Annotated in this window: 53 protein-coding genes, 1 tRNA gene and 1 other annotated feature (2 of these 55 running past the window's edge); of the genes, 10 read left to right on the forward strand and 44 right to left on the reverse strand. The window is 38.4% G+C overall.

Annotated features, from left to right (window positions below; translation table 11 throughout):
• From ACIFUW_RS10215 to rpoN, 4 genes are all read right to left on the reverse strand, one after another.
• A protein-coding gene (locus ACIFUW_RS10215; protein ID WP_002295135.1) for a phosphoglycerate kinase crosses the window boundary here: on the reverse strand, window positions 1-461 show its start. The gene continues 730 nt to the left of window position 1, outside the view; 461 of the gene's 1,191 nt are visible here — the first part of the coding sequence; it begins with the start codon at window positions 459-461; its stop codon lies beyond the left edge, outside the window.
• Between the two features lie 109 nt (window positions 462-570).
• Window positions 571-1,572, reverse strand: coding sequence for a type I glyceraldehyde-3-phosphate dehydrogenase (gene gap / locus ACIFUW_RS10220; protein ID WP_002292818.1), 1,002 nt, complete (start codon window positions 1,570-1,572; stop codon window positions 571-573).
• 40 nt (window positions 1,573-1,612) lie between these two features.
• A complete protein-coding gene (locus tag ACIFUW_RS10225; protein WP_002321448.1) occupies window positions 1,613-2,704 on the reverse strand; it encodes a sugar-binding transcriptional regulator in 1,092 nt (363 codons plus the stop codon).
• Window positions 2,705-2,852: 148 nt separating this feature from the next.
• Window positions 2,853-4,187, reverse strand: coding sequence for an RNA polymerase factor sigma-54 (gene rpoN / locus ACIFUW_RS10230; RefSeq protein WP_002295132.1), 1,335 nt, complete (start codon window positions 4,185-4,187; stop codon window positions 2,853-2,855).
• A gap of 59 nt (window positions 4,188-4,246) precedes the next feature.
• On the opposite strand from rpoN, the gene ACIFUW_RS10235 reads away from it, so the two are divergent.
• Window positions 4,247-4,318: transfer RNA gene (locus ACIFUW_RS10235), tRNA-Arg, on the forward strand.
• A 159-nt stretch (window positions 4,319-4,477) separates the two neighbouring features.
• Here ACIFUW_RS10235 and ACIFUW_RS10240 read toward each other — a convergent pair.
• From ACIFUW_RS10240 to ACIFUW_RS10265, 6 genes are all read right to left on the reverse strand, one after another.
• Complete coding sequence (locus tag ACIFUW_RS10240) at window positions 4,478-5,773, reverse strand: ISL3-like element ISEfa11 family transposase (RefSeq protein ID WP_002297218.1); 1,296 nt, start codon at window positions 5,771-5,773, stop codon at window positions 4,478-4,480.
• Window positions 5,774-6,031: 258 nt separating this feature from the next.
• Window positions 6,032-6,916 (reverse strand): polysaccharide deacetylase family protein, encoded by an 885-nt coding sequence (locus ACIFUW_RS10245; protein ID WP_002295129.1) that lies wholly within the window; start codon window positions 6,914-6,916, stop codon window positions 6,032-6,034.
• Between the two features lie 86 nt (window positions 6,917-7,002).
• Window positions 7,003-7,902, reverse strand: a complete 900-nt coding sequence (locus ACIFUW_RS10250) for an RsiV family protein (protein ID WP_002296447.1) — start codon at window positions 7,900-7,902, stop codon at window positions 7,003-7,005.
• A 16-nt stretch (window positions 7,903-7,918) separates the two neighbouring features.
• Window positions 7,919-8,425: an RNA polymerase sigma factor gene (locus tag ACIFUW_RS10255; protein WP_002295126.1), complete on the reverse strand. Its 507-nt coding sequence runs from the start codon at window positions 8,423-8,425 to the stop codon at window positions 7,919-7,921.
• Between the two features lie 188 nt (window positions 8,426-8,613).
• On the reverse strand, window positions 8,614-9,234 hold the full coding sequence (gene rpoE / locus ACIFUW_RS10260; protein WP_002292825.1) for a DNA-directed RNA polymerase subunit delta: 621 nt from the start codon (window positions 9,232-9,234) through the stop codon (window positions 8,614-8,616).
• 75 nt (window positions 9,235-9,309) lie between these two features.
• Window positions 9,310-9,747: a DUF1934 domain-containing protein gene (locus ACIFUW_RS10265; protein ID WP_002295125.1), complete on the reverse strand. Its 438-nt coding sequence runs from the start codon at window positions 9,745-9,747 to the stop codon at window positions 9,310-9,312.
• Window positions 9,748-9,909: 162 nt separating this feature from the next.
• On the opposite strand from ACIFUW_RS10265, the gene ACIFUW_RS10270 reads away from it, so the two are divergent.
• The 3 genes from ACIFUW_RS10270 to yidA are packed head-to-tail and all read left to right on the forward strand — an operon-like array spanning window position 9,910 to window position 12,919.
• A complete protein-coding gene (locus ACIFUW_RS10270; protein ID WP_002303367.1) occupies window positions 9,910-10,740 on the forward strand; it encodes a lipoate--protein ligase family protein in 831 nt (276 codons plus the stop codon).
• The gene (locus ACIFUW_RS10275; RefSeq protein WP_002295121.1) at window positions 10,724-12,091 is read left to right on the forward strand and encodes an HD domain-containing protein; all 1,368 of its coding nucleotides are present in this window, start codon (window positions 10,724-10,726) and stop codon (window positions 12,089-12,091) included. Before ACIFUW_RS10270 ends, ACIFUW_RS10275 begins: the two co-directional genes overlap by 17 nt.
• Window positions 12,092-12,109: 18 nt before the next feature.
• Window positions 12,110-12,919 (forward strand): sugar-phosphatase, encoded by an 810-nt coding sequence (gene yidA / locus ACIFUW_RS10280; protein ID WP_002295119.1) that lies wholly within the window; start codon window positions 12,110-12,112, stop codon window positions 12,917-12,919.
• 42 nt (window positions 12,920-12,961) lie between these two features.
• Here the strand turns inward: yidA and ACIFUW_RS10285 are convergent, their stop codons facing one another.
• Window positions 12,962-13,405: an NUDIX domain-containing protein gene (locus ACIFUW_RS10285; protein ID WP_002295117.1), complete on the reverse strand. Its 444-nt coding sequence runs from the start codon at window positions 13,403-13,405 to the stop codon at window positions 12,962-12,964.
• Between the two features lie 133 nt (window positions 13,406-13,538).
• Here ACIFUW_RS10285 and gloA point away from each other — a divergent pair, with 133 nt between their 5' ends.
• Complete coding sequence (gene gloA, locus ACIFUW_RS10290) at window positions 13,539-13,910, forward strand: lactoylglutathione lyase (RefSeq protein WP_002295115.1); 372 nt, start codon at window positions 13,539-13,541, stop codon at window positions 13,908-13,910.
• A gap of 168 nt (window positions 13,911-14,078) precedes the next feature.
• On the opposite strand, the gene ACIFUW_RS10295 is transcribed toward gloA, so the two are convergent.
• On the reverse strand, window positions 14,079-14,861 hold the full coding sequence (locus ACIFUW_RS10295) for a PhzF family phenazine biosynthesis protein (protein ID WP_002295114.1): 783 nt from the start codon (window positions 14,859-14,861) through the stop codon (window positions 14,079-14,081).
• Window positions 14,858-15,829, reverse strand: a complete 972-nt coding sequence (locus ACIFUW_RS10300; protein WP_002296449.1) for an ornithine cyclodeaminase family protein — start codon at window positions 15,827-15,829, stop codon at window positions 14,858-14,860. Before ACIFUW_RS10300 ends, ACIFUW_RS10295 begins: the two co-directional genes overlap by 4 nt.
• A 91-nt stretch (window positions 15,830-15,920) precedes the next feature.
• Between ACIFUW_RS10300 and ACIFUW_RS10305 the strand changes: the two genes are divergently transcribed.
• Window positions 15,921-17,315 (forward strand): aminotransferase-like domain-containing protein, encoded by a 1,395-nt coding sequence (locus ACIFUW_RS10305; protein WP_002296450.1) that lies wholly within the window; start codon window positions 15,921-15,923, stop codon window positions 17,313-17,315.
• 191 nt (window positions 17,316-17,506) lie between these two features.
• Here the strand turns inward: ACIFUW_RS10305 and ACIFUW_RS10310 are convergent, their stop codons facing one another.
• The 10 genes from ACIFUW_RS10310 to ACIFUW_RS10355 are packed head-to-tail and all read right to left on the reverse strand — an operon-like array spanning window position 17,507 to window position 27,424.
• A complete protein-coding gene (locus tag ACIFUW_RS10310) occupies window positions 17,507-18,862 on the reverse strand; it encodes a TrkH family potassium uptake protein (RefSeq protein ID WP_002295106.1) in 1,356 nt (451 codons plus the stop codon).
• 29 nt (window positions 18,863-18,891) lie between these two features.
• Window positions 18,892-19,527, reverse strand: a complete 636-nt coding sequence (locus ACIFUW_RS10315; protein WP_002295103.1) for a V-type ATP synthase subunit D — start codon at window positions 19,525-19,527, stop codon at window positions 18,892-18,894.
• A gap of 6 nt (window positions 19,528-19,533) precedes the next feature.
• Window positions 19,534-20,910 carry a V-type ATP synthase subunit B gene (locus ACIFUW_RS10320; RefSeq protein WP_002292842.1) on the reverse strand — a complete coding sequence of 459 codons (1,377 nt, stop codon included), beginning with the start codon at window positions 20,908-20,910 and terminating at the stop codon, window positions 19,534-19,536.
• Window positions 20,903-22,684, reverse strand: coding sequence for a V-type ATP synthase subunit A (locus tag ACIFUW_RS10325; protein ID WP_002295101.1), 1,782 nt, complete (start codon window positions 22,682-22,684; stop codon window positions 20,903-20,905). The genes ACIFUW_RS10320 and ACIFUW_RS10325 overlap by 8 nt, the downstream gene beginning before the upstream one ends.
• A 21-nt stretch (window positions 22,685-22,705) precedes the next feature.
• Window positions 22,706-23,017, reverse strand: a complete 312-nt coding sequence (locus tag ACIFUW_RS10330; protein ID WP_002292844.1) for a V-type ATP synthase subunit F — start codon at window positions 23,015-23,017, stop codon at window positions 22,706-22,708.
• Complete coding sequence (locus ACIFUW_RS10335; protein WP_002295099.1) at window positions 23,007-23,993, reverse strand: V-type ATPase subunit; 987 nt, start codon at window positions 23,991-23,993, stop codon at window positions 23,007-23,009. The genes ACIFUW_RS10330 and ACIFUW_RS10335 overlap by 11 nt, the downstream gene beginning before the upstream one ends.
• Before the next feature lie 14 nt (window positions 23,994-24,007).
• On the reverse strand, window positions 24,008-24,592 hold the full coding sequence (locus ACIFUW_RS10340; RefSeq protein ID WP_002295097.1) for a V-type sodium ATP synthase subunit E: 585 nt from the start codon (window positions 24,590-24,592) through the stop codon (window positions 24,008-24,010).
• A 20-nt stretch (window positions 24,593-24,612) separates the two neighbouring features.
• Window positions 24,613-25,083: a V-type ATP synthase subunit K gene (locus ACIFUW_RS10345; protein WP_002292848.1), complete on the reverse strand. Its 471-nt coding sequence runs from the start codon at window positions 25,081-25,083 to the stop codon at window positions 24,613-24,615.
• An 18-nt stretch (window positions 25,084-25,101) separates the two neighbouring features.
• Window positions 25,102-27,105: a V-type ATP synthase subunit I gene (locus tag ACIFUW_RS10350; protein ID WP_002295096.1), complete on the reverse strand. Its 2,004-nt coding sequence runs from the start codon at window positions 27,103-27,105 to the stop codon at window positions 25,102-25,104.
• Window positions 27,092-27,424, reverse strand: coding sequence for a hypothetical protein (locus tag ACIFUW_RS10355; protein WP_002349065.1), 333 nt, complete (start codon window positions 27,422-27,424; stop codon window positions 27,092-27,094). The genes ACIFUW_RS10350 and ACIFUW_RS10355 overlap by 14 nt, the downstream gene beginning before the upstream one ends.
• 99 nt (window positions 27,425-27,523) lie before the next feature.
• Window positions 27,524-27,571, reverse strand: a sequence feature (sodium ion sensor (DUF1646 type); this cis-regulatory element may regulate processes involved in with the transportation of sodium ions).
• A gap of 189 nt (window positions 27,572-27,760) precedes the next feature.
• On the opposite strand from ACIFUW_RS10355, the gene ACIFUW_RS10360 reads away from it, so the two are divergent.
• The gene (locus tag ACIFUW_RS10360) at window positions 27,761-28,480 is read left to right on the forward strand and encodes a gamma-glutamyl-gamma-aminobutyrate hydrolase family protein (protein ID WP_002300438.1); all 720 of its coding nucleotides are present in this window, start codon (window positions 27,761-27,763) and stop codon (window positions 28,478-28,480) included.
• Between the two features lie 329 nt (window positions 28,481-28,809).
• On the opposite strand, the gene ACIFUW_RS10365 is transcribed toward ACIFUW_RS10360, so the two are convergent.
• The 8 genes from ACIFUW_RS10365 to zapA form a co-directional block, all read right to left on the reverse strand.
• Complete coding sequence (locus ACIFUW_RS10365; protein WP_002295093.1) at window positions 28,810-30,708, reverse strand: fructose-bisphosphatase class III; 1,899 nt, start codon at window positions 30,706-30,708, stop codon at window positions 28,810-28,812.
• Between the two features lie 160 nt (window positions 30,709-30,868).
• Window positions 30,869-32,131, reverse strand: a complete 1,263-nt coding sequence (locus ACIFUW_RS10370) for an ABC transporter permease (RefSeq protein WP_002295092.1) — start codon at window positions 32,129-32,131, stop codon at window positions 30,869-30,871.
• Window positions 32,124-33,023 (reverse strand): ABC transporter ATP-binding protein, encoded by a 900-nt coding sequence (locus ACIFUW_RS10375; protein ID WP_002295091.1) that lies wholly within the window; start codon window positions 33,021-33,023, stop codon window positions 32,124-32,126. The genes ACIFUW_RS10370 and ACIFUW_RS10375 overlap by 8 nt, the downstream gene beginning before the upstream one ends.
• A gap of 144 nt (window positions 33,024-33,167) precedes the next feature.
• The gene (uvrC, locus tag ACIFUW_RS10380) at window positions 33,168-34,946 is read right to left on the reverse strand and encodes an excinuclease ABC subunit UvrC (protein ID WP_002303369.1); all 1,779 of its coding nucleotides are present in this window, start codon (window positions 34,944-34,946) and stop codon (window positions 33,168-33,170) included.
• Between the two features lie 181 nt (window positions 34,947-35,127).
• A complete protein-coding gene (gene trxA, locus ACIFUW_RS10385) occupies window positions 35,128-35,442 on the reverse strand; it encodes a thioredoxin (RefSeq protein ID WP_002290803.1) in 315 nt (104 codons plus the stop codon).
• Between the two features lie 86 nt (window positions 35,443-35,528).
• The gene (locus ACIFUW_RS10390) at window positions 35,529-37,889 is read right to left on the reverse strand and encodes an endonuclease MutS2 (RefSeq protein ID WP_002303370.1); all 2,361 of its coding nucleotides are present in this window, start codon (window positions 37,887-37,889) and stop codon (window positions 35,529-35,531) included.
• Window positions 37,890-38,003: 114 nt separating this feature from the next.
• Entirely contained in the window at window positions 38,004-38,552 is a 549-nt protein-coding gene (locus tag ACIFUW_RS10395; protein WP_002295088.1) for a CvpA family protein, read from the reverse strand.
• 57 nt (window positions 38,553-38,609) lie between these two features.
• Window positions 38,610-39,047, reverse strand: a complete 438-nt coding sequence (zapA, locus tag ACIFUW_RS10400) for a cell division protein ZapA (protein ID WP_002295087.1) — start codon at window positions 39,045-39,047, stop codon at window positions 38,610-38,612.
• 201 nt (window positions 39,048-39,248) lie between these two features.
• Between zapA and rnhC the strand changes: the two genes are divergently transcribed.
• Complete coding sequence (rnhC, locus tag ACIFUW_RS10405; RefSeq protein WP_002295085.1) at window positions 39,249-40,166, forward strand: ribonuclease HIII; 918 nt, start codon at window positions 39,249-39,251, stop codon at window positions 40,164-40,166.
• Window positions 40,167-40,543: 377 nt separating this feature from the next.
• Here the strand turns inward: rnhC and ACIFUW_RS10410 are convergent, their stop codons facing one another.
• From ACIFUW_RS10410 to ACIFUW_RS10470, 13 genes are all read right to left on the reverse strand, one after another.
• Window positions 40,544-41,455 carry an N-acetylmuramoyl-L-alanine amidase family protein gene (locus ACIFUW_RS10410; protein ID WP_002295084.1) on the reverse strand — a complete coding sequence of 304 codons (912 nt, stop codon included), beginning with the start codon at window positions 41,453-41,455 and terminating at the stop codon, window positions 40,544-40,546.
• Window positions 41,456-41,855: 400 nt separating this feature from the next.
• Window positions 41,856-42,434: a TetR/AcrR family transcriptional regulator gene (locus ACIFUW_RS10415; RefSeq protein ID WP_002295080.1), complete on the reverse strand. Its 579-nt coding sequence runs from the start codon at window positions 42,432-42,434 to the stop codon at window positions 41,856-41,858.
• Window positions 42,435-42,453: 19 nt separating this feature from the next.
• Window positions 42,454-43,122 (reverse strand): ABC transporter ATP-binding protein, encoded by a 669-nt coding sequence (locus tag ACIFUW_RS10420; protein WP_002295078.1) that lies wholly within the window; start codon window positions 43,120-43,122, stop codon window positions 42,454-42,456.
• A 14-nt stretch (window positions 43,123-43,136) separates the two neighbouring features.
• The gene (locus ACIFUW_RS10425; protein ID WP_002295076.1) at window positions 43,137-44,207 is read right to left on the reverse strand and encodes an ABC transporter permease; all 1,071 of its coding nucleotides are present in this window, start codon (window positions 44,205-44,207) and stop codon (window positions 43,137-43,139) included.
• A gap of 170 nt (window positions 44,208-44,377) precedes the next feature.
• Window positions 44,378-45,742 carry an NAD(P)/FAD-dependent oxidoreductase gene (locus tag ACIFUW_RS10430; RefSeq protein WP_002303371.1) on the reverse strand — a complete coding sequence of 455 codons (1,365 nt, stop codon included), beginning with the start codon at window positions 45,740-45,742 and terminating at the stop codon, window positions 44,378-44,380.
• A complete protein-coding gene (locus ACIFUW_RS10435; RefSeq protein WP_002305555.1) occupies window positions 45,739-47,298 on the reverse strand; it encodes a helix-turn-helix domain-containing protein in 1,560 nt (519 codons plus the stop codon). The genes ACIFUW_RS10430 and ACIFUW_RS10435 overlap by 4 nt, the downstream gene beginning before the upstream one ends.
• Window positions 47,299-47,353: 55 nt before the next feature.
• Window positions 47,354-49,834, reverse strand: coding sequence for a hypothetical protein (locus tag ACIFUW_RS10440; protein ID WP_002303372.1), 2,481 nt, complete (start codon window positions 49,832-49,834; stop codon window positions 47,354-47,356).
• Complete coding sequence (locus tag ACIFUW_RS10445; protein WP_002295066.1) at window positions 49,818-50,153, reverse strand: hypothetical protein; 336 nt, start codon at window positions 50,151-50,153, stop codon at window positions 49,818-49,820. The genes ACIFUW_RS10440 and ACIFUW_RS10445 overlap by 17 nt, the downstream gene beginning before the upstream one ends.
• A 13-nt stretch (window positions 50,154-50,166) precedes the next feature.
• Window positions 50,167-51,201: a DUF916 and DUF3324 domain-containing protein gene (locus tag ACIFUW_RS10450; RefSeq protein WP_002295065.1), complete on the reverse strand. Its 1,035-nt coding sequence runs from the start codon at window positions 51,199-51,201 to the stop codon at window positions 50,167-50,169.
• 89 nt (window positions 51,202-51,290) lie between these two features.
• Entirely contained in the window at window positions 51,291-51,971 is a 681-nt protein-coding gene (locus ACIFUW_RS10455; protein ID WP_002295063.1) for a WxL domain-containing protein, read from the reverse strand.
• Between the two features lie 169 nt (window positions 51,972-52,140).
• Window positions 52,141-53,100, reverse strand: a complete 960-nt coding sequence (locus ACIFUW_RS10460; RefSeq protein ID WP_002303350.1) for an IS30 family transposase — start codon at window positions 53,098-53,100, stop codon at window positions 52,141-52,143.
• 220 nt (window positions 53,101-53,320) lie between these two features.
• Complete coding sequence (locus ACIFUW_RS10465; protein ID WP_002295061.1) at window positions 53,321-54,424, reverse strand: alpha-hydroxy-acid oxidizing protein; 1,104 nt, start codon at window positions 54,422-54,424, stop codon at window positions 53,321-53,323.
• A gap of 221 nt (window positions 54,425-54,645) precedes the next feature.
• Entirely contained in the window at window positions 54,646-55,116 is a 471-nt protein-coding gene (locus ACIFUW_RS10470; RefSeq protein ID WP_002295059.1) for a DUF4809 family protein, read from the reverse strand.
• Window positions 55,117-55,372: 256 nt separating this feature from the next.
• Here ACIFUW_RS10470 and ACIFUW_RS10475 point away from each other — a divergent pair, with 256 nt between their 5' ends.
• Both ACIFUW_RS10475 and ACIFUW_RS10480 read left to right on the forward strand, forming a co-directional pair.
• Complete coding sequence (locus tag ACIFUW_RS10475; RefSeq protein ID WP_000202380.1) at window positions 55,373-56,692, forward strand: IS1380-like element IS1678 family transposase; 1,320 nt, start codon at window positions 55,373-55,375, stop codon at window positions 56,690-56,692.
• Window positions 56,693-57,132: 440 nt separating this feature from the next.
• A protein-coding gene (locus tag ACIFUW_RS10480) for a malolactic enzyme (protein WP_002302982.1) crosses the window boundary here: on the forward strand, window positions 57,133-57,671 show its 5' portion. 1,102 nt of this gene lie beyond the right edge of the window; 539 of the gene's 1,641 nt are visible here — the first part of the coding sequence; its start codon is at window positions 57,133-57,135; its stop codon lies off the right edge, out of view.

The raw sequence follows: 57,671 nt of genomic DNA on the forward strand, positions 1-57,671 counted from the left end.
GCTGTACCGAAAGCATCGTTAACAAATACATCGCCTAATGAAGCCCAGTATTTACCTAGTTCTGTATCATTTTTGCTTTCTTTTTTACCGTCAATATCTTCAAATCGTGTATTTTCGAATACGACAACGTCGCCGTCATTCATGTTGCGGATTGCTTCTTCTAATTGTTCTCCGCGAGTTTCAGGTACGAATGTTACTTCTTTACCTAATAATTCGCCTAGACGTTTTGCAACTGGAGCTAAAGATTTTCCTTCTTTATCTTCTTCTGTTTTTACACGTCCAAGGTGAGAGAAAAGGATTGCTTTTCCGCCTTGTTCTAGAACGTAGTTGATTGTTGGCAATGCTGCTTTGATACGAGTGTCGTCAGTGATCACGCCGTCTTTCAAAGGAACGTTGAAGTCAACACGGACAAGAACTTTTTTGTCTTTTAAATCGATATCTTTCACTGTTTTCTTAGCCATTTTATTTCCTCCTGAATAAACTTATTATCAAAAAAAGCGGAAGAAGCGCGATTGCTTCCCCGCTTTTAAATGTACATGTCTATAATTTACACTTGTACGTTTGTCTATCTTATAAGTTAGCGAAGTATTCTAAAGTACGTACTAATTGTGCAGTGTATGACATTTCGTTGTCGTACCAAGCAACAGTTTTAACTAATTGTTTGTCGCCAACTGTCATTACTTTAGTTTGTGTAGCATCAAATAATGAACCGTAAGTCATACCAACGATATCTGAAGAAACGATTTCGTCTGTGTTGTATCCGTAAGATTCGTTTGAAGCTTCTTTCATTGCTGCATTGATTTCGTCAACAGTTACTTCTTTTTCAAGAACTGTTACTAATTCTGTTAATGAACCTGTTGGTACAGGAACACGTTGAGCAGCTCCGTCTAATTTACCGTTCAATTCGGGAATTACTAAACCGATAGCTTTAGCAGCACCTGTTGAGTTAGGAACGATGTTTGCAGCAGCAGCGCGTGCACGGCGGAAGTCACCTTTAGGATGAGGTCCGTCTAGAGTCATTTGGTCACCTGTGTAAGCGTGGATAGTTGTCATTAATCCTTCAACAACACCAAATTTGTCGTTCAATGTTTTAGCCATAGGAGCTAAACAGTTAGTAGTACATGAAGCACCTGAGATAACTGTTTCTTTACCAGTTAATGTTTCGTGGTTTGTGTTATAAACGATTGTTGGAACATCGTTTCCGCCAGGAGCAGAGATAACAACGCGTTTAGCACCAGCTGTTAAATGTTTTTCAGCTGCTGATTTAGAAGTGAAGAAACCAGTACATTCTAGAACGATATCTACGCCTAGTTCGCCCCATGGTAATTCTTCTGGGTTGCGGTTAGCTAATACTTTAACTTCTTTTCCGTTTACGTTGAATGAACCTTCATGAACTTCAACTGTTCCGTTGAAACGTCCTTGAGTTGTGTCGTATTTTAACAAGTGTGCCAACATTTTAGCATCTGTCAAGTCGTTGATTGCTACTACTTCGATTCCATCTACATCTTGGATACGACGGAATGCTAGACGTCCAATACGTCCAAAACCATTAATACCTACTTTAACTGTCATTTAAGATTTCCTCCTTATGAAAATCAAAAAAATATTTATTTTAAAGGGTTACCCCTTTTAAAATCTCATTTGCAGCAGCTTCATCAGTGATGAGCCACGTTTGTTTTGGTGCATTTTTCATATAAGCTCGAATTGCTTTAGCTTTTGATTTTCCGCCCGCGATTGCCATGATGATCGGGACTTTTTCCAAATCTTGCAATTCTATGCCGATTCTAGGGACCTTATAAACGACTTCACCTTTTTCATTGAAAAAGTAGCCAAAAGATTCCGCAACAGCATTTGCTTGTTTCAGCATGACTAATTCTTTTTCAGTCATCTTACGACGTGCTGCCATGTGTAATGCACGCCCAATACTATGAATAACACAATTCGCTTCACTAATCAAGTTTAAGACTTCTTGGATAGATGGCTCATTGAGTAAAGAATTGTAAGTTGCCAGACTTAATTGTTCCGGAACATAAAGTGCGCGGTGGTTACCGTTTGCTTTAGCAGCCATTCTTGCACTGACAGAATTTGCCTGTACAGTTATCGCTTCACCAATCCCGCCTCTTGCAGGGACAAACAGGTTATGCCGTTTCTTATTTTCCAGATTAGACAATTGTTCGGCTACCACAGCCATAGTAGTTCCTCCCATCACAGCGATGATATTCTCGCCTTCTGGAAGTAGTCGGTCTAAGGCTTCGCTCAGCGCTTCGCCGAATGCATCAGCCACTTTGGTCTGCTCTTCGCTGTTTCCTGAAACAACGATACAGCGTTGGTTACCAAAATATTCTGCCAACTGTTGTTCGGTTTGATGCGTACCTAAAAGCTGATCCATGAAGTTTTCAAGGCTTTGATAAACTTCTTCGCCCTTAGTTGTCAGCGTCATACCGCTTTTTGAGGTGTCGATCAAATTCAGATTTTTCAAAAGGTCTGTTTCTGTTCGTAAGACTCGTTCTGTGATCCCCATACTTTCCGATAAACTTCGACGCCCAATCGGCTGCATCCAATAGATATTTCGTAAAATTTTATAGCGTTCTTGCAACACTTCGATAATATCTGGTGCAACAGATTCAATCATTTTTATTTCATCCAGCATAGCGATCTCCTTAGTTGGACACTTTACGTCCAATGTAGACTTAAAACGACCCATATACGATAAAAAAAGAAATTAACTATTCGAATTTCACATCAATAAAGGGAAATCTCAACCTCACGACTGTAAGTCTAACAGTTTTGCTCTCGTTTTTCAACTAAAAAGACTAGAAAAAGTGAAATACTTTTTCTAGTCTTTTGACTGATTAGTTATCATAACGTTTTCTTTTTGATGAACTCGGGATTCCTAATAAATCACGATATTTTGCTACTGTTCGTCTTGAGATCGCTATCTCATCTTTTTTCAGCAATTCAACCAATTTCTGGTCAGACAACGGCTTGTTTTTGTCTTCTTGATCGACTAATTCCTGCAGCTTTTTCTTCGCTGTATCTGCTGAAAGGTCTTCTGTCTGTTCTGTACTATTCGTAGGAATTCGTGTAGTGAAAAATTTTTTTAATTCAAATACACCGAAGTCTGTTTCCAAATATTTCCCGTTGACTGCACGACTGACCGTGGATTCATGCACATCTATCTCAGTTGCAACTTCCTTTAACGTAAGAGGCTTGATTGGACGTTCCTTGTCGATAAAGAAAGCTTTTTGCCGGGAAACAATGACTTGAGCAACCCGCAAAATTGTATCCCCACGTTGTAGGATCGTTTTCTTCAACCATTCGAATTCCTGTTTCCGTTCTTTTAAATAATTTTCAGTTTCTTTATCTGCTTGTTGTGACATTTGTTTGAAGTAACTCTCTTGAAAGCGTATATTTGGCTGATTTTTTCGGTTTGAGATAACTTGTACATTTTTATCGTCGTCCACTAATACCCGGACATCAGGAATAATGTACAATTCGCTGCTACGGTCGAAAATCCGGCCAGGGCTTGGACTCAACGTTTGTAAATAGTCGAATATCTGCTGAACAGCATGTAGATCAACAGAAAAACGTTGTGCGATTTCTTTCCATTTTCGCTCCACCAGTTCCTCAAAACATTCTTCCAACACGATATAAGCTAATTCCGGCGCATAATCATCTCGTTCTGTTTGAAGCATGAGACATTCTTGCAAACTACGTGCACCTACTCCAGCTGGTTCTAATTGCTGAATCAGAGTCAACGCATCGAGCATTTGGATAGGCGTAGCTCCAATCTCTTTTCCGGCTTCTTCTAAACTAATCGTCAAAAATCCGTTCAAATCGATGTATTCTACAAGATAAAGAACGATTTTCCTCAAAAAAGTATCTCGGTAATTCAAATGGACTTGTTCGATCAATGAATCAAATAAAGACCCTTTTGTATCAGGAATCTGATTTAGGTAATTTGTCTCTTCTCCTTCATAAGAAGATGAAGAAGCTTTTATGTAATCTGGCTGCCATTCCGGCTCAACAACTTCCACCAATGGATTTTCCATTGCTTGATTCTCAACGAATGCCAACAGCTCCTCACTGTTATATTGTAAAACTTGGATGGACTGTTGCAACTGTTGCGTCATGGCTAGTTTCTGTGTCTGCTGCTGTTTTTGTGAAAAATTTTGCTCAAATTTCATTTTTTTGTCCAATCCCCTTGTAATTTTTTATCTGTTTAGTTACAATTATCCCAGTGCTTGCGTCCTTAGTGTAGTGGATATCACGTAAGATTCCGGTTCTTGAGACGGGGGTTCGATTCCCTCAGGACGCGTTCTACTGCTATTTTAGCATAATTTACGAATAGTTGCTTCTTTATTTTTAAGTGAAAACTGTCCGCCAAAGAAAATTGGCTCTTTGTCAATAAGGACTGATGAGTTGTGCAAAATCAAATCTGAGTCAGAATGAACCACATTCTGGCTCAGATTTTTTGTTATCTTACATTGATTAATTGATTGATCAAAAAGATTCTAATTCTCATGTTCTCAAATGATTTAAATCCGTAGGATACTCGTTTCATTGTCTTTATGTGGGTATTCTTCGCTTCTATTTTTCCATTGGAATAAGGATAGATCATTGCGTTGGTGATGCCTTCTTCATAGGTCAGAAGGTTTTGAAGCTTTTCCCGAAAGCTGTCATCTAACGTTTCGGGAAGTTCTGCCAATAAGGAGAAAAATAAGTCAGGGTCTTTGTCTCGAAAGGCTTCAACTAATTCATGAAAAAAGGGATACGCCTCCTTTAGGGGCGGAGAAAACTCAAGCAATCGATCAATCATCATTGCTTCAGTAAGAAATGGGTATTTTGGTGCTCGGAAACTTTTCCATGTTTTGTATTCATAATGGTTGATGTTTGCACGATTTTTTAGCAAAAAGCGCCAGTTCTTTTTCAGTTTTTCTGCCTGGCTTTTCTGTCCGGCTTTACGAAGTTCATTCATTTCACGGATACGCAACTCATTGAACGCTTGATTCATGTGTTTGACAATATGAAACCGATCAATCACGACTTTCGCATTTGGCAGAACACGTTTGGTGAGCTGGAAGTAGGCGGCGTTCATGTCTGTCACCAAGAATTCTACTTCTTCTGGATTGGTACAACCTAAGAAATAGCTTGTTAATCGAGGTAATTTACGCGTAGGCAAAACATCTATTAATTTTCCTGTTTCGCCATCCGCGCAAATAAAGCTCATCTTATCTTCTATGGAAGCATGCGAACGAAATTCGTCAACCATCAATACTCTGGGGAGGATCTTCTTAGATTGCTTTGGTAAATAGCTTTTAAACTCTTTCAATGTACGAATAACGGTGGTCAAAGATACCTGACAGCTTTTCGCAATAAAAGATAAAGATACTTTTTCAGTCAGTAAAGAAGCAATTTTATATCTAACATGATTTGCGATTGAATGTCTGGGTTGGACAAAATAACTTTGAGCCGTCCAATGGGTGCGACAGTTTTTACAGGTATAGCGTTGCTTTTTTAGGCGCATAACCAAAGGCATATGATTGTATTGTTCAAAACGGACAATCGTTTCCTTTTTTCCATTTTTCACTATAATTGCTTTCCCGTTTCCATCTACCACAGTAGAACCACAACTTCTACAAGCACGAGGAGTAGGCGAGAGAACAGCATCGACGACCAACGTCTTTTTCTTCTGAAGGGTCTCGTAAGAGACCTCTGTAATCATCAAATCTTTCTCTGTTATTCTCAGCATTTTTTTGATAGAATCATTCATATAGCGTATCGTCCTCTCAGTTGTTTATTTTGTGGTGATTTAATCATACTAGAGAACGATATGTTTTTTAATACCTAAAATGAAAATGGGGCTGAAGAATCAATTCTGATTCATCAGTCCCATAAATTATAGAGCCAGAAAATTGGTGGACAGTTTTTTGTTGTACCTGTATAGATATTGTTAAGCCTTTGCAAGTAAGGTAGTTATGTGTTCAACTACTTATTAAAATGTGTTATTTATTAAAGATACTTGTCTCACTTACTGAACTGGCCGATGATCGTTTCTGCCATAATAGTTCTCGACAGCCGTTGGATGCCCTAATAAATCCCCAACTGTCGTGATGCGATACCCTTGCTCTTTCAGATAATCGATCACTTGAGGAACGGCACGAATCGTTTCAGGATAGATATCATGGAATAAAATAATTGCCCCATCGTATACTGTTGCTTGGATCTTCTGCAAAATCAAATCAGGATTTCTTGTCTTCCAATCTTCTGAATCAACAGACCATTCGATGATCGGTCGCTGGATGATCGTTGCTCCTACATTCGTGACAGAACCATAGGGCGGACGAACAAAAGTGGGGGTTTTGCCAGTGACTTTTTTGATCTCAGTGTCTGCTTTCGTCACTTCCTCCGTCATCGACTGGGCAGAAAGAGTGGCCAGATTCTGATGATCGTATGTGTGATTGCCAATCTCGTGCCCTGCTTCAGCTGTCTGCTTCACGATTTCAGGATGCTGCGCCGTATTTTCTCCTAAGACGAAAAAAGTGGCATGCACGTTTTTTTCTTTTAAGATTCGCAGAAGCTGCGGTGTTGTGGTCGCTCCTGGTCCATCATCAAAGCTGATTGCGACGCTTTTGACAGCCGGATCTCGGCTCGTTTTTGTACTGTCTTGTGTTGATTGTGATGACTGACTTTGTACCTTTTCCGCTGATTCTTGAATGGCTTCTTTGACGTTAGCTGTTTCAGTTGATTGGCTTTTAATGGTTGATTGTTCTGATTGTTTGAAAGATTGTGACGAATGCTCCGAAGAGTGTGTTTGTCCTTTTACTTCGGTGATCAAGGAGGCCACCGAAGTAATTTCGAAAAACAAAAGCACGGATAAAGCAATAATACTGATAACTAAATAATTTCTTTTCACTATATCTCTTCTTTCTCTTTTTCTCTTCTTATTATTTACTTGTACTTACTTGAAAATTGAAACTGCTAGTCGCAACTACTTCTCGTCTAATGATCCAAATAATCTTCCGATGCCAAAATCGTTTTTGTCACGGACTTAGGAATGACAAATTCTGGTGTACCCATATAACCAGGAGCAATTTCGTATTGAGAAAAAGTCAAAACTAATTGATGCTCTTTGTTCAAATAAAAACTTCGTGTAGGCGTAACAAGTGTTGGTTTTTCTATCGTCCCTTCTTGAATATCTTGCTCAGTCCAATAGTACTTAGATGGATCTTCCTTGACTTGTTCGGCCATCTGCCGTTTGACTTCTTTTGTCAAAACAGATAGATAGGTGTCATCTTTGAATAAAAGTGGAAGTGAGAGCTGGACACTGTTTTTCTTGTCGATTGTGTCGTATCTTTTTTCAACATGGCTATCTGCTGCTGTTTGGGTGATCTGCCTTTCAATCACGAGAAACCGGTTATCGTCTACGATTTTCTGATAATCTCCCAAAACTTGGTAATGATCCGTTTCAAAATTTCCATATTCTTTTTCAGCTTTTTCAAAATCTGCTTGTCCTTCGCGAAAGTATTTTTGATTTAATCCATGAATTGTTTTATTTTCTTTCTCATTTTGTGTATTGATCTTCGGTACCTGAATATCGATTTTTTCAGATCGATCAGTAAAGCGTTCGCCTAAGATCAATTCAATGACTGATCCTAAGATGGGTAAATCTTCTGCAAAGCTTCGAACTTGACTATTAAAAAGAAGGCTACTTGTTGTAATCATTACGATAGCCAAAGATACTCCGAACCCTTGGAGACGTCTCTTTCTCCGCTTTGCTTTTATAAATGATTGCTCTTCGATAATAAAACGCTGGCGGATCTCCTCTTTAAGCCCTTTGGGAATTGCTTGTTCTTTATAAGTTTTCTTTAGTTTTTTTAAATTTTCTTTTTGGGAATACATGGCACTCTTCTCTCCTTCATTCTAGGATTTGACGTAAAGCATTCAATGAGCGGTACATTTTCGTTTTAACTGTGTTTTCATTCATATCCAAGATAGTCGCAATTTCTTTCAAACGAAATCCTTCAAAAAAGTAGAGGATCAGAATCTCTTTTTCCGGACTGTCTATTTTATCTAAAATCATATGGAGCTCTGCAACGGAAGTTTCTAAAGGTAACTGTTGGGGGATATCTTGAATTTCAAATAAGTCCACAGGCGTCCTTTTTTGTCTGCGCCAACTATCTAATGCCGTGCGGATCAATATCCGATAAAACCATGCACTAAAATGCTCGATCTCTTTTTCTTTTTCAAAATAGTTCAGGGCTTTATGAAAACTATCTTGCATCACATCTAAGGCCTCTTCTTTATCATGTACGTAATTCATCGTGATACGGAACATTTTTTGATAATCAGTTTCGATGAGTCCATTCAGCAGGTGACGGTATTTTTCGATCTGCCGTTTTTTCTTATATCCAGTAAAAATCATTCTCCACTCCTTTCTGCCTCACTTAATATGACGTACAAGGTGCGCTAAAAGTTTCAATTTTTTTATTTTTTATGTATTTACTTGGGATTTTTATATACAAAAAAGAAGGTGTGACAAAAATCGTGTCACACCTCCTTATTCTGATAGGCTGATCGTCTCTGTCACAACCTCTCGTAAGAAAATAATGTTTATTCTTTTTCAGAGTCAGAAAATTCTTCCTCTTCATAATCTTCATCATCATCGTCTTCGTCTATGATACTTAAATCTTCTTCGATATTTCCTGGCAAGTCTTCTTCATCATCTGTCGGGTCATCTGCTCCGATTTCTTGCAAGTCAGAATTATAAGCAGCGATTTCTTCATCTTCATCATCATCGTCATCAAACAGATCATCGTCATCTTCTTCTGTCAGATCTGTATCTTCTGGGTCATCGTCATTGTAATCGATCGCGTCTTCATCATCATTGATAAAGGCGTTGACTTTCTTGCGTTTACGGCGACGTGGAGTATCTTCATCCTCTTCGTCCATTCCATGGTTTACTTCTTCATCGATCGAATCGATAGCATACCATGAACGCAAGCCCCAACGATTATCCCCTAATGAGATAAAGCTGCCGTCAATATTCAAGTCAGTATAAAATTGTGCGAGTGAATCACGAATTTCACTGTCTGATTTCCCAAGATAGTTTTGGATCTGGTTAGCTAAATCAGAAAAATCCATGACATCGCCACGTTGTTCTAAGATCGCGTGTGCTACTTCGATCATTGATAATTCGCTTTTGTTTGCACCTTCAAATACACTAATTTCCAATCAGGACACGTCCTTTCACAGTCTACTCCTTATCATACAAAATCAGACACAAAAAATCAAACTTTTCTTTTATATTTACGCTGTAAAATCCAAGGTCAAATAATATTCGCCGATTTTTTCCGGTCCCATGAACAGATCATAATCGATTCGAACCTTCCCTGCTGTGGGACGGTCTTTCAAACTAACATGCAGTTCTTTCGTAAAAGTAGCAATCTGGATCATACCGTATGGTGTTCGATAGGATGTTTCTAACCGTTCTTTATAGCCAAATTTCAAACGCATCCGCATTTCTCCTGCACGGATCAGCTGTACATGACCATCTGGAACTAATTTGATCGTTACAGGAATCTCATCGCCCGTCTCCTCCTGAATCTCTTTATAACGTATGTACAGCGTATCGCCAATTGTCACCATTTGCCCTTTCAAATCAAAATAAAAATCTTGCACTTCCCCTTGCTGTTTTACTTTTGTACGCAATTTGATTGAAATCGGTGTTCCTTGTGATAATTCCATTATTCATTCTCCTTTACTTCTCATAGCTACATTGTTCCTAGTTTCTTTTGTTTTGTCAACCAACTTGTCCATTTTTACAGAAAACCTTTTTTCCAAAACAACTCTTTGATTTTAGAGTATAATATTGTAGAAAATATGAATTTATACAAAGGAGCCGGTTGAATGAACCCTGCGATTCGACTAGATCAGCACATTTATCAAAAAAACGACTTTTCCCCTTTTGCATTAACAGATATATTAACGGAATATTCTAAAGAACACCAGCAAATCTTTTTACATTTCTGGCAATATGACTGCACAGTCATCTTAGGTATGAAGGATGTTCGAACTCCTTTTCTAAGTGACGGGATCCAAACACTGGAAGATGCAGGTTACGCTCCAGTGATCAGAAATTCAGGTGGATTAGGGATCGTATCAGATGAAGGAATTTTGAATATTTCTTTGATTTTCCCCCAAAGTGACACAAAAAAAATAACCATAGATGACGCTTACGAGCAAATGCTCCTATTGACTAAATACGCTTTTCCAAAGGCACCGATACAAGCATTCGAAATCACCCATTCTTATTGTCCTGGAACTTATGATTTAAGCATCCATGGCAAAAAATTTGCCGGTATCGCTCAGCGTCGGATCAAAAATGGGATTTCTGTTATGATGTACTTAAGTGTCAACGGTAATCAGGAAAAACGTGGGCAAGTCATGAAGCGATTTTATCAATCTGCTTTAAAAGAAGACTTTGGTACAAATGGCTATCCTGCAGTGGATCCTGCTACAATGGCAACACTTGAAGAACTGCTTGACCAACCCCTTTTTGTAAAAGAAGTCAAAGAAGCATTTGCAAAAGCTTTTGAAAAGCTGTATTCTGCAAGTGATTTACAGGATTCTACCGACTGGCTAAAAAAAGAAATCCAGCTGGAGCAATGGAACAACCAAATCCAGAGAATGGAACAACGTAATAACATAAAGGAGCTACATTATGACAACCCCTTATAAATATCAAATGCTGCCTATGGAAAAAGTTTTTCGTGATCCAGTCCATAACTATATCCATGTCCAGCATCAAGTAATCTTAGATTTGATCAATTCGAAAGAAGTCCAACGTCTACGACGCATTAAACAATTAGGCACTTCTTCTTTCACTTTTCACGGAGCAGAACATAGCCGTTTTACTCATTCATTAGGCGTTTATGAGATTTCAAGACGAATCTGCGATATCTTTTCTCGAAATTTTTCAAAAGAAAAAATAGGCAACGGAGGCTGGGATGATCAGGAACGGCTGGTGACTTTATGTGCGGCACTGTTGCATGATGTCGGTCATGGTCCTTACTCTCATACATTTGAACATATCTTCCATACGAATCATGAAGCCATCACTGTAGAGATCATCACTTCTCCAGAAACAGAAGTGTATCAGATTCTTAACCGAGTAGAAGAAGGTTTTCCTGAAAAGGTAGCTAGTGTGATCCAAAAAACTTACCCCAACCCACAAGTTGTCCAAATGATTTCTAGTCAGATCGATGCAGATCGAATGGACTATTTGCTTCGGGATGCTTATTTCACTGGAACAGAATATGGAACATTTGATCTTACCCGAATATTACGTGTGATTCGTCCTTATGAAGGCGGGATCGCTTTTTCCATGAGTGGCATGCATGCAGTGGAAGATTATATCGTTAGCCGATATCAAATGTATGTGCAAGTGTACTTCCATCCTGTTTCCCGTGGTATGGAAGTAATTTTGGAGCATCTGCTTCATCGCGCACACGAGTTGTATCAAGAAGATGCCAGCAGTTTTGAACTCCATTCTCAATTACTTCTGCCATTTCTTGACGGAAGCTTTACTTTAGAAGAATACCTCAAACTTGATGATGGGGTCTTGGGCACTTACTTTACTCAATGGTCTGAATCTGCTGATCCTATTTTAAATGATTTAGCTAAACGTTTTTTGAATCGTAAACCACTGAAATCTGCTACTTTTTCTGGCAACCGGGATTCAAAATTAGTCCAAGAACTCACTTTGTTAGTAGAAAAGGTCGGATATAATCCTGTTTATTACACTGCTGTGAATTCTAGCTACGATCTACCTTATGATTTTTATCGCCCAGAACAAGGCAGACATCGCACACAAATCGAGATTTTGCGAAATGACGGAACTTTGATAGAATTATCACAGGTTAGTCAGCTTGTTGCTGCATTAGCGGGACAAGAACAAGGAGATGAGCGATTTTTCTTTCCAAAAGAAATGGTTGATCCGTCCTTGCGTGATCATTATGATTTATTTGACGAAACTTATCAAGAATTTGCCAGCCATATCCGTAATGGCGCATTGATTGAAATAAATTAAAATATATTGGAGGAAATTATGTCTATCAAACTAGTCGCTATCGACATCGATGGTACTTTATTAAATGAGAAAAGAGAAGTAACAAAAGAAGTAAAAGAAGCGATTGCCGCTGCTGTTGCAAAAGGTGTTTCGATCGTTTTATGCACTGGCCGTCCCTTACCAGGTGTCCAGGAACAGTTAAACGAGTTGAACCTTTTTCAAGATAATGATTACGTTATTACTTATAACGGGGCACTCGTACAACAAACGAAATCAGGTAAAATCATCGCCCGTCACGGACTGACACATGAAGATTTCCTAGAGATCGAAGTAATGGCACGCCGTGTCGGCAGTCATCTCCATTCGATCGATGACAAAGCGATCTACACGCCTAATCGAGATATCAGCGCTTATACGATCCACGAAGCAAGTTTAGTCAAGATGCCGCTAAAATATCGAACACCTGAAGAAATGACACCAGACATGAACATCGTCAAAATGATGATGATCGACGAACCAGAAATTTTAGATGCAGCAATTGCGCGTTTACCGCAAACTTTCCGTGATAAATACACAACGGTCAAAAGTGCGCCCTATTACTTCGAAGTACTAAATAAAGAAGCAAGTAAAGGTGCGGCAGTTGCGAATCTCGCACAGCACCTTGGTATTGATCAAGATGAAATCATGGCTATCGGAGATAACGAGAACGACTTATCCATGATTGAATATGCTGGTCTAGGAGTAGCAATGGGAAATGCCGTTTCTCTTGTCAAAGAAGCAGCAAATGTCATCACTTCATCAAACGACGAGCACGGTGTAGCTGAAGCAATCAAAAAATATGTACTGTAATAAATAAAAAAACTGAGAGAAAGCTGATCTACTCGCTTTCTTTCAGTTTTTATTTTTTTCGATCCATCTCTCGACTGCCCATCGGTGGCTACCACGTTTCAATTTCACAAGCGCTTCTTGAGGGCTCACCCACCAAATTTTATTGGTCTTTTCAGTTGGTTCTCCTATACGCTTCCAAGAATCAGCAACAAAGAAATATCCTGGATTATAATAATAAGTTGCACGATAATTCGAGTAAAAATACTCATCAGCTTCTCCCAGATAAGAAGAAATTTCTGCCACAATTCCCATTTCTTCTATCAGCTCACGGACAATCGCTTCTTCTTTCGTCTCTTCTCCTTCAATTTCCCCGCCAGGAAGAAAAAAAGCACCATTTGGAGCCTCGATTACTGCAATCTGCTGATCTCTTTCTATGACAATATATGCTGCATAACGGGTTTGATAATCAGCAAATTGCTTTTTTTCACCAAAAATTGGTTTATCCATGAATAGTTTCCACCTTAACAGTTTTATTTTCTATCCATTTTACATGAGAAATTTCTCATGAACAAGCACAAATCAACTATTTCCTTACTTCTTTTTGTTATGATTGAGTAAAAGGAAAAGGAGAGATGAATCTATGAAAATGGCTCACACATGTGTTCGAGTGAAAGATCTTGAAGCATCAATCGAATTTTATCAAAAGGCATTTGGTTTTGAAGAAAGCCGCCGCCGTGATTTTCCAGAAAACAAATTTACACTTGTTTATTTGACACTTCCTGGGGATGACTATGAATTAGAGTTGACTTACAACTATGATCATGGTGCGTATGATCTAGGAGACGGCTATGGTCATATCGCTATAGCAGCTGATGATCTAGAAAAATTACACGAGCAACATAAAGCTGCTGGTCTTGAGATTACTGACTTAAAAGGATTACCTGGCACTGCGCCTTCTTACTACTTTGTCATTGACCCTGATGGTTATAAAATCGAAGTCATCCGAGGATAGTTAGTATGGGGCATTTTACTCTTGATTGAATAAAAAACAAACACCAATAATTAAAATGAGACGCAAACTTTTCATTAAATTGAAAAAGTTTGCGTCTTTTTTTAACAACCATTGTAGCTATAAGGTTGCCACTCTCCACCAATTTATTTTTAATTCATTTGAAAGAAATCAAATAAACGAGGTACCTTTAGAAAACAAAACTGCTTTTCCTCCTATTATCACACGATCTTCTTTTAATTCACATTCTAGATCCCCGCCCCTTGATGACATTTGATAAGCTGACAATTTTGTTTTATTCATTCTTTCTGCCCAATAAGGAATAAGATTAGAATGTGCTGATCCACATACTGGATCTTCATTGATTGTTAATTTTGGAAAGAAGGTTCTAGAAACAAAGTCTTTTTGCACACTTTCTGCTGTCACGATGACTCCTATTCCTAATTCAAAATTTTTGATAGCTGTAAAATCTGGCTGCAATTTAGCCACCGTTTTTTCATCTTCTAATACGAAAAATAAATCACGTGCTAAGTAGGCTTCTTTAATCTTAGCCCCAATCGCTTCTTCATATTCAGACAATATCGGCACTTTTTTCGGCATAATACTAGGAAAATCCATGTAATAATAATCTTTAATTCTTGTCACAAATAGATTACCGCTTTGAGTAGAAAATTTAATCGTTTCATCAGGTATTTTGTAATAGTTAAATAAAACAAATGCTGTTGCTAATGTCGCGTGACCACAAAGATCGATTTCTCGATCTGGCGTAAACCATCTAAGCTCAAATTCTTGGTTTTTCTTCACTGTAAATGCTGTTTCAGATAAATTGTTTTCAATGGCAATTTTTTGCATCGTACCTTCTGGCAGCCATTCTTCTAGCACATAAACCGCTGCTGGATTTCCTTTGAACACCTCATCTGCAAATGCATCAACTACGTAATAATCTAAGTTCATTTTAAAGCCCCTTTCTCTAATTTGTTATAAATATATTCTGCACAACAAAGATCTTCAATAGCTAGACCAACTGCGTCGAAAATCGTCGGCCTCGATTCTCCTTTATAAAATGTTTTTTTCTCAGAAACTAATTCGCCTAATGTACCAACAATACAAGATTCCTCTAAATCTCCTTCTGCCATGGCTATAAGCAGGTCCCCGCTTTCTGTTAAGGCAGCTGAGTAATCATCTACATAGATTTGAGAAGTTTCCATCAACGATGTACTTATCTCTCTTGTATCAGGAGTAAATGTGCCCACAGCATTGATATGTGCGTCTTCCCTTACCCACTCTTTTTGAAGAAATGCCTCTTTACTAGAGGTCAACGTACAAATGATTTCCGCTGGACGTACTGCATCTTCTACTGATATTGCATTTATAAACGTTATTTTAGGATACTGTTTTTTAGCTTTAGCGATAAAAGTATTTCGTCTTTCTTCTAAAATATCGTAAACAAACACTGTAGTGATGGGACGAATGGTAGAAATCGCAGTCAAATGCGACAATGCTTGTTGACCAGCTCCAATTAAAGCAAGTGTTTCTGCATGCGGATTTGCTAAGTAATCTGTTGCCAGCGCAGATACAGCAGCTGTTCGAATCCAGGTGACTGCATTTGCGTTTATCAATGCTTTGGGTAGTCCGTTTTGAGCATCAAACAAGAAAATCTCTCCTAAATGAGAAGGTAAATGATACTGATGATTATCCGGAAAAGCGGTAATGACTTTTGTGCCAAAATATCTGTTCTCCCCCAAATAAGCAGGCATCATCGCAAACATATTTTTGCCTTTTCCGTCAGGTAAAATTTCCACCAATCGAGGATTTTGGCTGATTTTACCACTTTCATAATCAAAAAAACATTTTTTCATTACTTGAATCGCTTCTTCAAAACTAAAAGAAGCTACTACTTCCTCAAAATTAATAATTTTCATAGACAATTCCCTCCTCACAAAAGATTAACTTCTAAAATCAATACAATCAATGGTAAAATTGTATGGTATACAATTTTAAGGAGTGGAGAAAATGCCTATTAATTCTTATGACAATTACCCGTTAACTTGGCGACCAGACAAACAAAAATTGAAGCGTCCTTATTATCGATCGTTGATTCAACAATTAGAACAAGATATTTTAAAGAATAAATTACAGAAAAACACTCAGTTACCCTCCCAAAGAGAGCTAGCTGATTATTTAGATTTAAATTTTACTACCGTTGGCAAGGCTTATAAATATGGAATTGAGAAAGGTTTGCTGTATACGAATATTGGAAGTGGCACATTTATTTCTCCCAATGTCTTTGAGTCCATCACCATCTCTACCAATGAAGTAACCGAACATATCATTGATTTTGGTCTGGTTAGTTCTTTTGAAGAATGTAATAAATTCGTTGTCCCGTTTATTCAATCAACTAGTAATAACCCAAATCTTGTTGGTTTGCTTAATTACCAAGATCCCAAAGGCACAAATTTTCAATTGACTACTGCAGCAAATTGGTTAAAAACTCAAGGAGTCATTCCGTCCTTAGAATCTCTATCTATTGTTTCCGGTGTTCAAAATGGATTGGCTATCACACTTTCTGCACTTTTCTCTCCAGGTGATAGAATAGCAACAGACCGATATACATACGCTAATTTCATTGAATTGGCTCAGTTATATCATTTAGAGATCGTTCCAATTGATTTTGACGAGCAAGGAATGCGACCTGATATATTGATTCAGGAATGTAGAAAAAAGAAGATTCATGGTGTCTTTCTTATGCCTTCTTGTAATAATCCTATAGGGTTTCAAATCTCTCACAAAAGACGAGAGCAATTAGCCGAAGTGATTGAAAAAGAAGGTCTATGGGTTATTGAAGATGATATCCATTCATTTTTAACAACTTACTATCAACATACGATCATTCCTCCTTTCCAAAATTTATTACCTAACCAAACAATCTACTTAGCTGGAATGACAAAATTTATTTGTTCTGGATTGCGAGTTGCTTATCTTGTAGTTCCAGTACATGTCCAAAGCAAGATAGAACAAGCAATTTTTAATATAAATGTGAAAACTTCTGGATTAGATGTGGAAGTCATCACTCAAATCCTCCATTCAAATGAAGCAAATAGGATCTTAGAAACTAAATTAAGTCTTACAAAAAGAGCCAATCAGCTTTTTGATTCTCTTTTCAAAGTAGAAAAACCAACGAATCGTGTCCCTTACTATCGAATTCTTCCAGTTGATCCTGAGATTGACCCTAAGATAATTGAGAATGACTTTCTTGCTAACGGTATCCGACTTTATCATTCCAGACGCTTTACTACACGTGCGCAACCAGATGCATTCGTTCGAATTTCCCTATCCTCTAATAACCTTGAAATTTTAGCTTCTGGACTAAGTATCGTAAAAGAAAAAATAAAAAAATATGAATTATAACCTATTGATAAATAAAGGAATCAAATCTTATTGATTCCTTTCAATAAAAAAGAGGCACTACCCGAGGTTCAACAACGGGTAGTGCCTCAAAAAATAAACGAACATTTTGCACTTAAAGTATCCAAGAAGCAAGAAAAATTATTTTATTTTCTTATTTTACTAAATCACTAGGTTTCTGTCAGAAGATGAAATTATCCAATCATGACACTTTCTTCTGGATATTTGTATTTTGATTGTGTTCTTTGTGCTTTTGTCATCAGAGAGAAGACCACAGTCAATACACCAACTCGTCCAATGTACATAAGCGCTATAATGATCAATTTCCCTATTGCAGTCAAGTCTGGCGTCAATCCCATCGTAAGACCTACTGTACCAAACGCAGAGAAGACCTCAAAAGCAATATATTCGATGCCAGAAGTTTTAGGTATCGTTTCAGTCACCGATAAAATCATGATGGCGACTACACACAACGTCAACGTAACAAAAAATAAAGTAAGTGCCCGCAACACTGCGCCTTGTCGGATGGTACGGCCAAATGCTTCCGCTCTCGTACGTCCTTTCAACATCGAACGCATCTGGATCAGCAACACACCTAACGTAGTTGTTTTCAATCCGCCGGCCGTCGACCCAGATGTTCCGCCGATGTACATCAAAAACATCGTTAAAATCAGACCTGCATGGCTCATATGGAGGTAATCAACTGAATAATATCCAGCCGTTCTAGGTGTCACACTCATAAAAAAGGTGTTTGCCAATCGTTGAAACATATTCCCTTCCACTAGCGTTGCCCCATTGCGCTCTGTGAAAAAGAACACAACGAATCCGCCTAATAAAAGGGTACCTGTAACGGTTAATGCGATTTTTGAATGAATCGTCATCTTCTTTTTCTGATGATATTCCAGTAAATCACGCCATACGATGAAGCCTAACCCACCAGAAATGATCAAAGCAGATACCACCATGATCAAATAAACATTTTGCTGGTGATTGGCTAAACTGTCTCCTAACAAATCAAACCCTGCATTACAAAAACTAGAGATTGCATGGAACAAACTGTACCAGATACCTTTCAACCAGCCAAATTCAGGCACAAATACAAAAGATAAAGCAACCGTACCAATCAATTGGATCACAAAGGCCAATTTTAGGATGTAAAGCATGAGCTTCATCACACCTGATACTTCTTCTAGATTCAGCGCTTCTTTTAATATAATACGTGTGCTGAGACTGACTTTCTTCTTTATCAATGCAAAGCATAGAATCGGAACCATCATAAAACCAAGACCGCCGATCTCAATCAAAAGCATGATCAAAAATTGACCAGCACTGTTCCAATGCTCTGCTGTATTCAATGTTGTCAATCCCGTTACACAGACAGCAGAAGTTGCAGTGAAAAGCGCATCGATAAAATTTGTCCCATGCCCACTATTACTAAAAAATGGTAGGGTAAGTAGGCCGCCGCCAACTAAAATCAGGAGAAAAAATCCTAATGCGAGAAGCTGAACAGCCGGCAAACGTTTCTTTATTTGTTTGCTTTGTTTAATCATCGTTTTCCTCTTTTAAAAAAAGATACCACTTAGTCAGTGGTACCCATATTTTTTACTTTGATCAACCTTGTTACTTCTGCGCGCTCGTTTTCTTCCAGCTTCATACGAATATAATAGATCGTTTCTTCTAATTGAGGGATCGTCATATATTCTAATGCATTGACTCGCCGACGTGTCTTTTCGATTTCACTCGCCATCAGTTGACAAGTTTTTTCGATTTCTGTCAGTTCCAAAAGTTTTGGAAGCAGGGTAGTAAACCGATCGATTGACCGATCCAGTTCGGCACTGGAATTCAAATACCCGTATTCCAAAGGTGTGTCTGTCAGCTGTTCATCATATTCAAAATTCATCACAGGTACTTTTACACTCATGATATTTTTGTCTACGATAGACAAATCAACGTTTTCCGCCGGCAAAACAAATAATTCTTCGATGAAAGGTTCCGTGATCGAAGCATTTGCCAATACAAAATCAGACATTGCTTCTGTCATAGACTCTTCCATTTCTTGACGCAGCTGGTTGTTCTTTCGAATCAACAGGATGAATTGACGCATCAGTTCATCTTGCTTATCTTTTAATAATTTATGCCCTCTTGTGGCAGTTGTCAACTGTTTTTTCAATCGAGTCAATTCCATGCGGGTCGGATTCACATTCAATCGTGCCATCAGAACTCACTTCCCTTCTGGCAGATATTTGTCCAGCATGTCGTCTTTGATTCGTTTTAATTCGGTTCTTGGCAACATCGATAGCAGTTCCCACCCTAGATCAAGTGTTTCAGTAATCGAACGGTTCGTGTAGAATCCTTGATTGACATATTCTTTTTCAAACCGCTCAGCAAACTTCGCATAGATCTTGTCTACATCAGATAAAGCAGATTCACCTAAAACTACGGCTAATTCTTTTGCCTGTTTTCCTTGTGCATAGGCTGCAAAAAGCTGATTCATCGTAGCTGCATGGTCTTCTCTTGTCTTTCCGGGTCCAGTTCCCTTATCTTTTAACCGCGAAAGAGACGGGAGTACATCAATTGGTGGCTGAATCCCACTCTTGTAAAGCTCTCTAGTCAAGATGATCTGTCCTTCTGTAATATAACCAGTCAAGTCAGGGATTGGATGAGTTTTATCGTCTTCTGGCATTGTTAGAATCGGAATTTGAGTAACCGATCCTTTTAGTCCGCGGATTCTTCCTGCTCGTTCGAATAAAGTAGCTAAGTTCGTGTAAAGATACCCAGGATATCCTCTTCTTCCTGGAACTTCTCGCCGTGCTGCAGAAATCTCTCGCAATGCCTCTGCATAGTTGGTCATGTCTGTCATGATAACCAAAACATGCATTCCCTTTTCATAAGCAAGATATTCTGCAGCAGTCAAAGCCATACGAGGAGTAGCGATACGTTCGATTGCAGGGTCGTTTGCTAAATTCATAAACATGACAGAACGGTCGATTGCGCCCGTTTGACGAAAATCTTCCATGAAAAATTCAGCTTCTTCAAAAGTGATTCCAATAGCAGCAAAGACTACGGCGAAATCATCTGATGAATCGAGTACCGTTGCTTGTCGCGCGATCTGAGCAGCTAATTCTTTATGAGGAAGACCAGAGCCAGAAAATACTGGTAATTTTTGCCCACGAACTAATGTATTCAAATGATCGATTGCAGAGATACCTGTTTGGATAAACTCATCTGGATAATCCCGAGCTACTGGATTGATTACTTCTCCGTTAATATCCAAATGCTTTTCAGGCAGGATCTCTGGTCCGTTATCTTTCGGTCGTCCCAAACCATCGAATACTCGACCGATCATGTCTTCCGATACACCTAGTTCTAAAGGATGGCCTAAAAATCGTACAGAAGAGTCACGTAAATTGATACCACTTGTTCCTTCGAATATTTGGACCATTGCTTTATCTTCTTGGACTTCCAATACTTGTCCACGACGAATCTCGCCATTTTGCATACGGACTTCGATTAATTCTTCATATTTGACACCAGCAACTTTTTCAACCGCCATCAATGGACCGACGACTTCACCGATCGTACGATATTCTTTAATCATTGCTCATGCCTCCTTCTGAAACGATCGTTTGCATCGTTTGCTTGATTTCACCAATAATTTGATCTAGTTTTTCTAATTCTGTTTCCGGGATATATTTGCTTCGTCCGATCCTTTCACGAATCGATACGGTACCGTCCATGATCTCACTTAAATAAGCACCTAACGACAACGCACGGCGTCCTTCTTCACCAAAGGTCAAGATCATCTTCAACATTTTGAATTGTTTCTCTCTTGAAGTGAATGTATCGACATCATCAAAAGCATTTTGCTGCAAATAATCTTCACGAATGGATTTTGCCACTTCTAATGTCAGACGGTCATTATCTGAAAGGGAATCAATCCCTACCAAACGCACGATTTCATTCAGCTGCTGTTCTTCCTGCAAAATACGCATGCCCTCGGTGACCATGGATGCCCAGTCAGCTTGAAGGATATGATCCATATACTTCCCTACTTCTGTTGAATAAAGAGAATAGCTTTGTATCCAATCGATCGAAGGAAAATGTCTTTTTTGGGCTAAACTGGAATCAAGACCCCAGAATACTTTTACGACCCGCAATGTATTTTGTGTGACTGGTTCCGAAATATCCCCTCCAGACGGGGATACAGCACTGATTGCGGTTATACTTCCTTCGCGACCTTCTGATCCTAATGCAATGACTCTTCCAGATCGTTCATAGTATTCCGCAAGCCGTGAACCAAGATAAGCTGGATAACCTTCATCACCAGGCATTTCTTCCAAACGTCCGCTCATCTCACGAAGTGCTTCTGCCCATCGTGAAGTGGAGTCTGCCATGATAGCAACGTCATAACCCATGTCACGGAAATATTCCGCAATTGTGATTCCCGTATAGATAGAAGCTTCTCGAGCTGCTACTGGCATGTTTGATGTATTAGCAATCAATACCGTACGTTCCATCAACGATTCTCCTGTATTAGGGTCAATCAATTCAGGGAATTCATTTAAAACATCCGTCATCTCATTTCCACGCTCGCCACATCCCACATAGACAACCATGTCCACATCGGCCCATTTTGCAATTTGATGCTGAACGACTGTTTTCCCTGCACCAAAAGGACCAGGTACAGCTGCTGCTCCTCCTTTTGTCACTGGGAAGAATGTATCAATCACTCGCTGTCCAGTGATCATGGGTGCATCCGGGTTTAATTTTTCTTTGATTGGCCGACTACGTCTTACTGGCCATTTTTGAAGCATCGTCAAATTTTTGTCACCATTTTCGGTTTCAATGACACATACTGTTTCATCAATAGTGAATGAACCTTTTTCGATTGTTTTGATCGTTCCTTTTATCCCATTTGGCACCATGATTTTATGTTTTATAACTTTTGTTTCTTCTACGATCCCGATAACATCTCCAGCACTCACCGTTTCTCCGGCTTCTACTGTTGGTTCGAACCACCATTTTTTCTCATGGTCCAATGCGGGCAATTGAACTCCGCGCCCTAAGAAATTACTTTGTGTGATTTCCATAAAGGTATCTAATGGCCGTTGGATTCCGTCAAACATTTGTGAAATGATCCCTGGTCCTAATTCAACAGATAAAGCTTCACCAGTAGAGCGAACCGGTTCGCCTGGACCAATTCCAGAAGTCTCTTCATATACTTGAATAGACGCCACATCGCCACGCATCTCGATAATTTCTCCGATAACTCCTAGATCTCCCACTAGACACATGTCTTGGATACTGGCATCAGACATGTTCTCAGCCATTACAAGAGGTCCGGAGACTTTTATGATTTTTCCAATTTGCAAAATTTCTATCTCCTTTTCATACTATAAGATATTTTGACCTACTGCTTTTTCTACGTTTTTTTGAATTTCTTCCAGCCCTATCCCTAATGATCCTTGATGATTGGGAATCAATACGATAGCAGGTATCATTTGTTCCTTGTAACGTTCGATCGTTTCTGGGCTCAATGCTGCACATTGCTCTGTGACATAAATCACGCCATACTCATTCTTTGCCATTTCTTCAATTGCCTGACGAACGGTTTGCTTGGTTGTACCATAACGAACATCAAAGCCAAACAATTTGAATGGCAAAACAGAATCTTTGTCGCCAACTACACCGATCTTATGCGTCATAGACTTGTCTCACCCGCTTTCTGATTGTTTCTGATTCGAAATGGCTTCTTTTGCCGATAACCAGTAAACGAAGGTTTTTGCTTTCTACCTCTTTTGCGTTCAAAAAGGCTAGTAGTGGCAGTGGTCCGAAAGCCTGGGTTTGTGCTTCTTGATACAATGAACTTAGATAATCATCTTTCAACTGTTCAAGCTTTACGAGATCAATATTTCCCTCACGGATGACAGGGCGCAGAAAATCAGCATAATCTGTCTCTAATAGAAAATTCGTGTAATCTTCCATATCTTTATCTACAAAGTTCAAAAATACTTCTTTTTCGATACTTCCCGAGCTGGAAAGTACCGTCGTCATGAACCCATATGTTCTTTTCTGCAATATTCCTCGAGCCATCGTTGTGATATTGGTCAAGTCAATAAAAGCAATGACTTCTGTCAGCAATTCTTGATATCCTAGCTTATCGGCAAGCCGTCGCTGCTCTGTCAAAAACTGTCGATCATAAATCACGTCAATTCCCTGAAGAATGGTAGACTCTTCAAAATAATCACGTACTTCTCGTATACTGTCCATAATGCTTTCAGGAAGTTCATTTGAAACTTGCGTATGAATGGCATCCTTCAAGGTTTCTAATGAATAAAATCCATCGTCGATATACAAATGGTCCAGATTTTGATTTGTCATCTCAGCTTTTGTCAAAACCTTCAGATTATGGAAAGTATAACGCATCGTATAGATCCAAACGATTTCAGGCTCCGGTGCTGATTCCTTTAACCAGCGAAATAGACGGCTCTGCTCCTTTAAAAGATTCTGTTCGAAGTCATATTCATATCCGTCATAAATATATGGACTGTAAATCGTGGATTTCAATATTTCACCAAGTGCTTCGACAGAATTTGTTTGAATCATCCGTTCAAATGTCTCATTGGACAAAAGTTCAAGCTCTCTTCCGCGAATCAAGGGATTTAGTTCGTGGTATTCCATACACTGATCCCTCCTTATTCGAATAATTGATTGGCAATCTCAAAACTCATCGTTCCTTGGATATCTTGTACAAGGCTGCTGAAAAGAAAATTATACTGAACTCCTTGATCGTTTATCAGAAAACCCGCTTGATCAGCAACAGTTTCATCACTTAAAACCATCATAAAGGGAAGTTCATTGTTCCATTCATCCAACAACGTCTGAGAAAGATAGGCTGCTGATTTTTCTCCAGCAATGAATGCTACTTTTCCTGTCAAAGGTAATGAATACAATGCATTTTTGATAAACTGGATTTGTTCAGATTCATCCCAATTTTCCATTTCAGTTACCGCATCTGCAAACAATCGTCTTAAAAATTCCTGCTTCGCATTCAAATTTTCTTGTCGTACTTCTACTTGCTGGCGATTCCTTAGCTGACGGTATTTTTTTTCGAGTAATTCGATTTGTTTTTCTTTTTGTTTTTGATGTTCTGTTTCAACTTGCGTACGTTTTTGTTCAAAGTTTTGATCGATCTTCATTCGCTCTTCTTGTTCTAACGCCGCTCTTTCCTGCTCTGCTGCTTCGTTCATCTGAGAGATGATTTTTTCAATGGCGTTCATCTGCTTTTCCTCCTTTATGCTTAGGCATTCAACACTAATAGGAAGGAAATAACGAAACCTAAAATCGCGTATGTTTCAACCATCGCAGCAAAAATGATTCCTTTTGTAGCATGTTCAGGTTTTTTCGCTAAAATTTGAATACCTGCCGCTGCGACTTTTCCTTGGGCAATACCTGAAAACAAGCCTGTAAAAGCAATCGGCAGAGAAGCACCTAGAAAGTTCAGTCCTTGTACAACTGACATGTCATTTCCTAAGTTGATAAAAATCAAAAAGGCAATAACGAATCCATACAAACCTTGCGTGCCTGGAAGCAATTGCAGAATCAGAGCCTGCCCGAATTTTTCGGGTTGACTTGTTGTCAATGCTGCTGCTGCCTCACCTGTCATTCCAACACCTTTAGCTGAACCGATCCCTGAAAAAATCGTCGCTGTTGCCATCGCTAATACCGCAAATACCATTCCACCATTTTGACTAATTAAGTAATCCATCATTATATAAAAATCCTCCAATTATTTATTGTTTTTTTTCTTGTGATTGATGTTGACGTATTTTTCCGCCGTTTTCAGCGGATCAAAGGCACGTCCGCCTCCTGTATAAAACTTCCCAAAAAATTCGACATACTGCAATCGTGCGCCATGGACATAGGCACTTAGCAGTGTCAAAAACATATTCAGTGCGTGTAAAGCGATGATCAAAAGGATCCCTACACTGAATCGAGCAGCTGGCGGCATGAAAGCAACTAGCATATTGAATGCCGCTCCAATACTTCCGCCTGAAATACCCAATGCCATCAAACGTGTATAACTGACTAAATCACCGATATAGCCGGTCAGTCCGTAAAGATTATACGCACCTTTGGCAGCACCTTTGACTTTAGACGGCGTTTGGATAATCGGAACGATCAAGATACATAAGGCAGCAATGATCGATAGCCCAGCGCCAAGGTAAACAAATGCTGTATTTTTTATCAACATGGCACCAACCAACGCAATAACGATCCCAATTAGGATCCCTTGCCAGGCAAATCCATCACTGACAGCACTCAAGTAATCTTTTCTCCTGATATTTTCCTTTGCTGCCACAAATAATCCAACCAAAATCTGTATCAGACCGAAAATCACGGATAAAATCAAAATCGTATTGACGTCATCCGTCGTAGATAGGATTGGGAAAGGCAAGCGGATGCCAAACAGTTCTTTTGGTAATGACTGTCCGAAAAATGAACTGTAGATCAATCCCCAGATGATCGATGGTATCGAGAGAATCTCAAAGAATTTTACGAAACGTTTCATCCCGCGTGGTAGAACAAGTAGTTTTTGAGCTAGTATTGTCCCAATGAGCATCAGCAAACCATAACCAACATCTGCGACCATCATCCCGAAGAAGACAAGATAAAATGGTGTCATCCAAGGTGTTGGATCTACTTCTTCATATTTTGGCAGACTGTACATTTCAGTCAGCAATTCAAAAGGTTCGACAAGCGGATGGTTTTTCAATTTAGTAGGGACTTCCTGCTGAATCTCTTCTGAGTTTGGTGTTTCGAAACTGACGTATATATCTTCTTCTGATACGGTTTCGTTTAACACATGCAGCAAATTCTGTTTTTCTTCTGCATCTACCCAACCTTGCAAAACGATCAGATAAGTCGCATGGATAAACCGTTCTTTTATTTTTTCTCGTTCTGCAACGGCAAGTGTGACTTCTTCTACCCATTCAAATTCTTGGATATAGCCACTGCACTGACCTAACGCTGTCGTTATCTTCTTTTGCTGCTCGTGAACAATGGATAATTGCTGCTTGGTCTCTTGCAGTTTTTCTTTAGGATTTTGTTCATAAGGATACGTTTCTTTATTGAACCCGTATTTCCCAGCAATTTCTTCTATAACAGCAACTGATTTTTTTAAAGCAACATACGAAAGATAAACTTGTTTTGGCGTATAATCTATTTCTTCCATATAAACGTCATCAAGCTTACTCAGTTCTTCCTTGAAACTTTCAAAATTTGCTGCACTCACAGTCCCCATCTCAAAAATGGTCGTCTTACTTGCATACATACTTGGAGCAATATCCAGCTGTTGCCAATGAAGAAGCCATTCTTCCTCTTCTTCTAAACGATCACGTTCTTCAGTTAGTTGTTCCCACTTTTCTTTTAAATCAAGGACTTCTTTCAATTTATTTATGAAATTTTCTTCGGAATAATTGGCTTCCAAATCTTGTAAGGAAAGTTCTTGACGTTTCAAATGGAGTTTCTTTTGACGGCTATCGCCGTGGTGTTGTATGAATTGGATAGCTTCTTGGATGTCTTTCAACCGATTACCTAAAGCGCTTAATTTTGCTTCTTTATCAATAATCGTGGTATCTGGAAAATACTTCTCCACCCACTGGTTGTTTGTTCTATTTTGATACAGATCCCGGATTTCAACGTTTTGGATTCCTTGTACTGCTTGTAAAATCCTCTCCTGATTTCTTTTATCTGAAATGAGGGTCACTTTTTCCATCTTAGTGACGGCCATAAGTTTCTTTCACCCTTTCAATGATCGCACCGATCGCTTGACTCTGATGCTTTTGATATTGATCTTTCAAAGTTGCTTGCACCTTGTCTGCTTCTGCTTTCAATTTCATTTTTTCTTTTTCTAATTCTTGTATTTCAAATTGTTCTTTTTCTTCCACCAACTGTTTTAGTTGTTGTCGATAGTTTGTTTGGATCGTTTCCAATTCCTGCTCTTTTTCTGTTGCATAGATCTTCAGCTGCTGCCGCAGTGTTTGAGCACGCTTTTCATTTTCTTCTTCTGCTTTTCGGATTTGTTCCAAAGCTTCTAACACTTGCTTCACTTCCTTTCGATTTAAAAAAGAGGTACATGCTTTCTTTTTTCATTGAAAGTATGTACCTCTAAAGATAACTTAGTATAGGCAGGCCCCTTCAATAAAATGTCCTTCTCACCCCTTGAAGAACTAGATCCTTGAAGCTTACGCCCAACCTTTTTATTTCTGCTTACTTTTTATTATAACAAATTAAGCAATATTTTCAACTATCGTCATGAATTTCACACGAAATTTCTCTTTACAGATAGTAACACAGCAAGAACAGATAAGTATAGGGGCAAGTCTTACATAGTTTAATTTTTTTTAAATCCTTGTTACAATAAGTCTACTTTAGGGGGAATACAAATGAAACCAATCATCGGCATTGCCGGAAATCAACTGATTCGAGCAACAGATACTTTCCAAGGAAATCAAGTGAGCTATACACCGCAAGGATTCGTGGATGCAGTTTTAGATGCTCAAGGATTGCCTCTTATTCTGCCAGTCATGTCTCCAGATTCAGCTCCTCAACTGATTGGACAAATCGACAAACTTATTCTTGCAGGTGGTCAAGATGTCAGTCCACAACTTTACATGGAAGATCCTCATCCAAAGCTAACGGAAACAAATATTCAACGAGACCAATTTGAACAGGCACTGATCTTGGAAGCATTGAAACAAAGAAAACCAATTTTTGCAGTCTGCCGGGGACTCCAACTATTGAATGTCGTTTTGGAAGGTACACTTTATCAAGATCTTTCATTATATCCAAAGTGGTCAGTAAAACATGAACAACAGCCCACTGCCCCGCAATTTACGACTCACGAAGTCAAGATTGTTTCAGACAGTTTGTTAAGCAACCTTCTCCCCGATCCATATTTTGTGAATTCTTACCATCATCAGGCAGTCAAAGATCTTTCACCTTTATTAAAAGCCATCGCTTTTTCTAACGATGGACTCGTTGAAGCGGTTCAAAGCAAAGATGATATGCATAAAATCCTCGGTGTTCAATGGCATCCGGAACTTACCCACCGTGTACATCCATCTGAACAGCGCTTATTCGATTTCTTTGTGAATGAATTTTAATAGACTTTCTGAGGGGGTTGTGAAAAAGCTGTTTAGTTTCGAGTATTAAGAAAAATTTTGTGAAAATGGCTTTTCACATTTTTGCATAAATTTGGCTTAATACCGAGAAACTGGCTTTTGAACACCGTTTATACCAAGAGGTCGTGAGCCTGCCGTTCAACTCTGAGTCACAAGGAGCAATTTCAAAAAACAGCTTTTCATGTTTGTTGAATAGTGTGACTTGTGACCGAGGAGTTGGCAGAAGAACACCGTTTATCCGGAAAAAGAGACTGCGACACGACTTTTGTCTCAGTCTCCAGTCTATGGAACAATGTTCACTGGAATTCTTCTCAATCGTCCTTTCGATAGTCCAACAGCCTTTTGAGCTGGGTAATCTGCTGCTGCAGTTCCATACCTTTTGTTGTATCACGATTGAGTTTGCGTGGTAGTTGCTGTTCGATTACTTTTTTCACATTTGTTTGGTCGGATTTTTTTGCAAATTGTTGTTCAATAGGCAAAAACGGATAATGTGTCACGATTTGGAAACCATAAGAATTGCATAATAGTGAATAACCGGCAATTCCTGTCGTTTTTTGATAAGCTTTGGATAAACCTCCGTCAATGACAAATACTTTTCCATTTGCTTTGATCGGTGACTCCCCTTTTTTTACTTTTACTGGCGTGTGCCCATTAATGATTGCTGACCCTTCTTCTTTTGTGTCGAATTCTGCTAAAATTTTTTCACTGAACCACTCTTCATCTCGCAAGTGATAATAAGGATTGCTTTTCTCGACGTGCGTATGAGGCTCTGTGAGAAAATAACGTTCAAAAGTCGCCATTTTACTCTTGCCGAATAAAGGCGAAAATGGCCCACTCCACGCATACCAAATCAAATCGGTTGCTAAATCTTCTTTTGCAGTCAGATCTTTTGCGCTTTCAGTTATCTGTTTTTCAAAAAAGCCCAGCAGTTCTTTTCCGCGATAAGATTGGTCTAATTCAAATGCTAAGAGCTGTCCCTTCTCGTCTACAGGTATACAGCCATGAAACAGCACATGCTGATTGTTCGTGAGATACATTCCCCCTTTTTCGATCAAAAACGTCATATGTTTTTGCATTCTCAAAGAGTGCTGGAATGAATACATCAAACTATCAATCACTTTTTGTTCCTCTTCCAAGAATTTTTTTGGATCATCTGGCTGGATCGTTTGAAAACAAGTTCCTTTCAACTCATAGAGCTGACCTTCTAAATCAATCGTTGATGCTTCATAGTCGATTTTTTCCAGCAATTTACGATCGTCCATTTTAAATTCAGGTCGACGATCCAATAACTGATGTTCTGATTTGAATTGAAGGATAGAAAGTGCCTGATGGATTTTTTCTAATTCTTCTTGCTCTCTTTCGGATAGATTTTTACTGTTTTTAGGCGCAAATACTGGATTCTTCTGATAAGTTTGATGAGCAAAAGAAAACAATGGACGTAAATTCAACCCATATTCTTTCTCTAATTCAAATAAATAATTATAGCGTGCTGCAATCCGTAAAAGTGTCAGTAAACATGCCTCAGAGCCGCAATACGCACCAATCCACAAAATATCATGATTTCCCCATTGGATATCTACAGAAGAAAAATCCATGATTCGATCCATCACTTTGGCTGCTTGAGTTCCTCGGTCAAAAATATCTCCAACGATATGCAAATGATCGATGACAGATTTTTGGATCGTCTGTGCAAGTTTCGTTAAAAATTTTTCTTCTTCCTTCATCAAAACAAGTTGTTCAATGATTTTTTTTACATAGTCTTTTTTTCCATTGATACGGTCATCGATATACAAGAGTTCCTCAATGATATAGCTATATTCTTTCGGCAATCCTTTTCGAACTTTTGACCGGGTATATTTGACTGTCGTAAACCGTAAAAGATCGATCAAATGATGGATCAGCTGCGATTTATCTTGTTCTTTGTACCAATCAGTCGTTAATGCATATTCTGGATAAGCCGTAAAAATAGTGAATTGGCTGATATCCGTTTCCGTCATTTGTTCAGAAAAAAGGTCTTTGATCTTTTCTTTAAGATTTCCTGAACCGATACGCAGAATATGATCAAAAGCAGGAAATTCGCCATGTATATCACTCAAAAATAACTCTGTTCCTTTTGGAAGCTGCAAAATTGCTTCGAGATTGATGATTTCCGTGATGACATCCTCCGTTGAGGGGAATTTTTCTGAAAGTAAATCTAAATAACGGTCCATTAAAACGCCTCCAAAAATTGGTATACTCAATATTATAAAGTTGTTATACACTATTTTCAATGAATATATATCCAATATAGTAAAATAAATAAAATAGGTCTATACAAAAAGAAGCTGGGAACAATAGATGTCCAGCTTCCTTCTGTATTTTAGGATTGTTTTATGCTTTTTTTCGTTCATTCCTCATAATTGAAATCGATTGTTTCAATGAACTCCATAATCCGCCTTCGCTATAAACGAGTACATTCGATTTGTACATGTTTGCAGACAAGATCATCAATAAGAATGTTACGGCTACAAGTACCAACAAGGAAATCAATGCTCCACCCATACCGACTGTCTCATTTGCTAAGCGAATCGGCATAATATATGAAGATAAGAATGGAATATACGAAGTGATCCGAATAACGATATTGTTTGGATCTGAAGCTCCTAGTATCAATCCAAGCATGTATCCGCCTAGAGATAGATAAGTCACTGGCAAAATTGCTTTTGCTGTATCTTCTGCTTTGTTGACCAAAGAGCCACATAAAGCTGCTAAAACAGAAAAAATCAAAATGCCAAAGATCATGAATAGAAGAGAATACCACAAGAATGGTCCAATCAAGTTATCCAATGAGATACCGTCTAATATATTTTTGACCATTTCCATATCTTTGAATTGACTGTATCCTATACCAAAAATAATACCGTATAATGCCATTTGCGTTAATGCAACAAGTAAAACACCTGTTAATTTTCCGTAAAAATGCTTTTGTGCAGTCGTACTGGACAGGATCACTTCCATGATCCGCGTGCCTTTTTCAGAAGCGATCTCTTGTGCAATGATCTGCGCATACGTCAAAATAATAATGAACAAGACAATCGTTGCTACATAACTTACGACGTATTGGACTGTCGAGTTATCTTCTCCGACTGTCATTTTTCCTTTTGAATCAAAATTGACTTTTTGTCGAGTCAAACTTGCTTGTTGGCTCAAGCTAGCTACTTCTTCTGGTGAAATGCCTAATTGACTCGCTCGAAGCATCGATTGCAAGCCAGTCAGTTGTTGTTGTATCAGTAGTTGTGTACTTTGTCCTAATGAATTTTCGCTATAAAGCATCCCATTTATCTTATCATTCTCAGTTGAGACTACTAAATACGCATCGATTTTTTCTTCCGAAAGCTCTTTTTGTGCTTTTTCTTCAGAATCAACTGCTTTGAACTCAAAATCATCTGTTTTGACTTGGCTCATTTGCTGACTGATTTGCTCATTATCAGCCAATACGCCGATTTTATTGACATCACTATTTTGTTGAGCAAAGTTTCCTGCTACATAAATGATACCCAGCATGATAAAAGGGACTAATATCATGATCAAGAAAGAAATCGACTTAACATTTTTTAAATAGACATCTTTGGTAATAATCCAAAACTTACGCATCGATTTCACCTGCTTTCAATTTGAAAATCTCTTCCAAAGTTGGCGGTTGCTGGTTAAACATAGGAATGTAGCCGAACTGAGTCGCACGAGTAAAGATTTCTTTCCCAGCTTCAGGATCTTCTAAGGTAATCTCTAACGTATTGTCTTCATGAAGGATCACTTTTTTCACGCCTTCGATTTCTTCTACTTCCTGTTGGCTTAAACCAGATTCCAAGAATAACTTCGTACGGCCAAATGATTCACGAATCTCATGTACTTTTCCATTCAAAACCATTTTTCCGTTTCGCAACATGATCAAATGATCGCAGATTTTTTCTACATTATCCATATTGTGGCTAGAAAAAATGACACATGAACCATGTTTTTTCAATTCCAATATTCCATCTTTTAGCAATTCAGCATTTACCGGATCTAACCCGCTGAATGGCTCATCCAAAATGATCAATTTAGGTTCATGGATTAACGTGGCGATCAGCTGGACTTTTTGCTGATTTCCTTTAGACAAAGATTTTACTTTATCCGTCTTTTTCCCTTTTACCTGAAATTTTTCCATCCAAAAGTCGATTTTTGGTTCAATCTCTTTTCTTGATTTCCCTCTAAGTTCTGCAAAATAAAGCAGTTGGTCTTGAATCGTTACTTTCGGATAAAGTCCCCGTTCCTCCGGAAGATAACCGATGACATCATAATCTTTCTCCCCAAGATGATGGCCATTCCATAACACTTCTCCTTGGTCTTGTGTCAAAAAATCCAAGATCAAACGAAAAGTCGTTGTCTTCCCAGCCCCGTTTTGGCCAATTAGCCCCATGATTTTTCCATCGGGGATTTGGAAAGAGACATGATCGACAGCTGTGTAGTTCCCAAAAGTTTTAACAAGATCCTTGACTTCTAACATTTCTTCACTCCTTCTTCAAGAAATCACATATATCCTTAGACACCAGACGTAAGCGATTTATTATTTACCAACAAAACGTAAACGCTCTTTTTGTTGTACATAAAATGATAGGACACTTTACTTTCTTTGTAAAGTGCCCTTTCCTCATTCCTGATGTAATTTATCAAATACGTTTTGTGCGACATTTTTCGGCAGTCCGATTTCTTGTAATTCTTCTGTCGTGGCTGCTGTGATATTTTTCAACGATTTGAACTCTTTAAGCAGCATTTTTTTTCGTTTTGGTCCTAACCCTTCAATTTCATCTAATCGGGAAGCAAAACTGTTTTTACTGCGTAGCTGCCGATGGAAAGTGATTGCGAATCGATGGACTTCATCTTGGATTCGCTGGAGTAAGAAAAACTCTGGTGAATTTCGCTCAAGCGGTACTACAGCCAAATCTGTACCGAATAGCAACTCATTTGTTTTATGTTTATCGTTTTTTACCATGCCAGCAATAGGAATATCGATTCCTAATTGATTTTCTAAGACATCTTTTGCCACATCTACTTGTCCTTTTCCTCCATCGATCAAGATCAAATCAGGTAAAGGCAACCCTTCGCGAATCACTCGCGAATATCTGCGATAGATGACTTCTCTCATTGATGCATAATCATCCGGTCCGTTGACTGTTTTTATTTTATATTTCCGATATTCTTTTCTTGCCGGTTTTCCATCAATGAATACGACCATCGCAGCCACAGGATTCGTCCCCATGATATTAGAGTTATCAAAAGACTCGATACGTATTGGGGTCGGGATATTCATCGCGTTTCCTAAACGTTCAACTGCTCCGATCGTCCGTTCCTGTTTTCTGGCAATCAGATCAAACCGTTCATTCAAAGCAACTGAGGCATTCTTACTCGCCAATTCAACTAATTTTTTCTTTTCTCCTCGTTTTGGTTGCAGCACTTTCGTAGCTAACAAAGCTTCTACACTGGGCTTGTCGATCGTATCAGGAATCAAGACTTCTTTAGGAATGAAATGCTCATTTTCCTGATAAAACTGACCGAGGTAAGTCAAGAAATCTTCTTCTGCTTCGTTATAGAAAGGAAACATTGAAACATCTCGTTCAATTAGCTTTCCTTGTCTTACGAAAAACACTTGGACACACATCCATCCTTTATCAATCGCATAACCAAATACATCTCGATCCAGTAAATCAGTATTTGTCATTTTTTGGCGAGTCATGATTGTCTCAATGGCACGGATCTGGTCTCGGTATTCTGCAGCTTTTTCAAACTCCATGTTTTCAGCAGCTTTTTCCATTTTCTGATGGATCTCTGACTCGATTTTTTCGTGTCCTCCGTTTAAAAAGTTTTTCACTTCATCAACGATTTTCGTATAGACTTTCGGATCTACGTCGAAATAATAAGGACACAGGCATTGTCCCAAATGATAGTAAAGACAAGGCTCCTTCGTCTGACTAGGTTTGCATTTTCTCAGAGGAAATAATCGATCGAGGATCTTCTTTGTCTCATTCGCCGCACCGACATCGGGATATGGTCCAAAATACAGTGCTTTGTCTTTTAGTACCTTACGAGTAATCACCAAACGGGGATATTTTTCATTCGTTATCTTAAGGAAAGGATAGGTTTTATCATCCTTTAACATAATGTTGTATTTAGGATCATTTTTCTTTATCAGATTGATCTCTAAGAGCAATGCTTCGATATTCGATTCTGTAACGATGTATTCAAAGTCTTCGATTTCACTAACAAGCCGTTCCGTTTTCGTATTATGGCTACCAGTAAAATATGAGCGGACACGATTTTTTAATATTTTGGCTTTGCCGACATAAATGATCGTTCCATTTTTATCTTTCATCAAGTAACAGCCGGGCTGATCAGGAAGTAAAGCTAATTTGTTTTTGATTCGTTCGTTCATCTGGTACTCCCCTTCATATTCAATTAAAGTTATTATAGCATGTCTGTCAAAAAAACAATCCAGCCTGACAACGTAATTATACTCAAAAAATATTAATTTGAATAACCTTAACTCAACCGCAAAAAAACCGAGGACGGAACTGGATTCAGTCCCACCCTCAGCTTATTTTTGCTGTAAGTTTTTATAAATATTGATCGATCATTTGACGTAGTTGTTCTTTTGAATGAACACCAACAGCTTTTTCTACTACTTGACCATCTTTTTTCAACATTAATGTTGGAATGCTCATGATACCGAATTGTTGAGGAGTTTCTGGATTTTCATCCACATCCATTTTAGCAATTCTGAATTCTTCTTCATCATATTCTTGTTCCAACTGATCCAAAATCGGTGCTTGCATACGACATGGACCACACCAAGTTGCCCAAAAATCAATCAATACAAGTCCTTTATCTGTTTCTTCATTAAATGTCTTATCTGTAATTACTTGTGACATATCAAAGACCTCCATTTTTAAAATCTATGACTAGTATAGCATTTCTATACTTGGATAGCGAACCATCTGCTTACCTTTAGTAAGCTTTACTTAAATTTAACAATTGTCGCACCATTTCCGCCTTGGTTTGCCGGTGCAAACTCAAAGCTTTTGACGCTCCGATGGTTTTTAAGATAATCAGTAATTCCCTTGCGAAGTGCGCCTGTTCCTTTTCCGTGGACAATAGTCACTTGAGGATAACCAGCTAGAATGGCAGAATCCAAATATTGATCTACCTCACTTAGCGCTTCTTCGTATCGTTTTCCTCGAAGGTCCAATTGATTCGGCACGTGACTACTAGATTCAGATCGTACAGCATGGATAACTCGTTGTGTCGGCTCTTTTTGAGGAGCAACAGGCGTCAGCTCGTCTTCGGACACATTCATTTTTAATATACCGATTTCTACTTGCCACTGATTCCCGTTTTTACGTAAAAGCGTCCCTCTTTGGCCGTAAGTCGTAACCAACACTTCGTCTCCCGGTTTCAACGTTTTTTGTTCTTTCGCCTTCTTCAATACTTTATTTTTCTTCAAAGTTTCTTCTTGATGTAGATTTGCTAATTGGGTCTTTGCATCGATCAACTGATGCTCTTTCACATTTCCTTGCCCAATCTGCTGTTGCATTTTACGAATATCAGCAATGATTTTTTCTGCTTTTTCTTCCGCCTCTGACACGACTTCATTTGCTTTTTTCTTTGCTTTTTCCATTTCTTTTTCACGTTCTTCAAAGAAATAGCTGTAAGCTTCTTTCAAATCATCGTGAAGTTCTTGTGCCTCAGAAACAAAATGACGCATTTCCAGATATTCGGTCTCTGCCATTTTCCGGCGATTCTCTAAATCTGTGATCATTTCGTTTAAATCTTGGCTCTCATCATTCATCAACTGCTTCGCTTCATCAATAACTTCTGTATCAAGACCTAATCGGCTAGAGATTTCAAACGCATTGCTTCGTCCAGGAACGCCAATCAGCAAACGATACGTTGGACTTAATGTATCCACATCAAACTCCATGCTGGCATTAATCGTATTTGCCCGATTATATCCATAAACTTTCAATTCAGGATAATGCGTTGTTGCCATCACATAAGCAGACTTTTTACCAAGATCATCTAAGATTGCGATTGCTAGAGCAGCACCTTCTTGCGGATCTGTTCCTGCACCGAGCTCGTCAAATAATACCAGACTTTTTTCATTGACTTTTGATAAAATATCTACAGTGTTCGTCATATGAGAAGAAAAGGTCGATAGACTTTGCTCAATCGACTGTTCGTCTCCTATATCCGCAAATACTTCCTCAAAAATACCGATTTGACTTTCTTCACCTGCAGGAATCGGTAATCCTGCTTGCCCCATCAGTTGTAACAGACCTAAAGTCTTCAACGTGATCGTTTTCCCACCTGTGTTAGGTCCTGTAATGACGATGGCTTGATAGTCTTTTCCGATTGTGATGTCATTAGAAACTACTTTTTCCTGATCGATCAGTGGATGTCTTGCTTGTTTCAAGACGACATGATTGTCTTCACTGATTCCCGGCACGATGGCTTTTACTTCTTTACCAAATCGTGCTTTTGCATTCATCAGATCCATTTTACCAATCACATAAGTATTGTGGATGATTTCTTGACGATGGGGAACAAGTTCAGCAGAAAGTTCACTTAAAATACGTTGAATCTCATTTCGTTCAGCGATTTGGTATTGACGCAAACGATTATTCAAATCCACCACTTGTTTTGGTTCAATAAATAAAGTCTGACCTGAAGCACTTTGATCGTGGACTACACCGCCAAATACACCGCGGTATTCTTGTTTGACTGGGATAACGTAGCGGTCATTTCGCATGGTGATGATCGCATCACTTAAATACTTTGCATTTTTCCCACGGACGATCCCATCTAACTGTTCACGAACAGCTTGTTCACTTCGCCGAATGTTCTGTCTTATGCTCTTTAACTCAGGAGAAGCGTCATCAGTCACGCGTCCGTCTTCATCGATTGCTTCCTTTAAACGGCGGCTCAAAACAGGGATCGTGACTAACTGATCTGCCCACATATACAAACGTGCAAATTCGATTTCACTGTCAGAAAGATCATCAATGAAACGATTCAATTCGCTTGTCGTAGACAATACTCTGGAAACTTGTGCAAGCTCCACTCCATTCAAGTCTGCTCCGATCTCAATCCGTTTCATATGGGGACGGATATTTTCAATTTTAGGTATAGGGATCCCGCCTCGCAGACGTTGCACTTTCAATCCATCCTCAGTTTCTTGAAGCCAGTTTGTGATCGTTTGTTTCTCACTCACTGGTACCAATTCTGCCAGTTCTTCTTTTCCTTGTGCAGTCACTACAAATTGTCTGACCATCTGTTTGACTTTTTCAAATTCCAATGTTTCAAGGATTCGGTTATTCATTTTATCACCTTATCTTTCACTATGAAAAAAGAGCTGTGCCGGACATACGCTACGCAGCCTTCTTAAATAAACTACTCTGTACAAAAAACGAAATATTTTCCAGCACTATTTTCCTTAATTCAAAATATTCGTTACCCAAAGCTCATACATCTTGTTGGTAAGAAATGGCGTTCTCTCAACGATAAAACGAGCGAAACTATGCTCGCCGAATTGATTTTGGACCACATCTAATGGAACAAAGGCAAGTAACTGCAAAATCAAAAATATAGTAACGTAAGCCATGATTAGTGACAGGATGCCTCCTGCAATCCAGTCTACCTGTCTCAAGATCGGCACATACGTCAATCCATGGACAAAAACCCCCACAAATCGGGTAAGCAGCCAGCCAATTAGCAAAATAATCAGAAAAGCAGTTCCTGCATAAAAAGCTTCATCTAGGTGAAAGGCAAATACCTGATCAAAAAATGCTAACTTTGATGTTGGGGTGACAGCTGGGTATGGAATGTATAATTCCAAATGACTTGCTAATGGTTTGTAAAAATGCTGGGCAGCAATAAATGACAATACATATCCAATCGCGAATATGATTTGCAAAGCAAACCCGCGACGTGCTCCAGAAAAAAACGCAATTAGCAATAAAAATAAAATCAGCAAACTCAGCATGCTACGTTCCTTTCTCTTCTAACTTTTTTAAATTTTTCTTATTTTGATAAAAGGATCTTAATTAGAAGATTTTTGTTTAATTTGTCCTTTTCGTTTCTCGTTTAAAATCTGTTGTGCTTCCACATGATTTTTAATGGTATGATCTGCTTGACCATTTTCTTTCAATACTTCCCGAGCTTCGTTCTCGATTGCTTCAATGCGTTTCACACGATTTTCAAGCTCTGTAAATTTGATCATTTTTTTCTTTAATTCTGCTGTTTCTTCTTCCAGCTCCAATATTCTTTCTTGTTTCTTCAATTGATCCGAAAGCGCATTGACAGCCATCAAGATTGCTGCTTGTTCATTATCCATTTGTGGTGATAATTGTTTCAATTCTGCTAACTGTTCATTGATCAGCTTCGTTACGATATCCATATGATGCTTGGTTTCCCGTCCGATAATAGTATATGTTTGGTTGGCAATCACCGCTTTGTAGCGTGTTTTTTCGTGCGCCATACGAATCATTTCCTCCTATTTGATGAAAGTTTTATTTAGTGTACCATGAAGTTGGTTCTTTCACCGTTCTCCACAAATATTTTTCACATACTTAACTATTATATGATAAACTTTAAAAAAATGCTATGTCTCGCAATCTCTTAGAAAACGAAAAGTCGTGAGTTGCGGTATAGTTTTATGTATAAAAACGAGGAGAATTTTATGAGCAACGTCATTATCAAAGCAACAAACGACCAACTTAGTCAAATGAAAGCATACTATCGCTCTTATTTGTTAAATAAACAGATTCCTTATACTAGCTTTGCTGCAAAAAAAGACGGGACGACCATTACCGCTTATACATCCGGAAAAGTGATGTTTCAAGGTACGAATGCAGCAATAGAAGCTGATAAATGGGGGGAGGCACAGGATAAACAAGCCAAGCCAGCAAAAACAGCCTCTTCTTTGCCAAAAAATATCAGTCAATTATCCGTTTTAGGTAGTGATGAGGTCGGAAATGGCAGCTATTTCGGTCCGCTAACAGTATGTGCTGCTTATGTGAAACGTGATCAGCTTGCAGAATTACGTAAACTTGGTGTTAGAGATTCAAAAGAGTTAAAAGATAGCCAAATCATCCAGCTTGCTGACATCTTAAAAAAAACCATCCCCTATAAACTGCTTGTCTTATCTCCAGAAAAATACAATGAGATCCAACCAAAATACAATGCCGTTCGGATGAAAGTCGCTTTGCACAATCAAGCGATCCATTTGCTGCTAAAAAAAATCGAGCCAGAAAAACCAGAAGCGATTTTGATCGATCAGTTTACGCCGGAAGCAAATTTTAAAAAATATGCGCGTTTAGAAAAAAATCAATTACAAGAAAAACTGTACTTCGTTACTAAAGGAGAACAATATCATTTAGCTGTTGCTGCTGCTTCTATCATCAGTCGTGCCAGCTTTTTGGAAGAGTTAGACAAAGCATCAGCTGAAGCTGGAATCACCCTTCCGTCAGGAGCTGGAACGAAATCTGACCAAGTAGCGGCAAAACTATTGGAGAAAGGCGGCATGCCTATGCTTGAAAAATATGCCAAACTTCATTTTGCCAATACAGAAAAAGCTTTGAAGCTACTAAAAAAATAATGGAACTGTGACAAAAGTCATGTCACAGTCCCTTGTTCCGAATAAACGGTGTTCAATCATCTGATCCTCGGTATTAGCTCAACAAACGGCAAAATATGAGGAACTATTTTTCCGTTTGTTTCTCTAATACTCAGAACAAAACGTTGATTTCACAACCTTTTTCTTAAACGGTGTTCTCATGCCAACTCCTCGGTCACAAGTCACAATAGTCATCAAACATGAGAAGCTGTTTTTTGAAATTGCTCCTTGTGACTCAGAGTTGAACGGCAGGCTCACGACCTCTTCCTTAAACGGTGTTTAAAAGCTTGCATCTGCGATAATAAGCCCGGCCAAACGAAAAATATGAGGAGCTATTTTTGTTTGGCTGGGCTTATTTATTACTGAAAATAAGTGGTCAATGCTTGTGTCAAACTTGCAGCAATCTGCTGCTGATAACTGTCTGTTACTAATTCCTTTAAATCACTATCATTATTCATATAACCCATCTCGATTAAAATAGAAGGTTGAAGATTTTCTCGAAGAACTTGATAGTTCCCAGTGGAGATTCCTCTTGAATCCAGAGGCAGATCAGTGAAGGAGTCAGCAATTGTCTGTGCTAATGTTTCCTCTTGTCCATAGTAATAATATGTCGTGATTCCAGTTGCTTCATTCGCATATTCCGTAGAGTCTGCGTGTAAACTGATAAAGACATCTGCCTTTTTTTCTTCACTGTAGTCGCATATATCTCCAAGCTGTACTAATTCATCTGTAGTATGGGTCAAATAAACCGTTGCTCCAGCATCCTCTAGCGCCTTTTTTACTTTTATGGCTGTACTTAATGTTATATCTTTTTCTTCTGTTTGTTCATCATTGCTTAATGCCCCAGTATCATTTCCGCCATGCCCAGGATCTAATACAATCACTGCATCAGATAGCTCTTCCGGTTTTGTTTGTATATTCTTTGTGACTTTGGTTCCATCTTCGAGGGCTAAATATCCAGTATAGCCATCATTTGTCTTGATCTGATAAGCATTTTTTGTTTCAGAAAGAAACTCCGCCAGCTCTCCGCCGTTTATAGTTGCAAGTGGGGTAGTTAGCGAGTCATCTGTATATAGTGTACGGTCATTTTTTCCGATTTTGATTAATGTCTCTTGTTCTGTATCATCAAATGATTCCTTTGTCTTTGTAACCGTACTGTTCGTACTGCTGACCGTTTGTCCAACTATCTTTTTTTGACCAAAAACATCTATTTGAAAACAGATAATAATGATAATGATTGCAAATACAAAAGCTCCAATTATTTTTTTCATTCTTGACTCTCACCTCGTAGATCCAGACTAAGGGCCAAAACTTAAAATCAGCTTAAGTAAGCAAAAAAGGGGCTGTAAAAGATATAACCGTAGAAAATAACATTACTGCTAAAATGATTTTTTTCATTTTTGGCATATCCTGAAATCTCCTTTTGACTATTCGTGGTGATTCATCTACCCAATAAATAGTTTCCTTCATTCTACAAACAATTAATTTCTTCGTTATTAAATTAAAACACTTCCTGGAACACCGACATAATAAATAAAAATATACCCTGATAATCATGAGAGAATAACAAATTTGTATTTATGAAAAACTACCTATATAAAGAAGCAAGATATAACGATCTTCGTCATATCTTGCTTCTTCACCTAACTATTTTCTCCCTATATAACAGCTTTACGCTTCTCCTAATACACCATTCAAATATAAATCGATCAATTGCGCCACATTTAGCGGTTCTTCCACAGGTCTTTTCGACCGAGTGATGTAAGGTGCTAACACTAAGAAAAAATGCCTTGCTGCGATTTCTTTTGAAATCCCATTTCTTAGCACAGATTGGTTTGCTGAAAAGATTTCTTCAAAAGGTTCACGATAATTTTTCTTCCATAGAAAGAAAAGATGATCTCTTGTTTCCTTTGAAAGATTGCTTTCAAGATCGTGAAGCATCAGAAACAAATCGACCAGATGTGTCTCAATCAAAAACTGCGCCATTTTTGTCAAGGTTACTTGAAATCCCGTTTCGCTTGTTTGAACGATTTCTCTCAAAGCTTTTCCAACATCTTTTAAGTGGTTTTCTAAAACTGCCGTATATAGTTTTTCTTTATCACCGAAATAATGATAGAGATTGGGCTGGGTGATCCCAACTTTTTGTGCGATTTCTCTTGTTGAAGTGCCGAGATATCCCTTGGACATAAACAAGTCAGTCGCTTCTTTCAAAATTTTTTGCTGTGTATCTTTGTTGTATCGATGGACCATTTTTCCACCTGCTTTTTGGTTATTCTTTTTCTTTCAATACACCATCTTCCATCATAAATATTCTATCGCATTTGTCAATCAGCCGTGTATCGTGAGTAACCATGATCGTTGCTTTATTTTTGTCTTTTGATTCTTTTGCCAAGATATCGACTACTTCTCGTGCCTTTTCTGAATCCAAACTAGCAGTTGGTTCATCTGCTAGAATAATGGACGGATCATTGTACAATGCACGAGCGATTGCGACCCTTTGCCGTTCTCCACCAGATAGTTCTTCTGGATACTTGTTGATCAACTTATCCACGCCAAGCTGCTCAAATAATTCGTTTGCTTCTTTTTGACGATGTTCATGTTTAATCTTATCTACTAATAATAACTGCTTTTTTACTGTCAGAAAAGGAACCAGATTGGAAGCTTGCAAAATAAAGCCAATTTCTTTAAAACGTAGTTTAACGCGTTCGCTTTCTTTTTGATTACTGAATTCTTGATCATTGATAAATACAGAGCCACTGCTAGGCGTCTGCAATCCGCCTGCCAAAGTCAAAAAAGTACTTTTACCTGAACCAGAAGGACCGATGATTGCAACAAATTCCCCTTTATCGATACTCATGGTTGTTTCTTTCAATGCTTTAACTACTTGGTCGCCATCTTGGAAACTTTTTTCTACTTCTTTAAATTCTATTGCTTTCATGTTCTTCCTCCTTCTTATCCAATTGCCTTCAACGGATCGATTTTTACGATTGTCCGAACAGAAAATAGTGCGCCTAACACAGCTACTACTAACATCAACAAGCTAATGACGCCAAAAAACAGCCAATTGCTTTGGAATGGAACCGCATCAGGTAGAACAAGGGATGTTCCCACTGTTCCTAATAGACCAAGAAGAATACCAACAAATGATAAAATGAATGTTTGTGCCACTACAGAACGCGCAATAAATCCTCCTGTGATCCCTTGTGCTTTCATTACACCAAAGATATTAATCTTTTGCATCGTCAGTACATAAATGAAAATCCCGATCACAATAGCCGCAATAACGATCAAAAATCCGATCATAAATCCAAAAGTCAATACTTGCGCATTATATCCAGGTAATTCATTGATGAATTTAGAAATTTTGATCTGTTCTAAATCTTCAGGTAAATTACTGATTTTACCTCTGACAACTATTGCGTTAATCCGTGCATTTTCACTTGTATCTTCTTTTTCGAAGCGGATTTCTTGGTAAGCATTGATGGTTGTATAGAGAACTGGTGAGACATTGAATTTGGCATGATCCGTAAAGCCAGTTAGTTTAAACGTCTTGTCACTACCAGATAACTTAACTGTATCTCCTATGGCTAGACCATATTCTTCTTTCAAACTAATATCGCCTACTGCCTCATCATCGTTATCAAAAGCTTTTCCTTCAACAAGATTGGGCATGATGAATTGATTTTTATCGATACCGAAGAAGCTAACATTGATTTTTCCTTCTTCTGTACTGTCTTTACTAGTCACGACTCCAGGTGTTTGGGCAAGATACGCCACTTTCCCACCTTCGACTTCTTCTGCTATCTTCTTAGTAATCATGGACATCCCTAGATTTGAATTTGCATCTTTCGAAAGCACAATCGAATCTGCCTCCCACTTGTCGACTGCTGTTCGATTATCTTGAGCTAAGCCATAAGCTAACCCAGTCAAAAAAAATACCAGGTAGGCGATCAAAAACATCACCCCTGCAACTAACGCATAACGTAACTTTGAATGCATAATTTCATTTAATGCTAAAAACATTTAACTCCTCCTCCTGAAATAATCATTTTATACAACAATTTTATCACTTGATAAATTTTTGGCGAATATTATGCTCAAAAAATTCTTCCGCTATTTCATTATATGAATTTTTTATTCTCGATTGATTAATATTTATTATATCCCCACACAATAAAAGACCGTGATATTTCTCACAGTCTTTTATCTACTCTATTGCTATTTGCTCTCTTAGCTAGTACTTTAAAAGCTAACTCATTGAGGTAGTGAAAACGAGAGGTGTATTCAGACAGAAATCCAAAATCCTCAACTGCTAGCTGTGGAATCGTAGTTTTGTGTTTCACGATATCCGCAAGCAGGTTCAAATCTGATAATAAGAATTCTTGGCTTATCAGCTGTCCGCCAATTATTTCTAATGTATCCGGATGGTAGATCAGCTTTGCATTTACTGTTTTGTTTTCTTCGTCGTATTGTGGAAATAGATCAAATTCTCCTGAACACGAACCGGTATTTTGTTCCAAGAATGGCGCTTCATCTTCTGTCAGCCCTACAGTTCCTAAAAAGTAGTCTATAATGACTGCTGCTGTTATCTTTTGTCTGAGGTCGTAAGCGGTTGGCTGACCACTCAAAGTTAGCGCTACTGCTCTTGCCATATGTACAGCTCGAGTAACTAAAGGTAAAAAGAGATGCCGTTTATTTTTGTCAAAACTGACTGGGACGATATCTCCAATCGCATAGATGTCCGGATCACTTGTCTGCAGATATTCATTGACTATCACAGTCTCATCCTCATACAAAGCCACTTTTTCTTTTAACAATGTCGTATTAGGACGAGTTTGGGCAGAAAAAATGACCATATCTGCCTTTATTGTTTGAGACAGAAGTTGTACGGATACTACTTTCTCTTCTGATTTTTTCCAATCGATCAAGAATTCATTTGGATAAAAATTTATTTGCTTAGTTTGCAGCTGATTTTGAAAACTGTTGATCATATCCTTATCGAAATATCTTGATAAAACATTCGGCATATAATCAACTAGATGAATAATGTATCCTTTATTTCTCAAAGCATCTGCTAATTCCAATCCAATGTAACCAGCACCGAAGATCACTACTTCTTTTGCTTCTTTTAAAGCGGCAAGTACTTGCTTAGATTGCACTAGATTTTTATAGGTGTAGACATTTTCAGCTTCAATTTGTTTATACAAGGTGACAGGAGAGGAACCTGTCGCTACGATTAATTTATCATAGGTTATGGTCTCGTTTTTTCCTTCTTTGGATGCGAGGATGAGCTGATGTTTGTCTGGATCAAGTTCAGTTACTCTCCATTCGGTGATCAGTTTTGCCCCACTTTCTTGAAGAGTCCGCATGTTATGGGCAACTTCAGCTAAACTACGTATCTTTCCTTTTAAATAAAGGTTGATTCCATTTGAAACATAGCCTAGTCCATCTTTATGATCTTCATCGATCAGTAAAACTTCTGCTTTCGGTTGAAGTTTTCTTAGATTTAGGGCAGCTGTGATGCCTTCATGGGAAGCACCAATGATCACGATTTTCATGTTTTATTCATCCTTAAATTCAATTTTTCTAAATAACATTCTTTTAAAAATTGGTTCAAATAGGGGAAATCATAATTATATTCGTTGCTAGTGAATACAAAAACTTTAGCGGACTTCTGTGACGGGTACTCTTTCAATTGGCTAGTCAAAATGATATCATACTGCTTTTCTTTCTCGTATTCGACTAAATCATATTTGATCGTATTCAGCAATTGTTCCTGGATGATTTCTTTCACGATATCCGCCATTAGCCTTTCATAAGGAAGATCATAAGCAATTTGCAGACGTAATTCTAACTGCTTGATCAGCGTCCGTAAAATAGATGCATAGCGAGCAAATAATTCAAAGCGGGCATTTTCCTCGTCTACTTCAGTAAAATCAACAATAGCAAATGTTTGTCTGACCAATCTTTCACATAAAACCAGGAATTGTTTATCTTCTACTTCAGTTAACCGCTGTTTTAATCCTTCTTGGCCAAAAATATTCATCCATCCTCTAAAATAGGCAAAATGAGCGTGATTTTGCATCACTGTCAACGCAATCTTTTGCGAAATCTCTTCTGGAAAAACATAAAAAGAGAAATATTCTTCTATCGATTGTTTAAACGTTCGATTCAATTGAGCTACTACGTCGTCTTTGTATTTTTCGCTTATCAAAAACTCCTGGACATGCGAGTTATGTGTATCTAATGTAAAGTTACTGATCATGAAAAGATAAAAAACCAACGTTTCATTTTGATTCCAAGGAAAGGCATATTGAAAGAAGTAACGGGTCAAAAATGTATGGAGGTCCAATAAAAATTGTGTCGTTTGAAACAATCCAACAGGAAGATTGCTATAATCTGGTTTGGATTTTTTCGTACAGCGCATTCGCTTCTTCATAATGGAAAGCCATATTTCAAATTTCAATCGTCCTTCTTCTGTAATAGCAAAACTAAACTCTTTTTGCAGCAGATCTAAAAAAGTGTTTCCTGATAAATCACTGTATTCTTTTTTGTTTTCAAGATAGGGACGTCCAAACCAAAATAATTGGAAATAAAAATAACGAATTTGACTTTCTGGACCGGTCAGCCGCCCGCTTTTTATTTTCAGATGAAACTCATTTAAAGAATCATTTAATTCCTTCACTCTGCGAGACAAAGTAGCCGAACTGATATTAAGTTCCATGACAAGTTTCTGCCGATCAAATGAGCCATTTTCCAACAGATAAAGAAGTATCTGATATTTTGTAGAATAGCGCAAGTAACAATGATAATAAACATCGACTGCTGCTATATTTCCATGTCTGATTAATAAAATATTCCCTTCTTGGATAACAATTTCCAATTGTTTGATATTTTCCAAGTTAGCTTGTAAATAAAACAGATCTTCTTTCAAGGTAGCCCGATCAACTGATAAGCGGGTAAGTACGTTATTAACGGAAACCTCTCCTTTTTCCTCTAATAAAAGTTGGAAAAGTTTGATTTGCCGTTGTTCATTTTTTTCAAGCAAACTGAAAAGTTCCAAGTCCACTCCTTCAAGCATTTCTGATTTTAACAGCAGAAGTTTCCTTCTCATCCTTGAAAAAGAGGATCTGTGACAGTTATCACAGATCCATACAAATTCTAATCACTTAGCTGGTTGGCCCAGCTGTCAGTTCCCATGTGACCATGCCTTGATACGTTGCGCCAGGTTGAGCATTCGTACTGCTATTTACCTCTAAGAGTAAACCATCGGTATCGGGAAAGTCAACGAGAACCTCTCCTTTAGCTGTTCCATCACTCTCATAAATCAACGTGTTTTGACCTTGCTGAATCAATTGCTTTGATCCAGAATGATTGAAGTATAATTTTGTTCCGCTTAATTCTTGACCTTGATCATTCTTAAATAAAGAAGTCAATGTACCTGTCAGTTGCCAAGGAGACGTGCTTGGAAGCCGAGTATCCCGCACATCAAAAGAAAAATCGCCTTTTGATTCATAATAACTTGTCTTCAACGGTTTGGGGAGATCGTTACCAAATGTAAAATCATCTGGTACATTAACTAATGTTAATTCTTGTTTGGGGACAAGAATTGTTTTAGCAGATGTTTGGACAACTGGGTTAGGAAGCTTAGCACCATCTGCTAATGTAATATTGCTGGAAAGTACAGCTGCCTTTGTCAGTATGCTGACGGATTGTAAAGAAGTATCTACAGTATTTAATTGATAGTTGTAAGTAAGATGAATGGTATCTCCTATTTTGCTCAATAGATCTGCTGGGACAGAAACTCCTTGTTGAATGCCGGTATCTGCGATAGTTGTACCATTTAATTTTAAGGAACCATTGATATAAGTAGTATTTTCAGGAAGTGAGATCGTGATTTTTTTGTCGGTTATCGCATCCCCAGATTTTGTTAACGTGAATGTCACATTTTCTTGAATCGTATCTCCTGATAGAGCAGACAGGGGATCTCCTGTCTCAGGTTGTCTGCTAAGGTTTTTTAGCTGACTATCTGCACTCACAGATGGAAAATTAGCCACTGTTATTTGAGGAAGAGTGGTGATTCCAGCTTGTTCAGACTGCCATTTGTACGCAAAAGACGGATACATGTTAGTAAGTACATCGTCCACCAAGCGATAATCAAAATAATATTGCCCTGAAGCCAATGCAGGTAGTGTAGAAGTAGCTGTATTTACACCCCCGTTATTTGATTGGATCGTTTGGAAAAGTTGATCTGTCCATCCTGTCGCTAATTTTTGGGTTCCTTTCGAATAAAGCCTGTAATGGATCGAACCCTTTTTTAGTTCAGTTGCTGACCAATTGGCCGTGACTTGGTACGATGCAGAAGAAAGGAGCTTTCCCCACTGACTATCGGCTGTTAAGTTTGTTGGTAAAACCGTTCCGTCTAGCTTGTACTGCTCCAATACCTTTAAAGCAACAGGAGAAAGCAATCCGCCTTGCGCATCTTTCCCACTGTACACGATATTGGCTGTCTGATTCAATCCACTTGTGCTTGCTGGAGTATGAGTCAGTATTGCTCCTTGTGTAACGTTTTTTCCTGTAAAATAGTTGACTACGCGATCAAAGCGACTAAATGGCAACTGATCAAAACGTCCTTCAGTCAGCCCCATCGTCAATGTCCGACTATTGGTAGAGCCTGGAAGGTTCTGGTTATTTCCATCCACGTATTCTGTGGTATCAGCAAATGTATTATATTTTCCTGTTGAATCACTTGGTGAGATGTAACTATTCCACGTATTTATCTCTGCACTTGCAGAAAATGCATATGCTCCTGGATTCAAGTTTCCGCCAGTTAATTTAGGATAAAATCTACCTGCAGCTGGAGCTAAAATCGAATTGAACATACGATCTTGGATAATATTATTCGAATCATAAAAATCAACAGAAAAAACGGCCTTTTTAGACATAGAAGGTTGTAATTTACCCTTGGTCAAAATTTTGTTTGGACTCGTATCATATTTATCTCCGTTTTCTGTCATCTTCGCGACATTAGCTGTAACATCAAATTGAAGCGGGATATCGTCCACGTTGAATTCGCCTCGCGTAATAATAGCAATAATATCTGTCAATAGAGTATTTGTATCCCACGACCCCATCCCAAAACGCAAGGTATGGCTTCCTGCTGATAATAAACTTCCGCTAGTAACCTTGATGGGGGCACCGGCAATATACAAGTAGGCGTTGTTCCAGTCAATTGCTTTTAATACATCACTGCTTGATACATGTTCCGGCAAATTGATGATCGCCACAAATGCAAATCCTTGTGCAGTGATATTCACCAAATCAAGTACATTTGTTAGTTTCACATGGCTTTCCCAATGAAAACGGACCGTGCCACCTTTCCAAGGATCATTTGAACCATCGTTCAAATAAGTAGCAGTCAATTTAGGCAATTGGTTAGCCCCAGTTAGTTGGACAAGCTTCCCGCCATTGACTGCACTACGTCCACCATTTGGAGGTACGATATTTTCATACGTGTATGGATCATAAGAAATGGCAGGAGGCGTTGCTCCAACAGCTTCTGCCGAAGGTGAAAAGATAAATATACTTAAAACAAAAAGCGAAGTAAAAAAGAAGGAGCGAAAAAATGAAAATTTATTTTGTAGCAACATGTTCATCCTCCTTTTCCTTTCTTCTCCATAACAACAACCACGCAAGAAGCCATAATTCTATACCAATGATCAAATAAAGAAAACGGATCTTTTGTTCATTCGTCTCCGGGAATACGCCATGTTGATTAGATTCTTTATAAATCGGTAGCTGTGTCTGCTGTTTTGATGCGCCATTGACTGAACCACTTGGATGCGGAATTGGACTTAGATCATAAAATGTAATCGTACCTGAACTTTTGGTATCTGCTTGGACTGGCTCTTGCCAGCTGAAGAACAGCAAACTTGCAATAATCCCTCCCAATAAGATCGATGTTTTCAACGAAATCACCTCATCATGTTGTTTCTCCTTTTTTCTTTTTCTTGTGGACCCACAAAAACAGCAAAATCAACCATAACACTAGAACTGCAGCAACCAATCCTGCATAAAGCCATGGGAAAGATTGTTCTTGTACTGCAAAAACGGAATTTTCATTTACTTTTTGTGCTTTTTCTTTTTTGATCGTAAAGTTTTGTGTAAATCGCCATTCATTACTGTCGCCTGATTTTGCTATGATTTCTGCGCGGTAATCGCCGGCTTTTGCTTTATCACCAGCTAAATCAAGATTCAAGTGAAAATTCGAATTTGGTGCAACTAAAAATGCATTAGACGTATTTTCAATATAAAGCTGATTTTCATAAAAGATCTTGCTCGTAAATATCAAATTGCTGATAATCCTAGGCTGAGGATTTTGGAAACGAAGCTGAACAGTTGGCTTTGCGTTGACCTCGTCCAAATCTCCTGATAAAAGTTTCAGATCCGGTTCTATCGTCTCTTGACTTTCTTGTAAAACGACTGCGAGATTATAAGCAATACGATTTTTGATTTGTGCTCCTTCTGTAGCATTTTCTGTTTCAGCTTCTTCTTTAGGTGAAACATGAATACCCGCTAATACACGTCCCTTAAAGCTTTTTGCTGGGATTTTCACTTCTATAGGTACAGTTGTTTCTGCATGTGCTGATACATTGATTTCCTTTTTCGCAATGAGCAAAACGTCACGGACATCAAACGGCAATGTCTCATCTAACGTTGGGTTTTTTTGACTATAATCGATCGTTCCACCATCACTCGTTACCGCCGGATTGACAGAGACCTCAAATGTTCGTTCTTCATCTGAAGAATTGCTGATAATTACTTCTAGTGTCTGATTTTGTTCCGGTGCCACTAATAAATCAAAATAACCGATTGCTTTATCTATTTGGTTCTCTGGAAATACCGGTTTGATTCCAAAGTCTCCTGCTGAATCCTTTGCTTGGCTGATTGACGGAAAAATGAAAAATAGACTTAAAATAGAAAAAAACGAAACAAACAGTCGTTTACTTTGATTCATTGTCCACCACATCCTTTCAACAACAACTGCGGTAAAAAATCCTTCACCTATAGTATTTTCACCGCAGTTTGTTGAATTTATTTCATACTCTATGCTACTGGGCCAGCCACGAGGTTCCAAGTCAAATCAGCCGTGAATGTTCCAGCTGCTGCTTTCGGCACTTTCAGTGTGATATTTGCTGGATCATAAACAGAAAGCCATGTTCCCAGACCTTGATCTTTTGCTGCTGTAAATATTGGTGTCGCTGCACTTGCTTTACTCAACCCAGTTACAGTTTGACTAGTTGGTCCAGTGGATTCGTTATCTGACGTACTTTTAACAGTGGATGTTCCAAAATCTAATTCAGCGCCTTGCAAAACTTGTGAACCGTTTACAAAATCTGAAACCGAAACTGTCACGTTCCACCCTTGTGCTTGGCCATCTGCACCTACACCTCGACGATCTGATACTTGGAGATAAGGTGTATCGTTTTTTGAAGCGTCTACTTGATACGTTTTTGTTCCGCTTTCAATCTCGTGTGTACCAAATGGCAATTCGGGAACTACATCCAGTGTTAAAGGACCTGTCTGGCCAGTTGCTGGATTTTCCGGATCTGCTGGCTCTACTGGTTTTGAAGGATCAGTAGGGTTAAGAGGCTCCACGGTATTTGTTGGTTCAGTAAAGGTAATATCTCCTTTTGAAGTCGCTTGACCCTCAGCAAAAGCTGGTGTTGCCAAGCCGCCTAGAAGAAGTGTTGAAAGTAATAATGTCCCAATCATGTTCTTTTTCATAATAAATCACTCCTTTTTCTTAGTGACCTAAGTATAGTAGAGACAGTATGCAAAAAATCCTCATGAATTCATCCGCTTACTTGAAATTATGACCCTTTTTGTATAAAAGAGAAAAAAACAATAAAATCGTTTACATGAATATTCTTCCTTTTTTATTAAGTTTCGTTTGTCAAATTAAGTTAGACAAATCATCTTTTGTGACGTAACTCAAAAATACTTCCATTGGTGTCCGATAGTGTAATGATTTTCTAGGAATATGATTTCGTTTCGATGCCACCGATTGGATAAAGGTTTCAGATACACCATTAAAATCCATAGCTTTATACAAACCATCTTTACGTAATAAGCCATTTGAATGTTCATTCAATCCTCGTTGAGAAGGTGTTCCTGGATCCGCAAAATAAATTGAAATATCGTTGGTATTACTAATCTTTTTCCAATTTGAGAATTCTTTTCCACAATCAAATGTGATGGATTTAAATAAGTTTTTTGGGACACAACGAAACCATTGATTCAGCCTATTTTCAATGTCTTTAGCCTGTCTGCCTTCGGGTTTCAAGGTAATGATGACTTTAGATAGCCGTTCAACTAATGTGATGACCGCGCTTTTATGTTTTCCACCCACGATAGTGTCACCTTCCAGGTGACCAAATTCATGATCAAACTGGGTATAGTCTGTCTTTCTGTCTCGGATTGACCGGCGAAACCCTTGTTTTCCTCTTTTTTCTTTATGACCGTTTGGTTTTCTTTTTCCCTTCATTGGTAAATCGTGAGTGTCAAAGGTTTTATCTTTAAACATTCGATACAGTGTGCGTACCGAACAAGCAATAGGAAACTCTGCTCGACCAATAAGGACATCAGGAGCCCACCCTTGAACAACCTTTTTTTGAATGTATTCCTGTTGCTCATCAGGTAAAACAATCGGATGTCTTCCGCAGTTACGTTTGTTTTTCTTATATTGTTTATAGTAGCTCATTGCGCTTCCACCAGATTTAAGAAAACGATAGACCTTATAAATAGTTTGTCGAGAACGTTGTAACAGATTGGCTACTTTTGAAACAGGTTGTGATTGATTGAAATAAGCTTCTATCATTACGAGTTCAGTTGGTGTAAGATGGTTATAGGTCATTTGTACTCACTCCTTATAATTCTTTCGTCGGAACTATTTTGAGTGTAGCACAAATGACTTTTTTTAGTTGTCTAGCTTAATTTTACAATCGGCGAAGTATGAAAAAATATTTCAATTTTATTTTTTCGTTTCAAATTATTCTATTAGTGACATCCTTGAACTATAAAAATAGGAGTACGGCATCATCTGCCGCACTCCTATTTTTTTCGTCATTTGTTTCTTAAATAAAACGATTCTCACGCAATTTTATTTTTTTGATATCTTCTACTGTTTGTGTTCCAGCTAATTGCATGACCATTTCCAATTCTGTTTTAAAGAAATCAAACACTTGATGGACTCCTGTACTTCCTCCTAAAGACAATCCATAAATAACGGGTCTGCCAATAGCAACAAGATCTGCACCTGATGCGATTGCTTTGAAAACATGCTGTCCGCGTCGTACACCGCTGTCAAACACGATTGGTACACGTTTATCTACTGCTTCTGCCACATATTGCAACGAATCAAACGCTGCTGGACCACCATCTAGTTGACGGCCACCATGATTAGATACCCAGATTCCGCCAGCACCAGATTCTAATGAACGATAGACATCTTCTTCTGACTGGACACCTTTCACATAGACTGGCAAATCAGAATGAGCAGCAATAAATTCTACATCTTTTGGACTAAGCTTCTGTTTGGAAGATTTGTACACAGCATCCATCGTTTGGCCTACTCCTGATTGATAAGCCTGAACGATCGGCATTGGCAGTGGGAAGGTAAACCCATTTCTGCGGTCTGTTTCACGGTTTCCGCCAACTGTTGCATCCGCTGTCAATACGATTGCTTTTGCTCCATTACGCTTGGCCACTTCAAGAATATCCAAATTGATCCCATCATCTTTGCTCATATAAAATTGAAACCATTGCGGTGCTTTCTCCCCGCCTGCTTCTCTTATCTCTTCTAATGTACAAGAAGCGTAAGAACTTGCTGTATAGATCGTCCCAAAATCTGCTACACCTTTTGCAGAAGCTTTCTCCGCCTTCACATGAGCTAAGCCATGAGCAGCAACTGGTGCCATGATGATTGGTGCAGTCAGCGTTTCTTTGTCAAAATGTGTAGTTGTATCGGGTAATTCTACATCTCTTAATACATGAGGAATAATCAGCTGATGATTGAATGCCCGTTCATTTTCTTGATAAGTAAATAAGTCGCCAGCACCACTGCTGATGTAACCATAACCACCAGCTGGAATCACTTGTGAAGCGGCTATTTCTAAATCTTCCATATTGATAAAATCCACTATTCCTTCATTTGTACCTGCTTGATACGTTTTTTCCATTTCAATGCCTTCCCTCTATAAAAAATTGAATGAATAATATGATAGCGTTTACACACTTTATATTACTCTTCCGTATTGATACAGGCAAATAATCTGTTTACATTTCAGTCATTCCAGTTGTTACTACTCTGAAAGAAATGTTTAGAACACAAATAGATAAAAAACGATGGGATTTTGACAAAAGTCGTGTCAAAGTCCCTTTTACGAAATACTGTGGATGCCTATTGAAATAAGTGCGGGTTGTTTCTTTGTATTTCAATCGTTTCTTGCCATTCTTCGTTTAATTTTGGATTACCGTTTTCTTCCTTGAACGCATAAGGTCCCAATCCAAAAAGCTCAGTTAGTATTTGATTCACGATTCCATATAGCTCGGTGTGATCGGACACATGATTATTGAAGATCATCTCATTATCACCACGTTTGAATCTCACATTCGGGCTCTCATGATGAACCTCTATGCAGTTTTCCCCTTTTTTTAACTGACGGATTTCTGAAAACATCTCATAAATATCTTCTCCAATAAAACCTTCAGCAAGCGCCAGACTGTCCACAAGACCGCCTACTGTCAACTCAGAGATTATCGCTTTGTTGGCACCAAGCTTTAATGTATAGCTTGTTGCTTCTACTACGCCGCATGCATTGCAACCACCTTCTGATAGTTCGCTTTTTCTGATCAATTGAACTTCTTTCATTTTCTGTTCCTCCTCTTAGTTTTCTACTTATGTATTTTTTATCACCTGACGTAAGTGTATTTTATCGTCACGATCACGTGATTTATTCTTCAGAGATTCTACCTGAATAATTCATACTTTTAATTAAAACCATGTGAAACTGCCTCACGGCAGCTTACAATTACTTTTTCATCTTCACCCGTTAAGTGATGAAAAAAGAACCCCTTTCTGCTATGGTTAAAGTGACTAAACCAACCAAAAGAAAGGAGTTCTTTTCATGACTAGCTTACACAAAAACCAAGTAAAATTCAATTCAAATATCACTATTTCTCATACAGGTGGTCAATTATCGAGTGATTCGGGTCTCGTCCTAGTGAAAGAGCTGATGAACATCTTTGGTTTTTCTGAACTGGCTAAGCAACACATTCACATTGAAGACGAACGAGCGTATTTTACTCATGACAACTTATCCATACTTGAGCAGTTCATTATGCAATTAATTGCTGGTTACTCAGCTGATTCTGCAGCTAATCTCCTGAGACAAGATCCTGTGTTTAAAGCTGTTTTAGATAGGAAAGAACTCGCTTCTCAATCTTCACTTTCCCGATTTTTAGATCGACTATCTGAGGAGAATATCCATGAACTTCAAGCTTTGAACCAAGAACTTATCGATAAAGCACGCCTCATCCGTAATGATACGGAATTAATCATTGATTTAGATTCGACCCATTCAGATACATTTGGTCACCAAGAACAAACGAATTATAATACACACTACCAAACCTATGGTTACCATCCATTGGTAGCTTTTGACGGATTGACTGGTGACTTCTTAAAAGCTGAACTACGTTCAGGAAATCAATATACATCAAAAGGCGTAAAGGAGTTTCTCACACCTTTATTAGAGCACTATAATCACTCTCTACCAAACACTGACATCTTGGTTCGTGGAGACAGCGGGTTCGCTACACCTGGTGTGTATGATTCGTGTGAATCAAAAAAGAGTCATTATGTTATTCGACTGAAGAATAATCGTAGACTAGGTCAAATAGCTGAGAAATCAGTACTTTATGGCGATAATCAAAAGTGGGAAGAACGAGAAGTTCAGTACTTCTCGACCACTTATCAAGCACAATCCTGGTCACAAAGTCGTCGCGTGTGTATACGCTCAACACGTGAAGCGGGCGAACTACTCTTTCGACATGAATTTATCGTGACGAATCTATCAGAAAATGTTTCTCCTGATACCATCTTTTCTATCTATGCCAAACGTGGCACAATGGAGAACTTCATTAAAGAAGCGAAAGCTGGCTTTTACTTTGACAAAACAGACAGTCCTCGCTTTTTGGAGAATCATGTCCGAATGATGCTCAGCTTGATAGCTTACAACTTAGTCAACTTCTTAAGAACGATTGGCTTTGAAGAAGTCCAAAAGGGAATGACCATTCATTCTATTCGATTGAAGTTTCTGAAAGTTGCTGGGAAATTAGTCCAAACGGGTAGACGAGTCTATCTCAAATTATCTAGTTATCATGTGTATCAGAATGAATTCTACAGGGTCTTTGCTCGCCTGAGGCGAGCCAGTCAATGGATCTAATCCAACAATCTAACGATTTTTTTACTGGGAAGTTATCCAGGGAGAAGTATGCTCAAAATGCCTTACACCCAAAATTTATTCCTCAATATTTTTGAACAGTGAATGTTTGAAGTAACTTTTTAGTCAAAATCAGTTGATAGGGATATTAGTGATACATATTTCAATAAAATGTGCCAAAGAATTAAAGCTATGAATTATTCAGGATTCTATTTATCTATCTAACATATCCTTTATTCTTCTACTTTTCTTTCTTTAGCATATAAGAGATACGCATAGTAATCAAGCAAGGATTGTTGATATAAAAAGAACAAATACCGCTATTTTGATTTCTTTTGACTCTATTACTCATATAAATAAAATTTATTATACCTGCTCTTTTTGACTATATCCTCATCTGACTCCTATACTTCGTTTGTATTAAAACTTAGGAGGAATCATTCATGCTTACAGGGCTAAACTTATTAAATAATCCTTTTCTAAATAAAGGAACAGCTTTTACAAAAGAAGAACGGGCAAAATACGGAATCACTGGTATGCTTCCAAGTACTGTCCAAACATTGGAACAACAATCTGTCCAAGCTTACGGTCAATACTTAAGCAAACAGACCGATTTGGAAAAACGTATCTTCTTAATGAATCTATTCAATACGAACCGGACATTGTTTTATAAATTGATGGGCGAACATTTAGTTGAATTCATGCCTGTCGTTTATGATCCTGTCGTTGCGGATTCAATCGAACAATACAACGAAATTTTCTTGAAACCACAAGATGCTGTATTTCTTTCAATCGACGAACCAGAAAATATCAAAGCAAGTTTGAAAAACGCAGCAGATGGACGCGACATTCGTTTGATCGTTGTGACAGATGCAGAAGGAATCTTAGGTATGGGTGACTGGGGTGTGAACGGTGTTGACATCGCTATCGGTAAATTGATGGTCTACACTGCCGCGGCTGGTATCAATCCTGCACAAGTCTT

The sequence above is a fragment of the Enterococcus sp. PLH-Efm8 genome (assembly GCF_053011625.1).

Coding starts and splice junctions, on each gene's coding strand:
- gap (WP_002292818.1), bottom strand. CDS start 1,572: ATGACAGTTAAAGTAGGTATTAATGGTTTTGGACGTATTGGACGTCTA.
- ACIFUW_RS10225 (WP_002321448.1), bottom strand. CDS start 2,704: ATGGGTCGTTTTAAGTCTACATTGGACGTAAAGTGTCCAACTAAGGAG.
- rpoN (WP_002295132.1), bottom strand. CDS start 4,187: ATGAAATTTGAGCAAAATTTTTCACAAAAACAGCAGCAGACACAGAAA.
- ACIFUW_RS10240 (WP_002297218.1), bottom strand. CDS start 5,773: ATGAATGATTCTATCAAAAAAATGCTGAGAATAACAGAGAAAGATTTG.
- ACIFUW_RS10250 (WP_002296447.1), bottom strand. CDS start 7,902: ATGTATTCCCAAAAAGAAAATTTAAAAAAACTAAAGAAAACTTATAAA.
- ACIFUW_RS10255 (WP_002295126.1), bottom strand. CDS start 8,425: ATGATTTTTACTGGATATAAGAAAAAACGGCAGATCGAAAAATACCGT.
- ACIFUW_RS10265 (WP_002295125.1), bottom strand. CDS start 9,747: ATGGAATTATCACAAGGAACACCGATTTCAATCAAATTGCGTACAAAA.
- ACIFUW_RS10270 (WP_002303367.1), top strand. CDS start 9,910: ATGAACCCTGCGATTCGACTAGATCAGCACATTTATCAAAAAAACGAC.
- ACIFUW_RS10275 (WP_002295121.1), top strand. CDS start 10,724: ATGACAACCCCTTATAAATATCAAATGCTGCCTATGGAAAAAGTTTTT.
- yidA (WP_002295119.1), top strand. CDS start 12,110: ATGTCTATCAAACTAGTCGCTATCGACATCGATGGTACTTTATTAAAT.
- ACIFUW_RS10285 (WP_002295117.1), bottom strand. CDS start 13,405: ATGGATAAACCAATTTTTGGTGAAAAAAAGCAATTTGCTGATTATCAA.
- gloA (WP_002295115.1), top strand. CDS start 13,539: ATGAAAATGGCTCACACATGTGTTCGAGTGAAAGATCTTGAAGCATCA.
- ACIFUW_RS10295 (WP_002295114.1), bottom strand. CDS start 14,861: ATGAACTTAGATTATTACGTAGTTGATGCATTTGCAGATGAGGTGTTC.
- ACIFUW_RS10300 (WP_002296449.1), bottom strand. CDS start 15,829: ATGAAAATTATTAATTTTGAGGAAGTAGTAGCTTCTTTTAGTTTTGAA.
- ACIFUW_RS10305 (WP_002296450.1), top strand. CDS start 15,921: ATGCCTATTAATTCTTATGACAATTACCCGTTAACTTGGCGACCAGAC.
- ACIFUW_RS10310 (WP_002295106.1), bottom strand. CDS start 18,862: ATGATTAAACAAAGCAAACAAATAAAGAAACGTTTGCCGGCTGTTCAG.
- ACIFUW_RS10315 (WP_002295103.1), bottom strand. CDS start 19,527: ATGGCACGATTGAATGTGAATCCGACCCGCATGGAATTGACTCGATTG.
- ACIFUW_RS10320 (WP_002292842.1), bottom strand. CDS start 20,910: ATGATTAAAGAATATCGTACGATCGGTGAAGTCGTCGGTCCATTGATG.
- ACIFUW_RS10330 (WP_002292844.1), bottom strand. CDS start 23,017: ATGACGCATAAGATCGGTGTAGTTGGCGACAAAGATTCTGTTTTGCCA.
- ACIFUW_RS10335 (WP_002295099.1), bottom strand. CDS start 23,993: ATGGAATACCACGAACTAAATCCCTTGATTCGCGGAAGAGAGCTTGAA.
- ACIFUW_RS10340 (WP_002295097.1), bottom strand. CDS start 24,592: ATGAACGCCATTGAAAAAATCATCTCTCAGATGAACGAAGCAGCAGAG.
- ACIFUW_RS10345 (WP_002292848.1), bottom strand. CDS start 25,083: ATGATGGATTACTTAATTAGTCAAAATGGTGGAATGGTATTTGCGGTA.
- ACIFUW_RS10350 (WP_002295096.1), bottom strand. CDS start 27,105: ATGGCCGTCACTAAGATGGAAAAAGTGACCCTCATTTCAGATAAAAGA.
- ACIFUW_RS10360 (WP_002300438.1), top strand. CDS start 27,761: ATGAAACCAATCATCGGCATTGCCGGAAATCAACTGATTCGAGCAACA.
- ACIFUW_RS10365 (WP_002295093.1), bottom strand. CDS start 30,708: ATGGACCGTTATTTAGATTTACTTTCAGAAAAATTCCCCTCAACGGAG.
- ACIFUW_RS10370 (WP_002295092.1), bottom strand. CDS start 32,131: ATGCGTAAGTTTTGGATTATTACCAAAGATGTCTATTTAAAAAATGTT.
- ACIFUW_RS10375 (WP_002295091.1), bottom strand. CDS start 33,023: ATGTTAGAAGTCAAGGATCTTGTTAAAACTTTTGGGAACTACACAGCT.
- uvrC (WP_002303369.1), bottom strand. CDS start 34,946: ATGAACGAACGAATCAAAAACAAATTAGCTTTACTTCCTGATCAGCCC.
- trxA (WP_002290803.1), bottom strand. CDS start 35,442: ATGTCACAAGTAATTACAGATAAGACATTTAATGAAGAAACAGATAAA.
- ACIFUW_RS10390 (WP_002303370.1), bottom strand. CDS start 37,889: ATGAATAACCGAATCCTTGAAACATTGGAATTTGAAAAAGTCAAACAG.
- ACIFUW_RS10395 (WP_002295088.1), bottom strand. CDS start 38,552: ATGCTGAGTTTGCTGATTTTATTTTTATTGCTAATTGCGTTTTTTTCT.
- zapA (WP_002295087.1), bottom strand. CDS start 39,047: ATGGCGCACGAAAAAACACGCTACAAAGCGGTGATTGCCAACCAAACA.
- rnhC (WP_002295085.1), top strand. CDS start 39,249: ATGAGCAACGTCATTATCAAAGCAACAAACGACCAACTTAGTCAAATG.
- ACIFUW_RS10410 (WP_002295084.1), bottom strand. CDS start 41,455: ATGAAAAAAATAATTGGAGCTTTTGTATTTGCAATCATTATCATTATT.
- ACIFUW_RS10415 (WP_002295080.1), bottom strand. CDS start 42,434: ATGGTCCATCGATACAACAAAGATACACAGCAAAAAATTTTGAAAGAA.
- ACIFUW_RS10420 (WP_002295078.1), bottom strand. CDS start 43,122: ATGAAAGCAATAGAATTTAAAGAAGTAGAAAAAAGTTTCCAAGATGGC.
- ACIFUW_RS10425 (WP_002295076.1), bottom strand. CDS start 44,207: ATGTTTTTAGCATTAAATGAAATTATGCATTCAAAGTTACGTTATGCG.
- ACIFUW_RS10430 (WP_002303371.1), bottom strand. CDS start 45,742: ATGAAAATCGTGATCATTGGTGCTTCCCATGAAGGCATCACAGCTGCC.
- ACIFUW_RS10435 (WP_002305555.1), bottom strand. CDS start 47,298: ATGAGAAGGAAACTTCTGCTGTTAAAATCAGAAATGCTTGAAGGAGTG.
- ACIFUW_RS10440 (WP_002303372.1), bottom strand. CDS start 49,834: ATGTTGCTACAAAATAAATTTTCATTTTTTCGCTCCTTCTTTTTTACT.
- ACIFUW_RS10450 (WP_002295065.1), bottom strand. CDS start 51,201: ATGAATCAAAGTAAACGACTGTTTGTTTCGTTTTTTTCTATTTTAAGT.
- ACIFUW_RS10455 (WP_002295063.1), bottom strand. CDS start 51,971: ATGAAAAAGAACATGATTGGGACATTATTACTTTCAACACTTCTTCTA.
- ACIFUW_RS10460 (WP_002303350.1), bottom strand. CDS start 53,100: ATGACCTATAACCATCTTACACCAACTGAACTCGTAATGATAGAAGCT.
- ACIFUW_RS10465 (WP_002295061.1), bottom strand. CDS start 54,424: ATGGAAAAAACGTATCAAGCAGGTACAAATGAAGGAATAGTGGATTTT.
- ACIFUW_RS10470 (WP_002295059.1), bottom strand. CDS start 55,116: ATGAAAGAAGTTCAATTGATCAGAAAAAGCGAACTATCAGAAGGTGGT.
- ACIFUW_RS10475 (WP_000202380.1), top strand. CDS start 55,373: ATGACTAGCTTACACAAAAACCAAGTAAAATTCAATTCAAATATCACT.